Source organism: Kitasatospora sp. NPDC030952, from assembly GCF_055571335.1.
Genome location: NZ_JBVIFM010000030.1, coordinates 57,514 through 102,282 on the forward strand (window position 1 = coordinate 57,514; position 44,769 = coordinate 102,282).

Annotated in this window: 41 protein-coding genes; 35 read left to right on the forward strand and 6 right to left on the reverse strand. The window is 71.8% G+C overall.

Going from position 1 to position 44,769, the window contains the following annotated elements; translation table 11 throughout:
* Window positions 1–250: 250 nt before the first annotated feature.
* From ACZ47G_RS35095 to ACZ47G_RS35175, 17 genes are all read left to right on the forward strand, one after another.
* Window positions 251–829 (forward strand): hypothetical protein, encoded by a 579-nt coding sequence (locus ACZ47G_RS35095; protein ID WP_030287984.1) that lies wholly within the window; start codon window positions 251–253, stop codon window positions 827–829.
* A 506-nt stretch (window positions 830–1,335) separates the two neighbouring features.
* The gene (rpsP, locus tag ACZ47G_RS35100; RefSeq protein WP_380453371.1) at window positions 1,336–1,764 is read left to right on the forward strand and encodes a 30S ribosomal protein S16; all 429 of its coding nucleotides are present in this window, start codon (window positions 1,336–1,338) and stop codon (window positions 1,762–1,764) included.
* A gap of 2 nt (window positions 1,765–1,766) precedes the next feature.
* Entirely contained in the window at window positions 1,767–2,006 is a 240-nt protein-coding gene (locus ACZ47G_RS35105) for an RNA-binding protein (protein ID WP_030056773.1), read from the forward strand.
* 271 nt (window positions 2,007–2,277) lie between these two features.
* Window positions 2,278–2,838, forward strand: coding sequence for a ribosome maturation factor RimM (gene rimM / locus ACZ47G_RS35110; protein ID WP_380453369.1), 561 nt, complete (start codon window positions 2,278–2,280; stop codon window positions 2,836–2,838).
* Between the two features lie 128 nt (window positions 2,839–2,966).
* Window positions 2,967–3,785 carry a tRNA (guanosine(37)-N1)-methyltransferase TrmD gene (gene trmD, locus ACZ47G_RS35115; RefSeq protein ID WP_380453474.1) on the forward strand — a complete coding sequence of 273 codons (819 nt, stop codon included), beginning with the start codon at window positions 2,967–2,969 and terminating at the stop codon, window positions 3,783–3,785.
* Window positions 3,786–3,939: 154 nt separating this feature from the next.
* Entirely contained in the window at window positions 3,940–4,290 is a 351-nt protein-coding gene (gene rplS, locus ACZ47G_RS35120) for a 50S ribosomal protein L19 (protein WP_030243502.1), read from the forward strand.
* A gap of 446 nt (window positions 4,291–4,736) precedes the next feature.
* Complete coding sequence (gene lepB / locus ACZ47G_RS35125; protein ID WP_465749791.1) at window positions 4,737–5,384, forward strand: signal peptidase I; 648 nt, start codon at window positions 4,737–4,739, stop codon at window positions 5,382–5,384.
* Window positions 5,368–6,309, forward strand: coding sequence for a signal peptidase I (gene lepB, locus ACZ47G_RS35130; protein WP_465749793.1), 942 nt, complete (start codon window positions 5,368–5,370; stop codon window positions 6,307–6,309). Before lepB (ACZ47G_RS35125) ends, lepB (ACZ47G_RS35130) begins: the two co-directional genes overlap by 17 nt.
* A gap of 241 nt (window positions 6,310–6,550) precedes the next feature.
* A complete protein-coding gene (lepB, locus tag ACZ47G_RS35135; RefSeq protein WP_465749795.1) occupies window positions 6,551–7,567 on the forward strand; it encodes a signal peptidase I in 1,017 nt (338 codons plus the stop codon).
* Window positions 7,568–7,712: 145 nt separating this feature from the next.
* On the forward strand, window positions 7,713–8,468 hold the full coding sequence (gene lepB / locus ACZ47G_RS35140; protein ID WP_465749797.1) for a signal peptidase I: 756 nt from the start codon (window positions 7,713–7,715) through the stop codon (window positions 8,466–8,468).
* 112 nt (window positions 8,469–8,580) lie between these two features.
* A complete protein-coding gene (locus tag ACZ47G_RS35145) occupies window positions 8,581–9,054 on the forward strand; it encodes an NUDIX hydrolase (RefSeq protein ID WP_465749799.1) in 474 nt (157 codons plus the stop codon).
* 55 nt (window positions 9,055–9,109) lie between these two features.
* Window positions 9,110–9,436, forward strand: a complete 327-nt coding sequence (locus tag ACZ47G_RS35150; protein WP_030056781.1) for a DUF2469 domain-containing protein — start codon at window positions 9,110–9,112, stop codon at window positions 9,434–9,436.
* 168 nt (window positions 9,437–9,604) lie between these two features.
* Window positions 9,605–10,108 (forward strand): YraN family protein, encoded by a 504-nt coding sequence (locus ACZ47G_RS35155; protein WP_465749801.1) that lies wholly within the window; start codon window positions 9,605–9,607, stop codon window positions 10,106–10,108.
* A gap of 1 nt (window position 10,109) precedes the next feature.
* Window positions 10,110–11,819, forward strand: coding sequence for a YifB family Mg chelatase-like AAA ATPase (locus ACZ47G_RS35160; RefSeq protein WP_465749803.1), 1,710 nt, complete (start codon window positions 10,110–10,112; stop codon window positions 11,817–11,819).
* Window positions 11,816–13,027 carry a DNA-processing protein DprA gene (gene dprA, locus ACZ47G_RS35165; RefSeq protein WP_465749805.1) on the forward strand — a complete coding sequence of 404 codons (1,212 nt, stop codon included), beginning with the start codon at window positions 11,816–11,818 and terminating at the stop codon, window positions 13,025–13,027. Before ACZ47G_RS35160 ends, dprA begins: the two co-directional genes overlap by 4 nt.
* 636 nt (window positions 13,028–13,663) lie before the next feature.
* Window positions 13,664–14,470, forward strand: coding sequence for an RNA polymerase sigma factor WhiG (whiG, locus tag ACZ47G_RS35170; protein WP_465749807.1), 807 nt, complete (start codon window positions 13,664–13,666; stop codon window positions 14,468–14,470).
* Between the two features lie 114 nt (window positions 14,471–14,584).
* Entirely contained in the window at window positions 14,585–15,169 is a 585-nt protein-coding gene (locus ACZ47G_RS35175) for a TetR/AcrR family transcriptional regulator (RefSeq protein ID WP_465749848.1), read from the forward strand.
* A gap of 61 nt (window positions 15,170–15,230) precedes the next feature.
* Here ACZ47G_RS35175 and ACZ47G_RS35180 read toward each other — a convergent pair whose 3' ends face one another.
* On the reverse strand, window positions 15,231–15,605 hold the full coding sequence (locus ACZ47G_RS35180) for a peptidoglycan DD-metalloendopeptidase family protein (protein ID WP_465749809.1): 375 nt from the start codon (window positions 15,603–15,605) through the stop codon (window positions 15,231–15,233).
* 989 nt (window positions 15,606–16,594) lie between these two features.
* On the opposite strand from ACZ47G_RS35180, the gene rpsB reads away from it, so the two are divergent.
* The 6 genes from rpsB (at window position 16,595) to rlmN (ending at window position 22,988) form a co-directional block, all read left to right on the forward strand.
* Complete coding sequence (gene rpsB / locus ACZ47G_RS35185) at window positions 16,595–17,494, forward strand: 30S ribosomal protein S2 (RefSeq protein ID WP_465749811.1); 900 nt, start codon at window positions 16,595–16,597, stop codon at window positions 17,492–17,494.
* Window positions 17,495–17,623: 129 nt separating this feature from the next.
* Window positions 17,624–18,463 (forward strand): translation elongation factor Ts, encoded by an 840-nt coding sequence (tsf, locus tag ACZ47G_RS35190; protein ID WP_380453351.1) that lies wholly within the window; start codon window positions 17,624–17,626, stop codon window positions 18,461–18,463.
* A 262-nt stretch (window positions 18,464–18,725) separates the two neighbouring features.
* Window positions 18,726–19,490: a UMP kinase gene (gene pyrH / locus ACZ47G_RS35195; protein ID WP_030056790.1), complete on the forward strand. Its 765-nt coding sequence runs from the start codon at window positions 18,726–18,728 to the stop codon at window positions 19,488–19,490.
* A gap of 96 nt (window positions 19,491–19,586) precedes the next feature.
* On the forward strand, window positions 19,587–20,144 hold the full coding sequence (gene frr, locus ACZ47G_RS35200) for a ribosome recycling factor (protein WP_380417258.1): 558 nt from the start codon (window positions 19,587–19,589) through the stop codon (window positions 20,142–20,144).
* Between the two features lie 341 nt (window positions 20,145–20,485).
* Window positions 20,486–21,814 carry a phosphatidate cytidylyltransferase gene (locus ACZ47G_RS35205; RefSeq protein ID WP_465749813.1) on the forward strand — a complete coding sequence of 443 codons (1,329 nt, stop codon included), beginning with the start codon at window positions 20,486–20,488 and terminating at the stop codon, window positions 21,812–21,814.
* 73 nt (window positions 21,815–21,887) lie between these two features.
* Window positions 21,888–22,988: a dual-specificity RNA methyltransferase RlmN gene (gene rlmN / locus ACZ47G_RS35210; RefSeq protein WP_465749815.1), complete on the forward strand. Its 1,101-nt coding sequence runs from the start codon at window positions 21,888–21,890 to the stop codon at window positions 22,986–22,988.
* A 16-nt stretch (window positions 22,989–23,004) separates the two neighbouring features.
* Here the strand turns inward: rlmN and ACZ47G_RS35215 are convergent, their stop codons facing one another.
* The 4 genes from ACZ47G_RS35215 to ACZ47G_RS35230 form a co-directional block, all read right to left on the reverse strand.
* Window positions 23,005–24,156, reverse strand: a complete 1,152-nt coding sequence (locus ACZ47G_RS35215) for a hypothetical protein (protein WP_465749817.1) — start codon at window positions 24,154–24,156, stop codon at window positions 23,005–23,007.
* A 27-nt stretch (window positions 24,157–24,183) separates the two neighbouring features.
* A complete protein-coding gene (locus ACZ47G_RS35220; RefSeq protein ID WP_465749819.1) occupies window positions 24,184–24,939 on the reverse strand; it encodes an ABC transporter ATP-binding protein in 756 nt (251 codons plus the stop codon).
* 224 nt (window positions 24,940–25,163) lie between these two features.
* Entirely contained in the window at window positions 25,164–26,558 is a 1,395-nt protein-coding gene (locus ACZ47G_RS35225) for an aspartate aminotransferase family protein (RefSeq protein WP_465749821.1), read from the reverse strand.
* Entirely contained in the window at window positions 26,555–27,028 is a 474-nt protein-coding gene (locus ACZ47G_RS35230; protein WP_030306695.1) for an Lrp/AsnC family transcriptional regulator, read from the reverse strand. The genes ACZ47G_RS35225 and ACZ47G_RS35230 overlap by 4 nt, the downstream gene beginning before the upstream one ends.
* 268 nt (window positions 27,029–27,296) lie before the next feature.
* Here ACZ47G_RS35230 and ACZ47G_RS35235 point away from each other — a divergent pair, with 268 nt between their 5' ends.
* The 3 genes from ACZ47G_RS35235 (at window position 27,297) to ACZ47G_RS35245 (ending at window position 31,598) form a co-directional block, all read left to right on the forward strand.
* On the forward strand, window positions 27,297–28,772 hold the full coding sequence (locus ACZ47G_RS35235) for a gamma-aminobutyraldehyde dehydrogenase (RefSeq protein ID WP_465749823.1): 1,476 nt from the start codon (window positions 27,297–27,299) through the stop codon (window positions 28,770–28,772).
* 193 nt (window positions 28,773–28,965) lie between these two features.
* Complete coding sequence (locus tag ACZ47G_RS35240; protein WP_465749825.1) at window positions 28,966–30,324, forward strand: aminotransferase class III-fold pyridoxal phosphate-dependent enzyme; 1,359 nt, start codon at window positions 28,966–28,968, stop codon at window positions 30,322–30,324.
* A gap of 71 nt (window positions 30,325–30,395) precedes the next feature.
* On the forward strand, window positions 30,396–31,598 hold the full coding sequence (locus ACZ47G_RS35245) for a polyamine ABC transporter substrate-binding protein (protein WP_465749827.1): 1,203 nt from the start codon (window positions 30,396–30,398) through the stop codon (window positions 31,596–31,598).
* Between the two features lie 85 nt (window positions 31,599–31,683).
* On the opposite strand, the gene ACZ47G_RS35250 is transcribed toward ACZ47G_RS35245, so the two are convergent.
* Complete coding sequence (locus ACZ47G_RS35250; protein WP_465749829.1) at window positions 31,684–33,339, reverse strand: PucR family transcriptional regulator; 1,656 nt, start codon at window positions 33,337–33,339, stop codon at window positions 31,684–31,686.
* Window positions 33,340–33,601: 262 nt separating this feature from the next.
* On the opposite strand from ACZ47G_RS35250, the gene ACZ47G_RS35255 reads away from it, so the two are divergent.
* The 9 genes from ACZ47G_RS35255 (at window position 33,602) to ACZ47G_RS35295 (ending at window position 44,284) form a co-directional block, all read left to right on the forward strand.
* Complete coding sequence (locus ACZ47G_RS35255) at window positions 33,602–35,113, forward strand: gamma-aminobutyraldehyde dehydrogenase (protein WP_465749831.1); 1,512 nt, start codon at window positions 33,602–33,604, stop codon at window positions 35,111–35,113.
* A 58-nt stretch (window positions 35,114–35,171) separates the two neighbouring features.
* Window positions 35,172–36,440, forward strand: coding sequence for a polyamine ABC transporter substrate-binding protein (locus ACZ47G_RS35260; RefSeq protein ID WP_465749833.1), 1,269 nt, complete (start codon window positions 35,172–35,174; stop codon window positions 36,438–36,440).
* Window positions 36,441–36,477: 37 nt separating this feature from the next.
* Window positions 36,478–37,617 carry an ABC transporter ATP-binding protein gene (locus ACZ47G_RS35265; RefSeq protein ID WP_465749835.1) on the forward strand — a complete coding sequence of 380 codons (1,140 nt, stop codon included), beginning with the start codon at window positions 36,478–36,480 and terminating at the stop codon, window positions 37,615–37,617.
* Complete coding sequence (locus ACZ47G_RS35270; protein WP_465749837.1) at window positions 37,614–38,543, forward strand: ABC transporter permease; 930 nt, start codon at window positions 37,614–37,616, stop codon at window positions 38,541–38,543. Before ACZ47G_RS35265 ends, ACZ47G_RS35270 begins: the two co-directional genes overlap by 4 nt.
* Window positions 38,543–39,346 carry an ABC transporter permease gene (locus tag ACZ47G_RS35275; RefSeq protein WP_380453324.1) on the forward strand — a complete coding sequence of 268 codons (804 nt, stop codon included), beginning with the start codon at window positions 38,543–38,545 and terminating at the stop codon, window positions 39,344–39,346. Before ACZ47G_RS35270 ends, ACZ47G_RS35275 begins: the two co-directional genes overlap by 1 nt.
* Before the next feature lie 62 nt (window positions 39,347–39,408).
* Complete coding sequence (locus tag ACZ47G_RS35280; RefSeq protein ID WP_465749839.1) at window positions 39,409–40,803, forward strand: NAD(P)/FAD-dependent oxidoreductase; 1,395 nt, start codon at window positions 39,409–39,411, stop codon at window positions 40,801–40,803.
* 154 nt (window positions 40,804–40,957) lie between these two features.
* Window positions 40,958–41,506 carry a hypothetical protein gene (locus ACZ47G_RS35285; protein WP_465749841.1) on the forward strand — a complete coding sequence of 183 codons (549 nt, stop codon included), beginning with the start codon at window positions 40,958–40,960 and terminating at the stop codon, window positions 41,504–41,506.
* 202 nt (window positions 41,507–41,708) lie between these two features.
* Window positions 41,709–42,536, forward strand: coding sequence for a nucleotidyl transferase AbiEii/AbiGii toxin family protein (locus ACZ47G_RS35290; RefSeq protein WP_465749843.1), 828 nt, complete (start codon window positions 41,709–41,711; stop codon window positions 42,534–42,536).
* Between the two features lie 224 nt (window positions 42,537–42,760).
* Complete coding sequence (locus ACZ47G_RS35295; protein ID WP_465749845.1) at window positions 42,761–44,284, forward strand: CoA-acylating methylmalonate-semialdehyde dehydrogenase; 1,524 nt, start codon at window positions 42,761–42,763, stop codon at window positions 44,282–44,284.
* Window positions 44,285–44,769: the final 485 nt, after the last annotated feature.

A 44,769-nucleotide genomic window follows, 5' to 3' on the forward strand; every position in this document is an offset into this window, starting at 1 on the left:
TACGGCCCGTGGCCCTGTCAACTTCGACGGGTCCACGGGCCGTACGTCCTGGGGGCGACAGCCCGCCTCCCGGATGGAATTCACGAGGTCCGCCGGTGTTGCGACGGGCCGAAACCGGCAGGGGGTTGGTCTTGCGTCAGATCCGGAACGCGCAATTCGCGCGCAGTCGCGCATTCCTGGGAGTTCCCTGGGAATTCCCGGAGAACGGGAACATGCGGAACATCGGCTCACTCTGCATCGTTGGTCTAGCGTGAGCACGACACAGCCCCTCGTCCTCGCGGCCGAACTGGCCGCCGCCTGGAGTGACATCCAGGCCCACCACCAGGACCTTCCCGACCTGGCCTCGCCCGAGGCACTGATCGGCGAGTCCTCCTCGGCCTGTGGCACGCGGCTCGGTTTCGAGCGGCTCCTCCACGAGGCTGCCCACGGTCTGGCCGCGGCCCGGGACATCCGGGACACCTCGCGCGCCGGCCGCTACCACAACCGGCGCTTCCTGATGCTCGCCTCCGAGCTGGGCCTGGCACACCCGGTCGAGCCGCACGCCAGCAGCGGCTTCTCCCAGGTGACCATGCTCAAGGAGACGCAGGAGCGCTACGCCGAGACCATCGAGCGCCTGGACCGCGCCCTCGGCGCGCACCAGGAAGCGGTGGCCGGCGACGGCACCAACCGCGCCTTCCGCGGCCCGGCCGCCCGGCACGGCTCCTCCGGGGGCGGCGTCCGGGTCAAGGCGGTCTGCGGCTGCGGACGCAACGTCCGGGTCGTGCCGTCGGTGCTCGCCCAGGCGTCCATCGTCTGCGGTGCGTGCCAGCAACCGTTCAAGATCGCATAACCCGGGGTCGGGACCGGTCGGCGACTGTGCGGGCAGTCGACGCGGCCGGGGTGATCGGCAGCGGTGACATCGGTGACATCGGTGAGTCTGTGGGCTGACCGGGAGCGGGGGCTCCCGGTCGAGCCCTGAGCTGTTCGTTCGCGGCGCCTGTCCTGGCGCTGTCCGCCGGGTGTGGCCCTGTGTCGCGGGCCCCCGGCGGGTCCTGGCGGGTTTCTGGCGAGTTCCCTGCGGGTGACGGCCGGGTCGGTCGGGTGCCGGTTGGGATGGTCGGGGTGGCCGGGTGACGGCCGGGTCGGTCGGCTGTCGGTCGGGTGGCCGGGTGTCGGTCGGGACGGCCGAGTGAAGACCCTTCGCGCCGGTATGGCAGAATGGACAGCTGAGTACTCGGCAGCCGGGTCAGGACCCCTCTCTCCTACGGCTGGCGTGTCCCTTGAACGGCCCGCCCCGCAACCCCACGCGGACGGCAAGGCCGCTCACCCACGTCAACACCAGGAGAATCCACTCCCGTGGCAGTCAAGATCAAGCTGAAGCGTCTCGGCAAGATTCGCTCCCCGCACTACCGCATCGTCGTCGCCGACGCCCGCACCAAGCGTGACGGTCGCGCGATCGAGGAGATCGGCATCTACCAGCCGACCTACAACCCCTCGAAGATCGAGGTCGACAGCGACCGCGCCCAGTACTGGCTGTCCGTCGGCGCCCAGCCGACCGAGCCGGTCCTCGCGATCCTCAAGCTGACCGGCGACTGGCAGAAGTTCAAGGGCCTGCCGGCCCCGGCGCCGCTGCTGGTCGCCGAGCCCAAGGTCGAGGACTTCTCGCACCTGTTCGCGAAGGCCGTCGCCGGCTTCGAGGACGCCACCACCGGTGTCGCCATCACCCCGAAGGCCAAGAAGTCGGACAAGGCTGAGGCTGAGGCCGACGCCGCCGTCGAGGCCTGAGCGTGATCGAGGACGCCCTCGACCATTTGGTAAAGGGCATCGTCGAGCACCCCGACGAGGTGCAGGTGCGTTCGCGCAACCTGCGTCGGGGCAACACCATCGAGGTGCGGGTGCACCCCGATGATCTCGGCAAGGTGATCGGCCGGGGCGGCCGCACGGCGCGTGCACTGCGCACCGTGGTCGGCGCCCTCGGCGGTCGCAACGTCCGGGTCGACCTGGTCGACGTGGACAACATTCGCTGACGCAGCTGCTCGTTCAGCCGTCGGGCTTGAGGCCGACCGGGACGCATGTCGTCCCGGTCGGCCTTTTTTCGCATCCGCGGCCCGGTCGGCCGGCTGGTCGGCTGGTCGCCTGGCGGGTTGGTCGGCTTCTGCGGGTCTTCGCCGGCCTTTGTGGGTCCTCGCGGACCTTCGCCGGGCGGCTCCAGGCGCCTTCGTCGCATCCGTCTCAGCTCATCTGTCCCTGCTCATCTGTCTCTGCCTCTCGCTCAGCAACTCCAGGAGAACGATCACCGTGCAGCTCGTCGTCGGCAAGATCGGCCGCGCCCACGGCATCAGGGGGGACGTCAGTGTCGAGGTCCGCACCGACGAGCCGGAACTCCGGCTCGGCCCCGGTGCCGTCCTGCTCACCGACCCGGCCTCGGCCGGGCCCCTGACCATCGAGTCCGGCCGGGTGCACAGCGGCCGGCTGCTGCTGCGCTTCGCCGGCGTCAAGGACCGCAACGCCGCCGAGGCACTGCGCGGCACCCTGCTCATCTCCGAGGTCGACCCGGAGGAGCGTCCGGACGACCCGGAGGAGTACTACGACCACCAGCTGATCGGCCTCGACGTGGTGCTGCTCGACGGCACCCGGGTCGGCGAGCTGACCGAGGTCGTCCACCTGCCGTACCAGGACCTGCTCATGGTGGAGAAGGCCGACGGCACCGAGGTGATGGTGCCCTTCGTCACCCAGATCGTGCCGACCATCGACCTGGAGAACCAGCGGGCCGTGATCACCCCGCCGCCCGGGCTGATCGACCCCGAGGAGGCCGAGGTCGCCCGCGGCGCCTCGGAGGAGCCGGAGGAGTCGGAGTGAGCGCCGAGCAGGCTTCCGGGGACGCCGTCCTCCGGGATGCGGATGTCCACGGTGTCGACGGTGTCCAGGGCGTCCAGAGTGTCCAGGGCGTCCAGGGCGTCCAGGGCGTCGAGGGCGTCCGGTCCGGGATGCGGATCGATGTCGTCTCGATCTTCCCCGAGTACCTGGAACCGCTGAACATCTCGCTGGTCGGCAAGGCCCGGGCCCGTGGCCAGCTCGACGTGCACCTCCACGACCTGCGGGAATGGACCCACGACGTGCACCGCACCGTGGACGACAGCCCGTACGGCGGCGGCCCCGGCATGGTGATGAAGCCCGAGCCGTGGGGCGAGGCGCTGGACGCGGTGGTGGCCGGCGGTCCTGCGGGCGAGGTGCCCACGCTGGTCGTGCCGACCCCGAGCGGGCGTCCGTTCACCCAGGAGCTGGCCCAGGAACTGGCGGGCCGCCCCTGGCTGGCGTTCACCCCCGCGCGGTACGAGGGCATCGACCGCCGGGTCATCGAGGAGGCCGCCACCCGCATGCCGGTGGTCGAGGCCTCGATCGGCGACTACGTGCTGGCCGGCGGCGAGGTCGCGGTGCTGGTGATGGTCGAGGCCATCGCCCGGCTGCTGCCCGGCGTGCTCGGCAACGCCGAGTCCCACCGGGACGACTCCTTCGCCCCCGGCGCGATGGCCGACCTGCTTGAGGGCCCGGTCTACACCAAGCCCGCCGAGTGGCGCGGCCGGACCGTACCGGACGTGCTGCTCAGCGGAAACCACGGCAAGATCGCCCGCTGGCGGCGGGAGCAGGCCTTCGCCCGCACCCTGGCCAACCGGCCCGACCTGGTCGGGCGCTGGCAGAACGGCGCCTTCGACAAGAAGGACCGGGCGGCGCTCAGCGTCCTGGGCCTGGCCTGGGACGAGGAGCTGGGCCGATTTCGGTCCGCAGCCGGTGATGTGGAAGAATAGGCCGCTGCTGTCTGTCGCTGGTTCCCTTCCGTAGGGAGCACGTGGACCGGCGCCCTCGCCACGGGGGGATCGCCGCCAGCCGATGCGGCCCGCAGCTCACCCCATTGTGACGAACTTCCGTGGGCGGCCCGTGGCGCCTGCGATGGAGAGCAACATGAGCAACAAGCTCGCTGCTGTCGACGCGGCCTCGCTGCGCACCGACATCCCGGCCTTCCGCGCCGGTGACACCCTGAAGGTTCACGTCCGGGTCATCGAGGGCAACCGCTCCCGTGTCCAGGTCTTCCAGGGCGTCGTCATCCGTCGCCACGGCGCCGGCGTCGGTGAGACCTTCACCGTTCGCAAGGTCAGCTTCAACGTCGGCGTGGAGCGCACCTTCCCGGTGCACACCCCGGTCGTCGAGAAGATCGAGGTCGTGACCCGCGGTGCGGTTCGCCGCGCCAAGCTGTACTACCTGCGTGACCTCCGCGGCAAGGCCGCGAAGATCAAGGAGAAGCGCGACCGCTGATCCACGGACCCCCGGCCGCGCCGGGGGACCGGATCGCTCCGAGGGGCCGGGCTGCCGCAAGGTAAGCTCAGCGCCCGATGAGCACGCACGAACCACTCGCGGACCGCGACGGCAGTCCCGCACCCACCGGTGCGGACTCGCTGTCGCGGTCCGCAGTCGTTTCCGGGCCGGGAGCGGGGCCCGGGGCGGCGCCGGGGCCCGGGTTGGGGTTGGGGTCGGGGTCGGGGGCGGGGGCAGGGTCGTCCGCGGAGACGGGCGGAGGCCGGGGCGACGTCGAGAGCAGCGGCCAGAACCCTGACCACGATCGGGCCGAGACGGCGAACGAGGACGCGGACGCAAGCGCAGAAGCGGTCGGTGGTACGGCCGGTGGTGCGGCCGACGACGAGGATGGGGACGAGGCCGACGACGAGGCGCCCGGGCGGTCGCGTTCGCGGGACCTGCTGCTGTTGGCCGGGATCTGCCTGGCGGCACTGCTCCTGGTGAACGCCTTCGTGGCCCGTCCGTTCACGGTGCCATCCGGCTCGATGGAGAACACCCTGCGGCCCGGCGACCGGTTGATCGCCAACCAGCTCGCCTACGCCTTCGGTGGTCACCCCCAGCGGGGCGACGTCGTGGTCTTCGACGGGACGGGATCCTTCCTCCCCGAGTCGGCCGAGCCGCCGGGGTTCTGGGACAGCCTGCGCTCGGCCGGCCGGGACCTCGGGCTGGTCCCGGCCGGGGACACGGTCTACGTCAAGCGCGTGGTCGGTGTCGCCGGGGACCGGGTGCGGAGCACCGGCCCGGGTGCGCCGCTCACCGTCAACGGCGTGCCGGTGGACGAGACCGCCTACCTGGACCCGGGCGACCAGCCGTCCGACGTACCCTTCGACATCCTGGTGCCGCGCGGCAAGCTGTTCGTGCTGGGCGACCACCGCAGCGCCTCCCGGGACTCGCGCGACCACCTCGGTGAGCCCGGTGGGGGCTTCGTGCCCGAGGACAAGGTGATCGGCCGGGCCGACTGGGTGGTCTACCCGTTCTCGCGCCTGACCGGCCTGGACCGGCCCGCGGCCTTCGCCGCGATTGCGGGGACGGGTGGTCATGGGGAGCAGGGGTAGGGGGCGGGTCGCCGACCACCCGGCCCCGGAGCAGGGCAGCGGCGAGGCGGACCACGCCGGCGCCGGCCCCGCTGTACCGGTCCGCGGCCGCGCCGAGCGCCGCCGTAGCGCCCGCCGCGCGGCGCGTCGACGCAAGCGCTCGCTGCTGCGCGAGTTCCCGCTGATCATCCTGGTGGCACTGCTGGTGGCGCTGGTGATGAAGACCTGCCTGATCCAGGTGTTCGTGATCCCCTCGGGCTCGATGGAGCAGACCATCCAGGTCGGGGACCGGGTGCTGGTGGACAAGTTGACCCCCTGGTTCGGCAGCGAGCCGCAGCGCGGCGACGTGGTGGTGTTCAAGGACCCGGGCGGCTGGCTGGAGGGCGATCGCAAGCCGTCCGACGACGGGCCGGTACTGGGCCCGGCCAAGCAAGTGCTGACCTTCGTCGGACTGTTGCCGTCCGACAACGAGCAGGACCTGATCAAGCGCGTGATCGGTGTCGGCGGGGACACCGTCCAGTGCTGCGACGAGCAGGGGCGGCTCAGCGTCAACGGTCACCCGGTGGAGGAGCCGTACCTCGCGGCCGGCAACCCGCCGTCCCGGCAGCCGTTCAAGGTGACGGTGCCGAAGGGGCGGCTGTGGGTGATGGGGGACCACCGCGACGTCTCCGCCGACTCCCGCTTCCACATGGGCAATCCGGGACAGGGCACCGTCCCGCTGACCGATGTGGTCGGTCGCGCGTTCGTGATCGCCTGGCCGCTGGGCCGCTTCCATCAACTCGATGAACCGGGTTCACTCTCCTCTCTTTCCGCGGCCCCGCAGGTCGCCAGAACTACGCCGGAATCGATGGCCGTTGGGCCGGTTCCCATGGAACCTCCGCTCGTTATGGGTGTGTTGGGCATCCTTCCGCTCGTCGTTCGCCGGTTGAGGCGGCCTCCCGAGTGAGCCGCTACGGCCGTTGAACGGGCCAGCGGGGCGTGTGGAACCGTGAGCCGGATGCCTTGGAGTGATAGAGAAGTGCAGGTGCGGCCGGGAGCGGTCCCGGCCGTCCGCCAGGCGGTGTTGGTGTCAGGGGAGCTCGCTGTGGGCAATCCTGATGCGTTCATGGTCGTGGTGAGCGTGGTGCCCGCTGTGCGGCACTTTGAGCGCGGGCGCGCGGGCGTCCGCACAGCAGGGAGGAGACATTGTGGGGGATTTGGTGATCGGTGCCCGCTCAGGCGCCGGGGAACCCGAGGGCCCGGGCGGCCGGGTGAGCCGGTCCGCCGAGTCCTCGGCGCCGTCCGCCGCGGTCGAGGACGCGGCGGCCCAGACCGCCGATGAGCACGGCACCGGGTCGGACGGCCCCGCGGAGCCCCCGCGGCCGGAGAGCGGGTCGGCGGACGGGTCGGCGGACGATTCTGATTCGGACGCGCCAGCCAAGCCGCGCAAGCAGCGCTCCTTCCTGAAGGAGCTGCCGATCCTGGTCGGCATCGCGCTGATCCTGGCGCTGGTGATCAAGACCTTCTTCGTCCAGGCCTTCTCCATTCCGTCCGAGTCGATGCAGAACACCCTGCAGGTCGGCGACCGGGTGCTGGTGGACAAGCTGACCCCCTGGTTCGGATCCGAGCCCGAGCGCGGAGACGTCGTGGTGTTCCACGACCCGGGCGGCTGGCTCAACGACGAGCCGACCCAGCAGAGCAGCAACTCCTTCGTCCGCGGCGTGCAGGACGTGCTCAGCTTCGTCGGGCTGATGCCCTCCGCCAATGAGAAGGACCTGATCAAGCGGGTCATCGCGGTCGGCGGCGACACCGTCGAGTGCAAGGACGACGGCCCGGTCAAGGTCAACGGTGTGGCGCTCAACGAGCCGTACATCTACTCGGGCAACACCCCTTGCGGGACGCAGCCCTTCGGCCCGGTGAAGGTGCCGAACGGCCGGATCTGGGTGATGGGCGACCACCGCGCGGACTCGCTCGACTCCCGCTTCCACATGGACCAGCCGGGCGGCGGCACCGTGCCGGTGGACAACGTGATCGGGCGTGCCTTCGTGGTGGCCTGGCCGGTCAGCCACTGGTCCACGCTCCCGGTGCCGGACACCTTCGACCAGAAGGGCCTGGCGGCGGCCTTGCCGGTCGCGCCCCCCGTGGCCGGTGCGGTGGGGGCCGTCGGCCTGCTTCCGCTGGTGCGTCGGGTGCGGACCCGGACGGAGCGCCGGAAGGAGTCCTGAGCTCCACCAGCTCCTCCCCGACCCTTGCGCGGGCCGTGGTACCGACGAGTAATCTGCTCGGACGTGCCACGGCCCGTCGGCGTTCGCGCCCGAGCCACCGGCGTGCCAGTGGTGTTCTCCGGTCGGCCAGAGGTGGACGGTTTCGATGAGCAGTGTCGTGGAGCAGTCGGCCGGCCACCCGGTCGAGCCCGCCCCGTCCGGCCGACGGCCCGCCGCGGTGCTGCAGGGCGTCGCGCTCGCGCTCGGGCTGCTGCTGATGATCGGCGGTTTCGCGCTCATAGCGATCGACTACCGGCCGTACAAGATCCCCACGGCCTCGATGCACCCGACGCTCCAGATCGGCGACACCGTGCTCGCCCGCAAGGTCGACGGCGGCGCCATCGGCAGGGGTGACGTGGTGGTCTTCCGGGACCAGGCCTGGGGCGGGGAGCTCATGGTCAAGCGGGTCGTCGCAGTCGGCGGCGACACCGTCGCCACCACGGCGGACGACCACCGGCTGACGGTCGACGGACAGCCCGTGGAGGAGCCGTACCTCGCGACCCAGGGCCGCCAGGGCGAGTCGTTCAGCGTGACGGTGCCGCAGGGCCGGCTGTTCCTGCTCGGCGACAACCGGGTCGGCTCGCTCGACTCCCGCACCCACCTGGAGGTCGACGGCGGGACCGTCCCGGCCACCGCGGTCGAGGCCAGGGTCGAGGCCACTCTGCTGCCCTTCGGGCGGACCGGCCTGCTGCACCGGACCACGGCCTTCGACGGTTTCGCGGGCCCGAGGGCCGCGGACCCGGGACCGCTGGAGCCGGCCGCCTACGCCAGCGTTGCGGGCGCGGCGCTGATCGTCGTGACCTCGGTGGTGGGCGGGGTGGCGGGCCTGGTGCGCCGGCTCCGCCGGGGGCGCAGCTCCTGAGCGCGGCCGTCGCAGGCCGGGCCGCTCTGCCGAACATCGCCCCGGACGGACGCGCCCGGTGGCAGGATCGGTAGCGCCACCGATGCGAACGGAAGGAGCGTGGAGCGCTGCCATGACTGCACAGCGTCGCAGGGCGGCGCGGATCCTGCTGCTGGACGGGCAGGACCGCATCCTCCTCTTCCTGGGGGTCGACCCCGCGGTCCCCGACGAGACGTGGTGGTTCACGCCCGGGGGCGGCTTGGAGCCGGGGGAGGACGTGCGGGAGGCCGCCGAGCGGGAGCTCGCGGAGGAAACCGGCTTGCGGGGTGTGGACCTGGGGCCTTTGGTGGCGTACGGCACGGTGTCGTTCTCCTTTCAGGGACAGCGTTACGAGCAGGAGCAGTGGTTCCATCTGGCCCGGACCGCGGGGACGGAACTGGACCACTCGGGCATGGGCGAGGACGAACACGCCCAGCTGCTCGTGGCGCGCTGGTGGACGGTCGAGGAACTGCGGGGGACCGCCGACACGGTTTATCCGGTCGGGCTGGCGGACTTCCTGGAGCGACTGCTGGCAGAGGGCCCGCCGGTCGAACCGGTACGGCTCTGAGCGTGGGTGCGGTGGTCCACAATGGGTGGACGTGACAAGTTGAGGGGACGCCTGGATGAGTGCCGAAGATCTCGAGAAGTACGAGACCGAGATGGAGCTCAAGCTCTACCGGGAGTACCGGGACGTCGTCGGCCTGTTCAAGTACGTGATCGAGACCGAGCGACGTTTCTACCTCACCAACGACTACGAGCTGCAGGTGCACTCGGTCCAGGGCGAGGTGTTCTTCGAGGTGTCGATGGCGGATGCGTGGGTCTGGGACATGTACCGGCCGGCCCGGTTCGTCCGCAAGGTCCGGGTGCTGACCTTCAAGGACGTGAACATCGAGGAACTCGCGAAGAGCGATCTGGAGCTGCCCTCGGACGAGTCCGGCTTCGGGAACTGACGTTGGACGACTCGGTCCCGCGCTGTCCAGCCGAATTTCGCGTGACGGGGGCTTCTCACTCCTGCGGGTGACAGGAGTCGTCTCCAGACCCGAGTTATCCACAGGCAACCGGTAATTCCCGGTTTCGGCCTGCGCGGTGGTGCAGCCTCCTCGGCGGAGGTGGTCACCATGCAGAACACCATCGTGCAGGACCAGGCCGTACCGAACACGGCCGAGAACGCGGCGGATGACCTGGCCGATCGGGACCGCAGCACCAGGACCGCGCTCGGCCGCTACGGGGAGCGGGTCGCCGCCCGTCACCTCGCGGAGGCCGGGCTCCGCATCCTCGACCGCAACTGGCGCTGCGTCGAGGGCGAGCTGGACATCGTGGCCCTCGACGGCGACACCGTCGCGGTCTGCGAGGTGAAGACCCGCTCCGAGCGCGGCTTCCAGCAGCCCAGCGAGGCCATCGACCGGGCCAAGGCGGCCCGGCTGCAGCGGCTGGCGGAGCGCTGGCTGGCCGAACGCTGGCCCGGCCACTTCGCCCGGCTGGCCGGGCCCGGGTACGACCCCGGGCCGTCCGATCCGCAGTGGCCGCCCGCCCCACCGGGCGGGGTGCGGATCGACTTGGTCGCCGTGGTCAACCGGGCGCGGGGTGCGGCCCTGGTCGACCACCTGCGGGGGGTGGTCTGAGATGGCCTTCGCCCGTACCTGTTCCGTCGCGCTGGTCGGGGTCGACGGAGTGATCGTCGAGGTCCAGGCCGATCTGGAGCCCGGGGTGGCCGCGTTCACCCTGGTCGGCCTGCCCGACAAGGCACTCACCGAGGCCCGGGACCGGGTCCGCGCAGCGGTCTGCAACAGCGGGGAGGCCTGGCCCCAGCGCAAGCTGACCGTCGGGCTCAGCCCCGCCTCGGTGCCCAAGAGCGGCAGCGGCTTCGACCTCGCGGTAGCCTGCGCCGTGCTGGCCGCCGCCGAACGGCTCGACCCGTCCTCCATCGCCGACCTGCTGCTGATCGGCGAGCTGGGGCTGGACGGCCGGGTGCGGCCGGTCCGCGGGGTGCTGCCGTCGGTGCTGGCCGCCGCCGATGCCGGATACGAACGGGTCGTGGTCGCCGAGCAGACGGCGCCCGAAGCCTCGCTCGTCCCGGGGGTGACGGTGCTCGGGGTCCGCAGCCTGCGCCAGCTGGTCGCCGTCCTGACCGGGGTGACGCCGCCGGAGGAGCCGCCAGACCCGATCAGTGGCAGACCGGATCCGCTGATGGCCGGCCTGATGCTTCCCAGCGCGAGCGTTCGGGGCCTGTCCGACGACCGCGCGGCGCGTTTCGACATGGCTGACGTGGCCGGTCAGTACGAGGCCCGGCGAGCCCTGGAGATCGCCGCGGCCGGAGGGCACCACCTCTACCTCAAGGGGCCTCCGGGCGCCGGCAAGACGATGCTGGCGGAGCGGCTGCCCGCGCTTCTCCCGCCGCTGACCCAGAAGGAGTCGCTGGAGGTCACCGCCGTCCACTCGGTGGCGGGCCTGCTCCCGGCCGGGCGTCCGCTGATCGACACCGCGCCCTACTGCGCCCCGCACCACTCCACCACGATGCCCGCGATCGTGGGCGGCGGCAGCGGTCTGCCGAGACCGGGGGCGGTGTCCCTGGCCCACCGGGGAGTGCTCTTCCTCGACGAGGCGCCGGAGTTCCCGGTACGGGTGCTCGACGCGCTGCGCCAGCCGCTGGAGTCGGGCGAGGTGGTGATCGCCCGATCGGCCGGCTCGCTCCGGCTCCCGGCCCGATTCCTCCTCTGCCTGGCCGCCAACCCCTGCCCGTGCGGCCGGTACTCGCGGCGGGGCGAGGGCTGTGAGTGCACCCCGGCCATGGTCAGCCGGTACCAGGGGCGGCTCTCCGGTCCGCTGCTGGACCGGGTCGACCTCCAGGTCCAGGTCGCCCCGGTGACCAGGATCGAGCTGATGGAGCGGGACACCACGGCCGAGAACACCGAGACCGTCGCGGCCCGGGTGCTGGCCGCGCGGGAGCGGGCTGCGGTCCGGCTGGCGCACACCCCGTGGCGGACCAACGCGGAGGTGCCGGGCCATGAGCTGCGGACCCGGTGGCAGCTCGGGTCCGGTGCGCTCAACGACGTCGCCCGTCAGCTGGAGCGCGGGCTGCTGACCGCGCGCGGTCTGGACCGGGTGCTCCGGGTCGCCTGGACGGTCGCCGACCTGGCCGGCCGCGACCGGCCGGACCAGCGGGACGTGCGCACCGCCCTGGTCCTGCGCACCGGGGTCGAGCAAGGGCTCCCGCTGCTCGAACGCGGATACGGCCGGGCCGGAATCATCCCGGCACAGCGCAGGACCGGCCCGGAGGACGACTGGCCCGACCCGCCGGAGAAGCCCCCGGCGGACGAGGAGGAGGCGGCATGAACCAGCTGTTGGGGCACCCTCAAGCGGCCCAAGCACCCCGGGCAGACCAAGCACGCCGGGCGGCCGAGGCCGGCCCGCCGACCGGACTCGAACCGGAGCGGCTCGCCCGGGCTCTGCTCAACCGGCTCAGCGAACCGGGCGACGCGGTGGTCGGCCGCTGGCTCGGCCAGCTCCCCGCCGTGGAGGTGGTCCGGGCGATCCGGGAGGGCGACGTTCCCGACCACCCCGGGCTGGACTCCGCCCGGCTGGCCGCCTACCAGTCACGGCTCCCGGGGCTCGACCCGGCGACCGACCTGAAACGGGTACGGGACATCGGCGGGCGGTTCATCATTCCGGGGGACACGGAATGGCCCAGTCAACTGGACGACCTGCGTGACGGACGCCCGATCGGGCTGTGGACCACCGGCACGGGTTCACTGCGGCTGCTCGCCCTCCGCTCGGTGGCCGTGGTGGGATCGCGGGCCTGCACGGCCTACGGCGCCCATGTCGCGGGCGAGCTCTCGGCCCAACTGGCCGAGCGCGGCTGGGTCGTGGTGTCCGGCGCCGCGTACGGGATCGACGCCGCGGCCCACCGGGGGGCGCTGGCCGTCGGCGGGATGACCGTCGCCGTGCTGGCCTGCGGGGTCGACGTGGCCTACCCGAAGGGGAACGCCGAACTGATCCGGCGGATCGGCGTCCAGGGCCTGTTGGTCAGTGAACTCCCGCCCGGAGAGCACCCGAACCGCTTCCGCTTCGTGCTCCGCAACCGGGTCATCGCGGCGCTGACCCGGGGCACCGTGGTGGTCGAGGCGGCTCTGCGCAGCGGAGCCCTGAGCACGGCCAGACGGGCGCGGGACCTCAACCGCCACACCATGGGTGTCGCCGGGCCCGTCACCTCGGAGCTCTCCGCCGGGGTGCACGCCCTGATCCGCAGCGGCGGCGCCACGCTGGTCACCGACGCGGCCGAGATCACCGAACTGGTCGGGTCGATCGGGGAGGACCTCGCCCCGCAGCGCAGCGGTCCGGTCCTGCCGAGGGACTTGCTGGAGCCGGCGGTGGCCCGGGTACTGGAGGCCGTGCCGGCCACGGCGGACGGCGCTCCGGTCGAGCGACTGGCCCGCCAGTCCGGACTCCCGCCGGACGAAGTCCTGCAACGGCTCTACGAGTTGGTCTCGCTCGGCTTCGTGGAGCGGCACGGTGCGCACTGGCGAGCGGTACGGAGGAGGTGAGCGGCGGGCGGGCGAACACGGGTGCGCCCGGGGGAGGCGAGCAGGCACGGTCCGGCTGACCTGCTGATCCGGTTCTTCCGCTCGTGTGCCCGGATCCGGTGAGTGAACGCCACCGGATCGGGGGACGACCGAGTGGCGGTAGCGCTTTGCAGTGGGTCGGTGACGCTACGCTCCACATGCCTTCCCTATCAGCACATGACTCGGCAGAACGGCGCAGACCAACGTATGCCCACACACATTCCCGGACACAGAGTGACCGGTGGCGCTCGGTCCTCGGGAGGGCCGCGGACCGAGCGGCGCACCGTGACCGAGTTCCCGCCCAAGTCGGCGGGGACGAGGGGAGGCCTGTCGCGCCAGGGCGGCCGGCCGACGGTGGTACCAGGCCAGCCTGCGGACACGACCAAGGACGCCGATCCAGCCAGGGACGCCGACACGACCGGAGGCGCTGACACGGCCCGCACCGCCGAGCAGGCCTGCACCGCCGAGCCGGCCTGCACCACCGGGGCGGTCGGCAGGGCGGTCGGCGAAGCGGACGCGCCGGGTGGTGCGGCTGTCGACCGCGCCCCCCGGTTGGCTTCGAGCGCCCCCGCTCCGGACGCCACCTCCCCACCCGTTTCCCGGCCCCGCCGGGAGCGGATGGGAACGGGGGAGGGCGCGGACGGTCGGGAGGCCGGCACCCCGGGGCGCAGTGCGCTCGAAGAGCTCTGGCGCTCGTACAAGGAGACCGGCGACCAACGACTGCGCGAGCAGCTGATCCTGCACTACTCACCACTCGTCAAGTACGTGGCGGGCCGGGTCGGGGTCGGTCTGCCCTCCAATGTCGAGCAGGCCGACTTCGTCTCCTCCGGGGTCTTCGGGCTGATCGACGCGATCGAGAAGTTCGACATCGACCGCGCCATCAAGTTCGAGACCTACGCGATCAGCCGCATCCGCGGCGCGATCATCGACGAGCTGCGCGCCCTGGACTGGATCCCCCGCTCGGTGCGCCAGAAGGCGAAGGCCGTCGAACGGACCTACGCGACACTCGAGGCCCGGCTGCGCCGGACGCCGCACGACCCCGAGGTCGCGGCCGAGATGGGCATCGCGATCGAGGACCTGCACGCGATCTTCAGCCAGCTGTCGCTCGCCAATGTGGTGGCCCTGGACGAGCTGCTGCACCCGGTGGGCGAGAGCGGCGACCGGCTGAGCCTGGTGGACACCCTGGAGGACCACGGGGCGGACGACCCGGTCGAGGTGGCCGAGGACCGCGAGCTGCGCAGACTGCTGGCCCAGGCGGTCAACACCCTCCCCGAGCGGGAGAAGACCGTGGTGACGCTCTACTACTACGAGGGACTCACCCTCGCCGAGATCGGACAGGTGCTGGGGGTGACGGAGAGCCGGGTGAGCCAGATCCACACCAAGTCGGTCCTCCAGTTGCGCGCCAAGCTCTCGGACGTCCGGTAGCGAGCCGCCGGAGCCGTCCGACGGGCCCGGCCCCCGCCCCGGATGCGCGGCGCTGTACCGGCCGCAGGTAGGGCTCCGTACAGTGGGAGCGTGCCGAAGATCCGAGCGGCCACGGTGGCCGAGCATCGCCAGCTGCAGCGGGCAGCCCTCCTGGATGCTGCCCGCAACCTGCTCACCGAAGGTGGCATGGAGGCCCTGACCTTCCCCGCGCTCGCGGCCCGCACCGGGCTGGCGCGCTCCTCCGTCTACGAGTACTTCCGCTCCCGCGCCGCCGTGGTCGAGGCGCTGTGCGAGGCGGACTTCCCGCTCTGGGCGGCCGAGATCGAAGCCGGGATGGCGAGCTGCGACACCGCCGCCGAGCGGATCGAGGCGTACGTCCGCGGTCAGCTGGCCCTGGCCGGCGACCCGAGGCACCGCGCCGTCATGGCCATCTCGGCACTGGAACTGGACGAGGCCGCACGTGAGCGCATCCGAGTGGCGCACAGCCGGCTCGCCGGTCTGGTCGTCCGGGCCCTGGAGGACCTGGGCCACGAGCAGCCCCGGCTCGCCGCGGCGTTGTTGCAGGGGGTCGTGGAGGCGGCCGTCCGCCGGGCCGAGCAGTTCGCCACCGGGGACCGGGCGGGTTGCCCGGTCGAGTCCCCCGAGGCGGTCGCCGATGGTGCCGTCGCCCTGGTGTTGCGCGGCCTCGACCGCACCTGAACCACCGTCCGGCCCGGTCGTCGAACTCTTGCCGAGCAACTGCCCCTTCCCCTGGGCCGGGTCACTCCATCCGCGCGGCCTGACCCGGCCCGGCGCGGCCCGGCCCGCTCAGTGGCAGCAGGCGTGCCCGGCCCGTGCCGAGCAGGGCCAGCGGATCGAGGTAGCGGCCGCCGCGCAGCAGCCCCCAGTGCAGGCAGTCCCGCGCGCCGCAGTGCCGCCCGTCCAGGGCGAGCTGACCGATCACCTGCCCGGCGGCCACCGCGGTGCCGACCGGGAGCTCGCCGAGGACGGGCAGGTAGGTGGTCCGCAGCGGGGGAGTCCCGGAGCCCGGATGGGTGATGGTCACCACCGGGCGCCCCGCCACCAGCCCGGAGAACGCGATCACCCCGGCGGCAGCCGCCCGTACCTCCGCGCCGGATGCGGCGGCGAGGTCCACCCCCCGGTGTCCGGCCGCCCACGGTTTCGCCGGTGGCTCGAACCGCTTCAACAACCCGCTCGGCCCGCCCACCGGCCAGGCCCGCGCCGCACCCCAGCCTGGACCGCTAGCTGGACCGCCGGCTGAACCGCCGCCGGACCCAGCGACGGGGCCACCTCCACTCGGCCCGCCGTCCGCCGAGGCTCCCGCCGCACCAGCCGAAGCTCCCGCCGCACCAGAAGCAGCAGGCGCACCGGCCACACCAGCAGCCCACCCCACCCCCGCCGGCACCCCCAACGCACTCGCAACCCCCGCCAGGGCGAGCAGCACCGCCGGCAGCGCCCCGGTGACCATCCCTCGAACCCCACGCCGTCCAGTCATGCCCGAAGGCTGGCCGCGCCCCGACTTCCACACCACCCACATCCGGATGCCTGTGGACAAACCGCCCCCGCCCCGGACCGCCGTCACCCGGACGGGTGTACGGGCGCCGCCATCCGGTGTACAAACGGCGTACGAGGACCGTTCGGCGGGCAGTGGGCCCACCAGTCGGTACCCTCCCTCCGTCCGCAGCGGCCCCGTCGCCGAAGCCGTTCCCCCGGGCTCCCGCCCGTCGGCCTCCCGGGCCGTCCACGGGCCGTCGGCAGCTCGTGGCCCGTTCATCCGCAGCCCGCCCGTAGGCCCTCGCGCGCCCGCGAAGTCGCTCGCTGCTCGGCGCTTCCCGTACACTTCACACGCGACCCGGTCCACCGGGTCGACTTCGCACGCCCCGCCACCGGTGGTCGGACGCGGTTCTTCCGCGGCCCCGCCAGGTGCGAGTGCCGCTCGGTCCGCCGAGCCCGACCGGTCCCCGGACCGAGCGGGTGGAAGCGGCTCGGCACGATCGGGGCGTCAGGCGTGGCTGTCACCTGGCCGCCACGGACAACCGAGACTGACCTGGCCGTAGGCACTTCGTCCGAGGGGAATCCCCGAGGGCCGCCACAGCCGGGCCGTAACACCTGAGGAGCACGGCAATGGCCGTCGTCACGATGCGGGAGCTGCTGGAGAGCGGCGTCCACTTCGGTCACCAGACCCGCCGCTGGAACCCGAAGATGAAGCGCTTCATCATCACCGAGCGCAACGGCATCTACATCATCGACCTGCTGCAGTCGCTGAACTACATCGACCGCGCCTTCGAGTTCATCAAGGAGACCGTTGCCCACGGCGGCAGCGTCCTCTTCGTCGGCACGAAGAAGCAGGCCCAGGAGGCCATCGCCGAGCAGGCCACCCGCGTGGGCATGCCCTACGTGAACCAGCGCTGGCTCGGCGGCATGCTGACCAACTTCTCGACCGTCTACAAGCGTCTGCAGCGCCTGAAGGAGCTCGGCGAGCTGGACTTCTCGGACGTGGCCGGCTCCGGCCTCACCAAGAAGGAGCTCCTGGTCCTCCAGCGCGAGCACGACAAGCTGGAGAAGACCCTCGGCGGTATCCGCGACATGCAGCGCGTTCCCAGCGCTGTCTGGATCGTGGACACCAAGAAGGAGCACATCGCGGTCGGCGAGGCCCGGAAGCTCAACATCCCGGTCGTCGCCATCCTCGACACCAACTGTGACCCGGACGAGGTCGACTACAAGATCCCGGGCAACGACGACGCGATCCGCTCCGTCACCCTGCTGACCCGCGTGATCGCCGACGCCGTCGCCGAGGGCCTGAAGTCCCGCGCCGGTGTCGCCAAGGCCGACACCAAGGCCGAGCCGGGCGCCGACCAGCCGCTGGCCGACTGGGAGAAGGACCTCATCGAGGGCGAGAAGAAGGCCGAGGAGGCCCCCGCCGCCGAGGCTCCGGCCGCTGAGGCCCCCGCTGCCGAGGCCCCCGCCGCCGAGGCCCCGGCCACCGAGGCTCCGGCCACCGAGGCTCCGGCCGAGCAGGCCTGACGTACCAAGGGTGAGGGGCACCCGCCGGTACGACACCGGCAGGTGCCCCTCTCTCCCGCGCCGGGACCGAACCATCGGTCCCGGCGCATCCCCACGCAGACACGCGAGACGCGAGAAGAGATTCACACCATGGCGAACTTCACCGCCGCGGACGTCAAGAAGCTCCGTGAGCTCACCGGCGCCGGCATGATGGACTGCAAGAAGGCCCTGGACGAGGCCGAGGGCAACGTCGAGAAGGCCGTCGAGCTCCTGCGCATCAAGGGCCAGAAGGGTGTTGCCAAGCGCGAGGGCCGTGACGCCTCCAACGGCGCCGTCGCCGCGCTGATCGCCGAGGACAAGAAGTCCGGCGTTCTGGTCGAGCTGAACTGCGAGACCGACTTCGTCGCCAAGGGTGACAACTTCGTCCAGGTCGCCGACGCGATCGCCGCCCACGTCGCCAAGAGCGCCCCGGCCGACCTGGACGCCGCCCTGGCTTCCGAGATCGAGGCCGGCAAGACCGTCCAGCAGTTCGTGGACGAGGCCAACGCGACCCTGGGCGAGAAGATCGTCTTCCGTCGCTTCGCCCAGTTCAACGGTGACGGCTTCGTCGCGGTCTACCTGCACAAGACCAGCCCCGACCTGCCGCCGACCGTCGGTGTCCTGGTCGAGCTGGACAAGGAGAACGCCGAGGTCGCCAAGGACGTCGCGCAGCACATCGCCGCCTTCGCGCCGAAGTACCTGTCCCGCGAGGAGATCCCGGCCGAGGCCCTCGAGAACGAGCGTCGCGTCGCCGAGGCCACCGCCCGCGAGGAGGGCAAGCCGGAGGCCGCCCTGCCGAAGATCGTCGAGGGTCGCGTCACCGGCTTCGTGAAGGAGAACTCCGTCCTGGAGCAGGCCTTCGCCAAGGACAACAAGAAGACCGTCGCCAAGGTCCTCGAGGAGGCCGGCGTCTCCCTCAAGCGCTTCGCCCGCTTCCGCGTCGGCGCCTGAGCCACGTTCCACCTGGTCCCCGGCCCCTCTAGGCTGGGAACCGCCCCCGCCCGCTGACCAGGGCGGGCGGAACGCCGAACGGGCTCACCCAGCGCCAACCGTCCATGGGCGGGCCGTGTCGGCACCATGAACGACGAGGAGGCCATTGCCGTGCAGGACACCGAACCGGTTCCCGCGGCAGTGGCCTCCTCTCGTGTACGCGCAGGCCGGGCATCCGCACGCCCAGGCCTGTGAGCCAGCAGGTGCAATAAAGGAGAAGTCCATGCAGGAGACGCAGGAGACCGCGCAGGACCCCAAGGCCGGCTCGCGCCGCCGGGTGCTGCTCAAGCTGTCCGGTGAAGCCTTCGCCGGTGGCGGCGGGCTCGGCGTCGACCCGGACGTCGTGCACGCGATCGCCCGCGAGATCGCCACGGTCGTCCGCGCCGGTACCGAGGTCGCGGTGGTCATCGGCGGCGGCAACTTCTTCCGGGGCGCCGAGCTGCAGGTCCGCGGCATGGACCGGGCCCGCTCCGACTACATGGGCATGCTCGGCACCGTCATGAACTGCCTGGCGCTGCAGGACTTCCTGGTCAAGGAAGGCATCGAGACCCGGGTCCAGACCGCCATCACCATGGGCCAGGTCGCCGAGCCGTACCTGCCGCTGCGGGCCGTCCGGCACCTGGAGAAGGGCCGTGTGGTGATCTTCGGCGCCGGTATGGGCATGCCGTACTTCTCCACCGACACCACGGCCGTCCAGCGCGCCCTGGAGATCCACGCCGACGTCCTGCTGATGGGCAAGAACGGCGTGGACGGCGTCTACGACTCCGACCCCCGGACCAACCCGGACGCGGTGAAGTTCGACGCGCTGGAGTACTCCGAGGTCATCGCGCGCGACCTCAAGGTCGCCGACCTCACCGCGATCACGCTGTGCAAGGACAACAACCTCCCGATGCTGGTCTTCGAACTGCTGGCGGAGGGCAATATCGCGCGTGCGGTGAAGAGTGAGAAGATCGGCACACTCATCAGCCAGGATTCTGTCCGGGCCTGAGCAGCAACCAGCCGTACGGGGCGGCGTCCGCCGCGACCGGCCCCGATGCCGACGCCGGTCGGGACAACAGCAGATGAACCGGACAGGGAGATCACAGTGATCGAAGAGACCCTCCTCGAGGCCGAGGAGAAGATGGAGAAGGCCGTCGTCGTCGCCAAGGACGACCTCGCGGCCATCCGCACCGGCCGGGCGCACCCGGCGATGTTCGCCAAGATCGTCGCCGAGTACTACGGTGCCGTGACGCCGATCAACCAGCTGGCCTCGTTCTCGGTGCCGGAGCCCCGGATGGCGGTCGTCTCGCCGTTCGACAAGACCGCTCTGAAGGCCATCGAGCAGGCGATCCGCGACTCCGACCTGGGCGTCAACCCGTCGAACGACGGCTCGATCATCCGGGTGGTGCTGCCGGAGCTGACCGAGGAGCGCCGCCGCGAGTTCATCAAGATCGCCCGTACCAAGGGCGAGGACGCCAAGGTCTCGATCCGTTCGGTGCGCCGCAAGGCCAAGGACGCCATCGACAAGCTGGTCAAGGACGGCGAGGTCGGCGAGGACGACGGCCGCCGCGCCGAGAAGGAGCTCGACGACACCACGGCCAAGTACGTGGCCCAGGTCGACGAGCTGCTGAAGCACAAGGAAGCCGAGCTGCTCGAGGTCTGATGAACGACGCCCCTGACGCCCCTGGCTACTGGGGCCCGTCCGACCAGCAGTTCCAGCCTTACCGCCCGGCGCCGCAGCCGCAGGCACCCCGGCCGCCGGCGGGTCCGGCGCCGGGGTACGGCGAGCACCCGGCGCCGGACCGGGGCCGGTCGGCCCCCGGCCGGCCCGTTCCCGGTACGCCGGACCGGGCGCAGCCCTTTCCCGGCCACCCCGGCCACCCCGGCGACCAGGCCGCCCACCGGGGCGTGCCGGGTGCCGTCCCCGGTGACCAGGCCCTCCGTTCGGATCACTCCCAGCAGCCTCCGGTGTACTGGGGCGGCGACGCGGAGGAGACTCAGGTCATGCCTCCCGTACCGGCCGATCCCGGCCCGCACCCCGGCGCGCCCGACCATGGTCAGGCCCAGGCCCAGGCCCAGGCCCAGGCCCAGGCCCAGGCCCCGTCGGCGCCGCCCGGCGGGTACCCGGCCCCCGGCCGGCACCCGGGCCCGGGTCAGCGTCCGACCCCCGGCCGGCGCGCGGCGCACGGTCGGCCGACCACGCCCGCCGCCGCCGCGCCCGCCGACCCCGGTCCGGAGCAGGCCCGGGAGCCCGGCCGGATGAGCGGCCCGCTGTTCCGGGACGAGCAGCCCGAGACGGCGCCGCCCGGAGTGACGGAGACGGTCGTGCTCCGCGCGATAACCGACGACGTCACCTCCGCCCCCGGCCACGGCGCCCCGCCGTACCCGGGGGCTCCGGTGCACCCCGCGCCGCCGCAGAGCCACTGGGCGGCGGGGCAGCCCCCCTTCGTGCCGTCGTCCCATCCAGGGCAGGAGACACCCGTGGCCGCCCAGCCCGCCCCGCAGCCGGAGCCGCGCAAGCAGCGCGGTGGCCGTAACCTCCAGGCCGCCATAGGCGTGGGAGTGGGCCTCGGCGTGGTGATCATCGCCACGCTGTTCGTGGTCAAGGCGCTGTTCCTGTTCGTCGTGATGGCCGCGGTGGCGGTCGGCAGCTGGGAGCTGACCACCCGGCTCGCCGAGCGCAAGCAGATCAAGGTGCCGCTGATCCCGCTGGTGGTGGGCGGTGTCGCGATGGTCGCCACCGGCTACTGGGCCGGCGTCGAGTGGGCCGCGGCCTCGCTCGCGCTGACCGGGCTGGCGGTGATGGTCTGGCGGATGGCCGAGCCGCCGGAGAACTACCTGCGCGACATAACGGCAGGCGTGTTCACCGCCTTCTACGTGCCGTTCCTGGCGACCTTCGTGGCGATGATGCTGGCGGCCGACGACGGCCCCCAGCGGATCGTGCTCTTCCTGATCGTCACGATCTGCAGCGACACCGGCGCCTACGCGGTGGGCTACAAGTTCGGCCGGACGAAGCTGGCCCCGACGATCAGTCCCGGCAAGACCCGCGAGGGCCTGGCCGGCGGCATCGGCCTGTCGATGCTGGCGGGTGCCCTGCTGATGCAGCTGATCATCGACGGCGGCAGCTGGTGGCAGGGCCTGATCCTGGGCGGCTGCGCCGCGGTCACCGCGACCCTGGGCGACCTGGGCGAGTCGATGATCAAGCGTGACCTCGGGATCAAGGACATGGGCACCCTGCTGCCCGGCCACGGCGGCATCATGGACCGGCTGGACTCGCTGCTGCCGACCGCCCCGGTGGTCTGGCTGCTGCTGGCGGCCTTCGTCGGGAGCTGACCCGCGGATCCGAGTACGGGCCCCGGACGCCAGGCGTCCGGGGCCCTCGCGCGTCTGCGACACTGGAACAACCATGCCTAAGCCCGGAGAACTCACCTTTGTCGCGCCGCGCGGCGCCAAGCCCCCGCGACACCTCGCCGACCTGAGCCCCGCCGAGCGCAAGGAGGCCGTCGCCGAGCTGGGCGAGCAGCCGTTCCGCGCCAAGCAGCTCTCCAACCACTACTTCGGCCGGATGTCCGCCGACCCGGCGAGCTGGACGGACATCCCCGCCGCCAGCCGGGAGAAGCTCACCGAGAGCCTGTTGCCCGAGCTGATGTCGGTGGTGCGGCACGTCTCCTGTGACGACGACACCACCCGCAAGACACTGTGGAAGCTGTTCGACGGCACGCTCGTCGAGTCGGTGCTGATGCGCTACCCGGACCGGGTCACCATGTGCATCAGTTCGCAGGCCGGCTGCGGCATGAACTGCCCGTTCTGCGCCACCGGCCAGGCGGGGCTGACCCGCAACCTGTCCACCGGCGAGATCGTCGAGCAGATCGCCGCCGGGATGCGCGCGCTGAAGGCCGGTGAGATCCCGGGCGGCGAGGCGCGGCTGTCCAACGTGGTGTTCATGGGCATGGGCGAGCCGCTGGCCAACTACAACCGGGTGCTGGCCGCGATCCGTCGGCTGACCGACCCGGCACCGGACGGCTTCGGCCTGTCCCAGCGCGGCATCACCGTCTCCACGGTCGGCCTCGTCCCGGCGATGAACCGGCTGGCCGACGAGGGTCTCAGCTGCCGGCTGGCGCTGTCGCTGCACGCCCCGGACGACGGGCTGCGCGACGAGCTGGTCCCGGTGAACACCCGGTGGAAGGTCGCCGAGGTGCTGGACGCGGCCTGGAACTACGCGGAGAAGTCCGGTCGCCGGATCTCCATCGAGTACGCGCTGATCAAGGACATCAACGACCAGGCGTGGCGCGCCGACCTGCTCGGCCGGCTGATCAAGAACCACCGGGTGCACGTCAACCTGATCCCGCTGAACCCGACCCCGGGTTCCAAGTGGACGGCCTCCCGGCCCGAGGACGAGCGCGAGTTCGTCCGCCGGCTGCAGTCGCACGGCGTGCCGACGACCGTCCGGGACACCCGCGGCCAGGAGATCGACGGCGCCTGCGGCCAGCTCGCGGCAGCCGGCTGAGGAATCCGGACAAGATCTAACGCAGACCGGCGGCCGCCAGTGCGGCGGTCGCCCCGCCGGTCAGCAGCAGCGTGGTGCCCACCGCGAGGGTGCGCAGCGCGACGGCGCCGAACAGCAGTCGGGGGGCGGCACCGAGGCGCAGCAGCGCGTCGGTGACCTCCCGCCGGTCGGTGCGCACCTCGGCGAGCCGGGCGATCACGGCGGCGGCCGCGCAGCCGAGGACCAGGCAGGCCTCGACGGCGGGCAGCGCGTCGGCGCTGTCGGGGGTGCCGATCCAGTAGCGGACGGTGGTCAGCACCAGGGCGACGACCAGGGTGAGGACGGCCAGCGGCGGGCCGAGCCGGCGGGCCTGGGCGGTGAGGCCGCGTCCGGCCAGCAGCCGCAGCGGGGTGGGCCGGCCGAGGGCGAGCAGTCGTCCGGTCCAGGCGAGCAGCGGGCCGGTGAGCAGGGCGAGGCCGAGTGCGCCGGCGGCCCAGCCGCCGAGGGCGGCGGTGCTGGTGCTGCCGAGTCCGGCGGGCAGGTGGATCGGACGGCCGTCGGCGGGGGCGCCGGGGCGCAGGGCGATGAGTTCGAGCGCGGCGCCGATGACGACCAGTCCGACCGGTACGGCGATCCGCAGCGGGCCGAAGCCGGTCCGGCCGTGGGCGCGGCCACCGGGCAGGGTCTCGGCGACGGGCACCGCGCAGCCGGCGGCGAGGCCGGCGGTGAGCGGGACCAGTGCGAGCAGGGTGACCGGAGCGGCGGCCGGCAGCGGCACGCCCATGCCGAGGTCGGGGGCGAGCGAGGGCCCGGCGATGTCGTTGCGCAGCACCAGGAAGAGCAGCAGGGTGAGCGCGCTGCCGAGGGCGCAGGCGAGGGCGACCTCGCCGGCGATCATGGCGCGGATCCGGCGGGAGCCGGCCCCGGCGGCGGTGAGGCCGGCGATCCGCTCGGGCCGCCGGGCGGGCACCGAGCGGGCGGCGACGGCGGCGAACCAGGCGACGGCGGCCAGCGGGGGCAGGCACCAGAGCAGTCGTACCAGGGCGTCGGCGCCGCCGAGCGGGTCGCTCAGCGCCCGGCCGAGGGAGCGCAGCAGGAAGGCGGCGACGACGGCGGCCGCCAGTGCGGTGAGCAGCCAGCGGCCGAGGTCGGGCACCCGGTAGCCCCGGGCCAGACGGAGGTAGAACACGTCGACTCTTTCAGCGGCTGGGCCTCGTCAGCGGCGGGTGGCCGTGACGGCGGAGGCACCGGCCGTGCCGGGGGCGGCGGGGCCGCGCGGGACGGGGGCGGCGGGTGCGGTGAGCCGTCCGTCGACGAGGGCGACGGCGCGGTCCGCGAAGCGGACGAGCTCGGGGTCGTGGGTGGCCAGGACGAGGGTGAGCTGGTGCGAGCGGGCCGCGCTGGTGAGTATCCGCAGGACCTGGTCGGCGGCCTCGCGGTGCAGCGGGGCGGTGGGGTCGTCGGCGAAGACGACGGGCGGAAGTGGGGCGAGGGCGCGGGCCACGGCGATCCGCTGGCGCTGGCTCTGGACCAGCCGGTCGGGGCGCTGCCGGGCGATCTCGCCGACGTCGAGGCGTTCCAGCCATTCGTCGGCGGCGGTGTAGGCGGCCTTGTTGCCGGCGCCGGCGAGCAGCAGCGGCAGGGCGACGTTCTCGCGGGCGGTGAGTTCGGGCACCAGGTGCGGCTCGGAGCCGACGAAGCCGAAGCGGTCGCGGCGGAGGCGTTCGCGTCCGGCCCGGCCGAGGGTGTGGACGGGGGCGCTGTTGAACCAGACCTCGCCCTCGTCGACCGGGAGCTGGGCGGAGAGGCAGCCGAGCAGGGTGCTCTTGCCGGAGCCGCGCGGACCGGTGACGGCGAGCACCTCGCCCTCGCGGACGCCGATGGAGATGCCGCGCAGGGCGGGGGTGCCGTAGTGGGACTTGACGATCCCTCGGGCCCACAGCACGTCGTTGTCAGGCGGTGCCGCTGACATGAGGTTCCATCCTGGGGGCCGCAGGGATATGACAGTCGTCAGATTAGAACGACCGGGGCCGGTCGCGGTTGCGGCGCTCTGGGCCATCACGGGCAAATCACCCGCATTCAGGCATGTTTGGTCGTACGACTGTGATGTTCCGTGCCGGTGGTGTGAACGCCGAAGGGCGGCCCCGCGGGAGCGGGACCGCCCTTCGGCGGAGGGTGGGAGGAGGGCTCAGGGGATCAGAGCTTGGCCCACGCGTCGGTGAGGCTGACCCGCAGGATCTGCTCGATCTCGTCGAAGGTCGACTGGTCGGAGATCAGCGGCGGGGCCAGCTGGATGACCGGGTCGCCACGGTCGTCGGCGCGGCAGTACAGGCCGTTGTCGAAGAGCGCCTTCGACAGGAAGCCGTAGAGCACGCGCTCGACCTCGTCGTCGTTGAAGGTCTCCTTGGTGACCTTGTCCTTGACGAGTTCGATGCCGTAGAAGTAGCCGTTGCCGCGGACGTCGCCGACGATCGGCAGGTCGCGCAGCTTGTTCAGGGTGCCGAGGAAGTTCGCCTCGTTGTCCAGCACCTTCTGGTTCAGGCCCTCGCGCTCGAAGATGTCGAGGTTGGCGAGCGCCACGGCCGAGGAGACCGGGTGGCCGGCGAAGGTGTAGCCGTGCAGGAAGGTGTTGTCACCCTTGTAGAACGGCTCGGCGATGCGGTCGGAGATGATCGTGGCGCCGATCGGGGAGTAGCCCGAGGTCATGCCCTTGGCGCAGGTGATCATGTCCGGCACGTAGCCGAACTTGTCGGCGCCGAACATGGTGCCGAGGCGGCCGAAGGCGCAGATGACCTCGTCCGAGACCAGCAGCACGTCGTGGCGGTCGCAGATCTCGCGCAGGCGCTGGAAGTACCCGGGCGGCGGCGGGAAGCAGCCACCGGCGTTCTGCACCGGCTCGACGAAGACGGCGGCGACGGTCTCGGCGCCCTCGTTGAGGATCGCCACCTCGATCTCGTCGGCGCACCAGCGGCCGTAGGCCTCGGGGTCGACCGTGCCGTCGGGGCGCTCCAGGAAGGCCGGGGCGCGGTAGATGTTGGTGTTCGGGGCCTTGTGGGTGCCCGGCACCAGCGGCTCGAACGGGGCCTTCAGGCCCGGCAGGCCGGTGATCGACAGGGCGCCCTGGGGGGTGCCGTGGTAGGCGACGGCACGCGAGATGACCTTGTACTTGGTCGGCTTGCCGATCAGCTTGAAGTACTGCTTGGCCAGCTTCCAGGCGGTCTCGACGGCCTCGCCGCCACCGGTGGAGAAGAAGACCTTGTTGAGGTCGCCCGGGGCGTAGTTGGCCAGGCGCTCGGCCAGCTCGACGGCCTTGGGGTGCGCGTAGCTCCAGATCGGGAAGAACGCGAGTTCCTTGGCCTGCTTTGCGGCGACCTCGGCGAGCTCGGCGCGGCCGTGGCCGGCCTGCACGACGAACAGGCCGGCCAGGCCGTCGATGTACTTCCGGCCCTTGTCGTCCCAGATGTACGTGCCCTCGCCCTTGACGATGGTGGGCACGGGGGAGTTCTCGTACGACGACATGCGGGTGAAGTGCATCCACAGGTGGTCGTAGGCGGTCTTGGAAAGGTCCTTCTGCGCCGGGTCGGCTGTCATCGGGTGCCCCAGGTGTAGGTCTGTTTCCGGAGCTTCAGGTAAACGAAGCTCTCGGTGCTCCGCACGCCGGGAAGCGCGCGGATGCGCTTGTTGATCATTTCGAGCAGGTGCTCGTCGTCCTCGCAGACCAGTTCGGCCAGGAGGTCGAACGAGCCTGCGGTGCAGACGACGTAGTCGACCTCGTCGAGGGCGGCCAGCGCGTCGGCGACGGGTTCGATGTCGCCCTCGACCCGGATGCCGACCATCGCCTGGCGGGTGAAGCCGACGGTGAGCGGGTCCGTGACGGCGACGATCTGCATCACGCCCTGGTCGAGCAGCTTCTGCACGCGCTGCCGTACGGCTGCCTCGGACAGGCCGACGGCCTTGCCGATGGCGGCGTACGGGCGGCGCCCGTCCTCCTGGAGCTGCTCGATGATCGCCTTGGAGGCGGCGTCGAGGGGAACGCTCGCGTTTCGGTCGCGGTTGGCCACGCGGCCACTGTGCCTGATCGTTCCCCTGTTCGCAAGCGTGGAAGCTGCTGATTTCGTCGCGCTTCGGGAAAACGAATGCGGATTTCATCGTGTGCACGGGATCCATCTGTCGATCCCGGCAGTGTTGCGGCTACCCTGGCACGGTACGCGCGCGCCCCGGCAGGGCGGCGCGCGTTCCGCCACCAGTGGACGGCGCCACCCCGGACCCGGCCACTCGGCACCCTTCGTAGGCCGGATCCGCCGACGTACCATGGCGCCGGAATCTGCAATGCCGCAGGCCCAGACCGAGGAGAGACCCGTGAGCGACCTTCGCACGCTGCGCAACTACATCGACGGTGAGTTCGTGGACGCGGCCGACGGCCGCACGCTCGACATCGTCGACCCGACCACCGGCGAGGTGTACGCGACGTCGCCGCTGTCCGGTGCCGCGGACGTGGACGCCGCCATGGCCTCGGCCGCCGCCGCGTTCCCGATCTGGCGCGACGCCACCCCGAGCACCCGGCAGAAGCTGCTGCTCAAGATCGCCGACGCGGTCGAGGCCCGGGCCGACGAGATCGTCGACGCGGAGGTGCGCAACACCGGCAAGCCCCGCGCGCTGACCCTCTCCGAGGAGATCGGCCCGATGGTGGACCAGATCCGCTTCTTCGCCGGTGCCGCCCGCCTGCTGGAGGGCAAGGCCGCCGGGGAGTACATGGACGGGATGACCTCGATCATCCGCCGCGAGCCGGTCGGCGTCTGTGCCCAGGTCGCGCCGTGGAACTACCCGATGATGATGGCGGTCTGGAAGTTCGCCCCGGCGATCGCCGCCGGCAACGCCGTCGTGCTGAAGCCCTCGGACACCACCCCGGCCTCCACCGTGCTGCTGGCCGAGATCATCGGCGGCGTGCTCAAGGAGCTGGACCTGCCGGCCGGCGTCTTCAACGTCATCTGCGGTGACCGCGAGACCGGCAAGCTGATGGTCGAGCACCGGACCCCGGCGATGGCCTCCATCACCGGTTCGGTCCGGGCCGGCATCCAGGTCGCCGAGTCGGCCTCCAAGGACGTCAAGCGCGTCCACCTGGAGCTGGGCGGCAAGGCCCCGGTCGTGGTCTTCGAGGACGCCGACATCGCCGAGGCCGTCGAGGGCATCTCGGTGGCGGGCTACTTCAACGCCGGCCAGGACTGCACCGCCGCCACCCGCGTGCTGGTGCACGAGTCGATCCACGACGCCTTCGTCGAGGCGCTGGCCAAGGCCGCGGCCGAGACCAAGACCGGCGGCGTGGACGACGAGGACGTGCTGTACGGCCCGCTGAACAACGCCAACCAGCTGAAGCAGGTGGCCGGCTTCATCGAGCGGCTGCCCGCCCACGCCAAGGTCGAGGCCGGTGGCCACCGGGTCGGCGACAAGGGCTACTTCTACGCCCCGACCGTCGTCTCCGGCCTGCTCCAGGACGACGAGATCATCCAGAACGAGGTCTTCGGCCCGGTCATCACCGTGCAGAAGTTCACCGACGAGGACCAGGCCGTCGAGTACGCCAACGGCGTCGAGTTCGCGCTGGCCTCCTCGGTGTGGACCAAGGACCACGCCCGCGCCATGCGGATGTCCCGCCGCCTGGACTTCGGCTGCGTCTGGATCAACACCCACATCCCGCTGGTCGCCGAGATGCCGCACGGCGGCTTCAAGAAGTCCGGCTACGGCAAGGACCTGTCGTCCTACGGCTTCGAGGACTACACCCGCGTGAAGCACGTCATGACCGCGATCTAGCGGGTCATGACCGTCGGGCGCTGTATGACCGCGATCTGATCAAGCTGATCAGTGCCGTAGGTCAGACGAACTGACAAGGGGCCCGGGTCTTTTCGACCCGGGCCCTGTCGCTTTGCACCCTGTCGGGGGGCCGGGTGTCCGGCTGACAGGATGAAACTGCACTTCGGGGGCGGCCGGCCCTAGCCTTACCGGCATGAGCATCCCCACCGCTGACTCAGCCGCCGGCCAGGCCGTCAAGGCGGCCGACCGCGCACACGTCTTCCACTCGTGGTCCGCCCAGGCGCTGATCGACCCCCTCGCGGTGGCCGGCGCCGAGGGCTCGTACTTCTGGGACTACGACGGCAACCGCTACCTGGACTTCTCCTCGCAGCTGGTCAACACCAACATCGGCCACCAGCACCCGAAGGTGGTCGCCGCGATCCAGGAGCAGGCGGCCAAGCTCTGCACCATCGCCCCCGGCTTCGCGGTCGAGTCGCGCAGCGAGGCGGCCCGGCTGATCGCCGAGCGCACCCCCGGCGACCTCGACAAGATCTTCTTCACCAACGGCGGCGCCGAGGCGGTCGAGAACGCCATCCGGCTGGCCCGGCTGCACACCGGCCGGCAGAAGGTGCTGTCCACCTACCGCTCGTACCACGGCGCCACCGCCAACGCGATCGCGCTGACCGGCGACCCGCGGCGCTGGGCCAACGAGACCGGCGTCTCCGGCGTGGTGCACTTCTGGGGCCCGTACGCCTACCGCTCCAACTTCCACGCCGAGAACGAGGCGCAGGAGTGCGAGCGCGCGCTGGAGCACCTGGAGCAGGTGATCGCGTTCGAGGGTCCGGGCACGGTCGCGGCGGTCATCCTGGAGACGGTGGTCGGCACCGCCGGCATCCTGATCCCGCCGCCGGGCTACCTGGCCGGGGTGCGGGAGATCTGCGACCGGTACGGGATCGTGTTCATCCTGGACGAGGTGATGGCCGGCTTCGGCCGCACCGGCGAGTGGTTCGCCGCCGACCACTGGGGCGTCGTGCCGGACCTCATGACCTTCGCCAAGGGCGTCAACTCGGGCTACGTCCCGCTGGGCGGCGTGGCGATCAGCACCGAGATCGCCGCGACCTTCGCCGAGCGGCCGTTCCCCGGCGGGCTCACCTACTCCGGGCACCCGCTGGCCTGCGCCTCGGCGGTGGCCACCATCAACGCCATGGCCGAGGAGGGCATCGTCGAGAACGCCCGGCACATCGGCGAGACGGTGCTCGGCCCCGGCCTGCGCGAGCTGGCCGAGCGGCACCCGTCGATCGGTGAGGTGCGCGGCCTGGGCGTGTTCTGGGCGCTGGACCTGGTGAAGGACCGGGAGACCCGCGAACCGCTCGTCCCGTACAACGCCGCGGGTGCCGACAACGCGCCGATGGCCGAGCTGGCCGCGGCCTGCAAGCGGCGCGGGCTCTGGCCGTTCGTCAACATGAACCGCTTCCACGTCGTCCCGCCGTGCACCGTCACCGAGGAGGAGGCCAAGGCCGGCCTCGCGGTGCTGGACGAGGTGCTGTCGCTGACCGACGCGCACACCGTCTGACGTACCTACCAGGACGGCCCCGGGTGCACCCGCGTGCCCCGGGGCCGTCCCACGCTCCGGAAGGCCCCCACATGTCCCGCAGCTCCACCCCGACCCGCCGACCCTCCCACCCGTCCGTGCTGCGCCGGCGGTCCGTCCTCGGCGGGGTCGCGTTGCTCGGCGCCGGCACGCTGTCCGGCTGCGGCATCCCGTCCGCGTACGTCGCCGAGGACCGCCGCTCGGCGCCGGACCGCTCGGAGCACGACAAGCGGCTGAACTTCTCCAACTGGACGCAGTACATCGACACCGACGACCAGGGCCGGCGCCCCACCCTGGACGCCTTCAGCGAGCAGACCGGGATCGCGGTCACCTACACCGAGGACATCAACGACAACGACGAGTTCTTCGGCAAGATCAGCCCGGTGCTCACCCAGGGCGCGGACCCGGGCCGGGACCTGATGGTGATCAGCGACTGGATGGCCGGGCGGTACGTCTCGCTCGGCTGGGTGCAGGCGATGGACCGGGACAACCTGCCCAACGTCACCGCCAACCTGGACCCCCAGCTGGCGAACCCGGTCTTCGACCCGGGGCGCCGGCGCAGCGTGCCCTGGCAGTCCGGGATCACCGGCATCGCGTACAACCGGAAGGCGCTCGGCCGGGAGCTGAAGTCCACCGCCGACCTGTGGGCGCCCGACCTCAAGGGCCGGATCACACTGTTCGCCGGGCTGGACGAGGCGCTCGGGCTGCTGATGCTCTCCCAGGGCGCCGACATCGCGCGGTTCACCGACGACGACGCCCACCGGGCGATGGACCTGGTGCAGAAGATGGTCGACACCGGCCACGTCCGCCGTTTCACCGGCAACGACTACACCAGTGACCTCGCCTCCGGCGCCGCGCTCGCCTGCCAGGCCTACTCCGGTGACGCCGTCCAACTCACCGCCGAGAACCCGGACATCGCCTTCCTGGTGCCGGAGGAGGGCGGCGAGCTGTGGGCGGAGAGCCTGATGATCCCCAACCGGGCCGTGCACAAGCGCAACGCCGAGGCCCTGGTCGACTACTACTACCGGCCCGAGGTGGCCGCCGAACTCGCCGCCGCCGTCCAGTACATCTGCCCGGTACCGGCCGCCCGCGAGGTGCTGGCGGACAGCGGGGACAAGGACAAGGCCGAACTCGCCGAGAACCCGCTGGTGTTCCCGACCGAGGAGATGCGCGCCCGGCTGCACGGCATGCGCGACGTCACCTCGGCCGAGCGGCCGGAGCTGCACAAGGTGTGGGGGCGCATCACCGGGGTCTGAACACCGGGCTCTGAGCACCGGGCTCTGATCACCGGGATGTGAACAGCGCGGTGTGAACAGCGCGGTGGGACGCCGGGTGTGGCGCTCAGCGGCGGACGGCGTCCAGCGCGAGCAGCGCCACGTGCAGGGACAGACAGGACTCCACCTGGTCGAGGTCGACGCCGAGGATCCGCTCGACCTTGTGCAGCCGGTCGTAGAAGGACGGCCGGGACAGGTGGGCGGCGTCGGCCGCCGCCGACTTGTTCCGGCCCTGCTCCAGGTAGATCCGCAGCATCTGCACCAACTGGCCGTTGTGCTCGGCGTCGTGGGCCAGCAGCGGGCCCAACTCCCGCTCCACGTACGTCTGCAGCCGGGCGTCGTCGCGCAGCAGGTGGAGCAGGCCGCGCAGTCGGACGTCCGGCAGCCGGTAGTAGGAGGCGGTCCGGCCCCCGCCGGGCGCGTCGTGCAGGGCCGCGTCGGCGACCTGGGCGGCCTCCAGCAGGGTGCGCCGGGCGTCGCGGACCGAGCCGACCGAGGAGCCGACCGCGACCACGGGGCCCGGGGCGTCGGCGCCCTCCCGGCCGGCCTCGGCGGACATCCGGCGCAGGGTGGCGGAGAAGGAGTCCAGGGCGGCGTGCTCGTCCTGCTGGGTGCCGAGCGCGATCAGCAGGCCGACGCCCTCGTCGTCCAGCGCGCCGACCAGGGCGGAGAGCCGGCAGGCGCGGACCGCGCCTGCGGCCAGCTCGGTGAAGTCGCGCAGCCGGGCCTGCGCCTCCAGCGCGGCCGGGATCGGCCCGCGGCGCTGGCGCAGCACCACGCCGACCAGTCGGCGGCCGTCCAGCGGGACGCCGAGTGCCTGGGCCCGCAGGGCCACCTCGGAGACGGTCAGCGCGTGGGTGAGGATGCCGGAGAGCAGGGTGCGGTGGGTCTGCCGCTCCAGGCTCTCCCGGTCGCGCACCACCAGCCGGTTGAGCGCCAGCGCGGAGGCGCCGCGCTCCAGCAGCATGGCGTGCGGGTGCGCCTCGCCCTCCGGCAGCGGGCCCGGCTCCAGGGCGAGGACCAGCCGGCCCCAGTCCTGGCCGCGGGCGCCGACGGTGGTCACCAGCCAGCCGCTGCGCGGGTCGTGGCCGGTACGGCCGGGCGGGCGGACCCCGCGGGAGCGGCGCTCCCAGTCCTCCAGGAGCTCGGTCTCCGGGCGTCCGGCGGTGTCGTGGGCGAGCACCTGGTGGGCCAGGTTCTCCAGGACCACCGGCGCGCCCGCCATCCGGGCCACCTGGCGGATCACCTCGGGCGGCTCGGCGCCCTCCACCACCAGCTCGTTGAAGACCTGGTGGACCGACTCGGAGATCCGCAGCTGTTCCAGCTGGGAGTTCACCACCAGGGCGTGCACGGCCTCGGTGACGGCGACGAAGCGCACTTCGCGGCGGAGCGTGATCAGCGGCAGTCCGCGCTGCTCGGCGGCGTGCACCAGGGCGCGCGGGAGCGAGTCGAAGTAGCGCCGGCCGAACTCGACCACCAGGCCGGCCACGCCGACCTCGTCGAGGTCGCGGACGTAGCGGGCCAGGCCCTCGCGGTCCTCGGGCAGGGCGATGCCGGTGGTCAGCACCAGCTCGCCGCCCTGCAGCATCCCGGCGACGTCCGGCAGTTCGCTGACGTGGACCCAGCGGACCGGCCGCTCCAGGCGGTCGGCGCCGGCCACGACCTGGGGCAGGCCGCGCCGCATCACCTCCAGGTCGAGGACTCGGGCGACGGTGGGGAGCATCGCGGGCCTCCTGGGGGCCGGGGGAGGGGGTGGGAGGGGCGAGAGGGGAGGGGGCAGAGTGTCAGGAGAATCATCCATCGTCCGAACGACCTGTTGCCCTGCGAGGAGCCTTGCACTCTGTAAGGCCCTTCGTGTCGAGACTGGCGAAGTGACCCTTGTCACGTCAACCCCGCAGTTGGCAAGGTCAGCGGGACCGCAGACCCCCACCGCGGAAGCGTTTCGCCGCAGCGCGGTCGAACCGCGAGCACTTGGAGGAACCCAGATGGACCTGACCGACTTCGGCGCGGGCGCGCAGTACATCGCGGGCCGTCAGGCCCGGGGGAGCGGCGAGCCCTTCCAGGTCGTCAACCCGGCCGACGGCAGCGTGGTCGAGCAGGTCGCGCTGGCCACCACCGGGGACGTGGACGCCGCCGTCGCCGCCGCCCGGGCCGCCCTGCCCGGCTGGTCCTCCGCCACCCCCGGCGCCCGGTCCGAGGCGCTCACCAGGCTGGCCGCCGTCCTGGACGCCGCCGCCGACGAGCTCGCCCGGGTGGAGACCGCGCAGACCGGCAAGCCGGTCAAGCTGGCCACCGAGTTCGACGTCCCCGGCACCGTCGACAACGCCGCGTTCTTCGCCGGCGCCGCCCGCAACCTGGAGGGCAAGGCGGCCGGGGAGTACTCCGGCGACCACACCTCCTACGTACGGCGCGAGGCGATCGGCGTGGTCGGCTCGATCTCGCCGTGGAACTACCCGCTGCAGATGGCCGCCTGGAAGATCCTCCCGGCGATCGCGGCGGGCAACACCATCGTCCTCAAGCCGGCCGAACTGACCCCGCTGACCTCGCTGATGTTCGCCCGGGCCTGCACCGAGGCGGGCATCCCGGACGGCGTGGTCAACGTGGTCACCGGCGCCGGGCGCACGGCGGGCGAGCACCTGGTCTCCCACCCCGATGTCGCGATGGTCTCCTTCACCGGCTCCACCGCCGTCGGCCGGCGGGTCGCCGAACTGGCCACCGCGAGCGTCAAGCGCACCCACCTGGAACTCGGCGGCAAGGCCCCCTTCGTGGTCTTCGACGACGCCGACCTGGACGCCGCGGTGCACGGCGCCGTCGCCGCCTCGCTGATCAACGGCGGCCAGGACTGCACCGCCGCCACCCGCGCCTACGTCCAACGCCCGCTCTACGACGCCTTCGTGGCCGGCGTCGCCGAGCTGTACGCGGCGATCCGGATCGGCGACCCGCGGGACCCGCGCACCGACCTCGGCCCGCTGGTCTCCTACGCCCACCGGGACCGGGTGGCCGGCTTCGTGGAGCGCGCCCGCTCCTACGCCACCGTCGTCACCGGCGGCCCGGCGCCGGCCGAGGGCCACGACGGCTTCGACCTCACCCGCGGCGCCTACCACGCGCCGACCCTGATCACCGGCGCCGCCCAGGACAGCGAGATCGTCCAGGGCGAGGTGTTCGGACCGGTGCTGGTGGTGCTGCCCTTCGACGGCGACGACGAGGGACTGCGGCTGGCCAACGACACCCCGTACGGCCTGGCCGCCTCGGCCTGGACGAGCAACGTGCACCGCTCGCTGCGCGCCACCCGGGAGATCGCCGCCGGGTGCGTCTGGGTCAACGACCACATCCCGATCATCAGTGAGATGCCGCACGGCGGCTACAAGGCGTCCGGCTACGGCAAGGACATGTCGCAGTACTCGCTGGACGAGTACACCCAGGTCAAGCACGTCATGTTCGACACCACCGCGGTGGCCCGCAAGGACTGGCACCGCACCGTCTTCGGAGACAGATAACCCCCCCTCAGACCGGGGTGCTCCCCCACGCACCCCTCTTCCCCAGGAGGCCCGTTCCATGGCGTTCAAGGCGTTCAAGGCGTTCGACGAACTCACCGGCGGTCTGCCCGAACCGGTCCGCAAGGCCTGGGAACGCAGTCTGACCAGCGGCCGGGCCGCGGTCGGCCGCCGCAGCCTGCTGCGCGCCGCCGCCCTGACCGCCGGTGCGGGAACCTTGGCCGCCTGCGGGATCCCGGCGGCCCCCCGAACGACCGGCGACTCGACCGCCAACGCCGCCAAGGACCTCTCGGAGAGCGAGAGGGAGGTCGACTTCTCCAACTGGCCGCTGTACGTCGACACCGACGAGAAGGACAAGGAGAAGCACGGCACCCTGGACGCCTTCACCGCGGCCACCGGCATCAGGGTCAAGTACAACGAGGACGTCAACGACAACGTCGAGTTCTTCGGCAAGGTCAAGCCGCAGCTGGCGGCCGGCCAGGACACCGGCCGCGACCTGGTGGTGCTCACCGACTGGATGGCCGCCCGGCTGATCCGGCTCGGCTGGGCGCAGAAGCTCGACCCGGCGAACGTCACCACCGCGATCACCAACGTCGACGCCCGCTTCCGCGCCCCCGACTGGGACCCGGGCCGGCTCTACACCTACCCCTGGGCCGGCATCCAGACCGTCATCGCGTACAACCGCAAGGCGACGAAGGGCAAGGAGGTCACCAGCGTCTCCCAACTGCTGGACGACCCCGAGCTCAAGGGCCGGGTCACCTTCCTCTCCGAGATGCGCGACAGCGTCGGGATGGTCCTGCTGGACCTGGGCAAGGACCCGGCGAAGCTCACCGCGGACGACTACGACGGCGCGATCGCCCGGCTGCAGAAGGCCGTCGACAACAAGCAGATCCGCCGCTTCACCGGCAACGACTACGGCCAGGAGCTGTCCTCCGGGGACATCGCCGCCTGCGTGGCCTGGGGCGGGGACCTGATCCAACTGCGCGCCGACAACCCGGACATCGAGTTCGTCATCCCGGAGAAGGGCTACCTCGCCTCGACCGACAACATGCTGGTCCCGGCCAAGGCGCGGCACAAGACGAACGCGGAGAAGCTGATCGACTTCTACTATCAGCCGAAGATCGCGGCGCAGCTGGTCGCGGGCATCGGCTACGTCTCCGCCGTCACCGGGATGAAGGAGGAGCTCGCCACCCTCGCCCCGGACAGCGCGGCCAACCCGCTGGTCGTACCCACCCCCGAGATGGCGGCCAAGGCGCACGTGTTCCGCACCCTCACCGAGGCCGAGGAGAGCGACTTCGAGCAGAAGTTCTCCAAGCTCATCGGCGCCTGACCCCCACCCCCGGCCGACAGACCCAGGAAGACACCCCATGACAGACCAGCTGCGCGACACGGCCGGCGGCGACGTCCGCCTCACCGGCATCGGCAAGACCTACGGCTCGTTCACGGCCGTCCACCCGCTCGACCTGACCGTCCCCCAGGGCTCCTTCTTCGCCCTGCTCGGCGCCTCCGGCTGCGGCAAGACCACCACCCTGCGCATGATCGCCGGCCTGGAGGAGCCCACCAGCGGCACCGTCCTGATCGGCGGCCAGGACGTCACCGCGCTGCCCCCGTACAAGCGGCCGGTGAACACCGTCTTCCAGAGCTACGCGCTCTTCCCGCACCTGGACATCTTCGAGAACGTCGCCTTCGGCCTGCGCCGGCGCGGCAAGAAGGACGTCAGGAAGCAGGTGGAGTCCATGCTGGAGCTGGTCGAACTCGGCCAGTACGCCCGGCGCAAGCCGCACCAGCTCTCCGGCGGTCAGCAGCAGCGCGTCGCGGTCGCCCGCGCGCTGATCAACCACCCCCAGGTGCTGCTGCTGGACGAACCGCTCGGCGCCCTCGACCTCAAGCTGCGCCGCCAGATGCAGCTGGAGCTCAAGCGGATCCAGACCGAGGTCGGCATCACCTTCGTGCACGTCACCCACGACCAGGAGGAGGCCATGACCATGGCCGACACCATCGCGGTGATGAACGGCGGCCGGGTCGAGCAACTGGGCGCGCCCGCCGACCTGTACGAGAACCCCGGCACCACCTTCGTGGCCAACTTCCTCGGCCAGTCCAACCTGCTGCCCGCCGAGGTCACCGGCGGCGCGGGCGAGGACCTGCTGCTCACCGTGGCCGGTACCCGGCTCGCGGTGCCGAAGGCCCGCTGCGCCACCGGGGCCAAGCAGGTCCACCTGGGCGTGCGCCCGGAGAAGATCACCATCACCCACGCCGCCGAGGAGGTCGCCGAGGGCCGCAACAGGCTCGCCGGCACCGTCCTCGACTCCAGCTTCATCGGCGTCTCCACCCAGTACGTGGTGCGCACCGACGGCGGCCAGGAGGTCACCGTCTTCGAGCAGAACATGGAGCGCGACGCCCGGATCGTCCCCGGCGCCCCCGTGCTGCTGCACTGGAACCCGGCGCACTCCTTCGCCCTGGACGCCTCGCAGGCGATCGACGCGGGCACCGGGGAGGAGGCCGCGTGACCACCACCACCCCGGCGGCACCGCCACAGGTCGTACCGCTCCCGGAGCCGGAGCGGAAGCCGCGGCGCAAGCTCACCCCGTACTGGCTGCTGCTGCCCGGCATCGCCTGGCTGGTCGTCTTCTTCGCCGTGCCGATGCTGTACCAGGGGTCCACCTCGCTGCAGACCGGGTCGCTCGAAGAGGGCTTCAAGGTCACCTGGCACTTCTCGACCTACTGGGACGCCCTGGTCGAGTACAAGTGGCACTTCGTCCGCTCGTTCTCCTACGCGGCCATCGCCACCGTGCTCTGCCTGGCCATCGGCTACCCGCTGGCGTACACCATCGCCTTCAAGGCGAACCGGCGCTGGCGCAACGTCATCCTGATCCTGGTCATCGCGCCGTTCTTCACCAGCTTCCTGATCCGCACGCTGGCCTGGAAGACCATCCTGTCCGACGGCGGGCCGGTGGTCGGCGCGCTCAACACCCTGCACGTCCTGGACGTGACCAACGCGGTCGGGCTCACCTCCGGGGACCGGGTGCTCGCCACCCCGCTCGCCGTGGTCTGCGGCCTGACGTACAACTTCCTGCCGTTCATGATCCTGCCGCTGTACACCTCGCTGGAGCGGATCGACCCCCGGCTGCACGAGGCGGCCGGCGACCTCTACGCCCGGCCGTTCACCACCTTCCGCAAGGTCACCTTCCCGATCTCGCTGCCGGGCGTGGTCGCGGGCACCCTGCTCACCTTCATCCCGGCCTCCGGCGACTACATCAACGCCCAGCTGCTGGGCTCGCCCAGCGAGCAGATGGTCGGCAACGGCATCCAGAAGCAGTTCCTGAACGTGCTCGACTACCCCACGGCCGCCGCGCTGAGCTTCATCCTGATGGCCCTGATCCTGGGCATGGTGACGGTCTACATGCGCAAGGCCGGGACGGAGGAACTGGTCTGATGTCCCGCATCCTGAAGTGGGTCCGCGCCCACCTGGTGGTGCTGGCCGGGCTGCTCGCCCTGGCCTACCTGGTGCTGCCCAACCTGGTCGTGCTGGCCTTCTCGTTCAACAAGCCGGTCGGCAAGTTCAACTACGAGTGGAACGAGTTCTCCACCGACGCCTGGACCAACCCCTGCGGCGTGGCCGACATGTGCCAGTCGCTCTCGCTCAGCCTGCAGATCGCGGTGCTCGCCACCATCGGCGCCACCGTGCTCGGCACCATGGTCGCCTTCGCGCTGGCCCGCTACCGCTTCCGCGGCCGCTCGGCCACCACCGCGATGATCTTCCTGCCGATGGCCATGCCCGAGGTGGTCATGGCCGCCTCGCTGGGGACGCTCTTCCTCAACATGCGCATCCCCTTCGGCTTCACCACCATCCTCATCGCCCACGTCATGTTCTGCCTCAGCTTCGTGGTGACGGCCGTCAAGGCGCGCGTGATGAGCATGGACCCGAGGCTCGAACAGGCCGCCCAGGACCTCTACGCGACCCCCGTCCAGACCTTCCTGAGGGTCACCCTCCCGCTGGCGGCCCCCGGCATCGCCGCCGGCGCGCTGCTCAGCTTCGCGCTCTCCTTCGACGACTTCATCATCACCCAGTTCAACTCGGGCCCGACCACGGTCACCTTCCCGATGTTCGTCTGGGGCGCCTCGCAGCGCGGCATCCCGGTGCAGGTGAACGTCATCGGCACCGCGATGTTCGTCGCCGCGGTCGCGCTGACCGTGGCCGGCCAGTGGCTCGGCAACCGTCGAAAGGCCACCGCCTGACCTACGGTCGGTCAGCGGTGGCCCGAACACGTCCTCTATCCGTAGAAAGTGGCTGATAATGCATGGACTCCGCCCGCGCGCTCAGTGACGCCAGGCCCACCCCCTTCTGGCTGGAGGATCCCGGCCGGCCGCAGCCGCTGCCCGCCCTGGTCGGCGACACCAGCTGCGACCTGCTGGTCGTCGGCGGCGGCTACTCCGGCCTGTGGACCGCCCTCATCGCCAAGGAACGCGACCCCGCACTGGACGTCGTCCTGGTCGAGGGCAACGAGGTCGGGTGGGCCGCGTCCGGGCGCAACGGCGGATTCTGCGCCGCCAGCCTCACCCACGGCTTCGGCAACGGCCTGGAGCGCTGGCCCGGCGAACTCGGCCGACTGGAACGCCTCGGCGCCGCCAACCTGGACGCCATCGAGGCCGCCCTCAAGCGCTACGGCATCGACGCCGAATGGGAGCGCACCGGCGAGATCGACGTCGCCACCCAGCCCCACCAGGTCGAGGAACTCCACGAGGTCGCCGAGGCCGTCGCCCGCTACGGCTTCGACCTCACCGTCCTGGACGCCGACCAGCTGCGCGCCGAGGTGAACTCGCCGACCTTCCTCGGCGGCCTCTGGGACAAGGACGGCGTGGCGATGGTCCACCCCGCCAAGCTCGCCTGGGGCCTCAAGGACGCCTGCCTGGGCCAGGGCGTCCGGATCTTCGAGCACACCCGGGCCACCGAGCTGCGGGAGCACGGCAGCGGCATGGCCGCCCGCACCCCGTACGGCCGGGTCTTCGCCCGCAAGGTCGCGCTCGGCACCAACGTGTTCCCGTCCCTGCTCAAGCGCGTCCGTCCGTACGTCGTGCCGGTGTACGACTACGCGCTGATGACCGAGCCGCTCAATGACGAGCAGCTCGCCGCGATCGGCTGGCGCGGCCGGCAGGGCCTCGGCGACAGCGCCAACAAGTTCCACTACTTCCGGCTCTCCGCCGACAACCGGATCCTGTGGGGCGGCTACGACGCCGTCTACCACTACGGCGGCCACGTCCGGCACGAGTACGACCAGCGACCGGAGACCTTCCGCACCCTGGCCAACCACTTCTTCCACTGCTTCCCGCAGCTGGAGGGGCTGCGCTTCACCAACGCCTGGGGCGGCGCCATCGACACCTGCAGCCGGTTCTCGGCGTTCTTCGACACCGCCTACCGGGGCAAGGTCGCCTACGCCGTCGGCTACACCGGGCTCGGCGTCGGCGCCACCCGCTTCGGCGCCGAGGTGATGCTCGACCTGCTCGCCGGCGAGCGCACCGAACGCACCGAGCTGGACATGGTGCGCTCCAAGCCGCTGCCGTTCCCGCCCGAACCGGTGCGCTGGGCCGGGATCGAGATCACCACCCGCTCGCTGGAGCGCGCCGACCGCAACGGCGGCCACCGCAACCTCTGGCTGCGCACCCTCGACCGGCTGGGGCTCGGCTTCGACAGCTGAACCGTCGGCCGCCGCCGGCCACCGCTGGGTACTGGCGGGTACGTGCCCGTGACCCGTGTAAGAGGGACCCGCCGTCCGCCTCTCCTTGGTGACGGCGGGTCTCGTGATCCCGCCGCGCCCGACCAGCACGAACGGCGAGAAGCGGGGACACGACATGGAGAGCACCGGACTGCACTGGCTCGCGCAGGTGGCAGCGGACCCGGAGGACTTCCGGGAGCAGTGGGAACGCAGCGGGCTGGGCCTGGTGCTGCTACCGGCCGGGCGCCGATGGGACGTCCTCGCCGTCCCGGGGCCGCTCGGGCGGGCCGCCCTGGACGTGCTGGGCGGCCTGCACGGCGGCTCCGGCGGGCCGGGCGTCGGTCCCGGCCCCGGTTCGGCCACCGGTTCGGCCTCCGCTCCTGCCTTCGGTTCGGGCCTCGGTTCGGGCCTCGGTTCGGGCCTCGGGGCGGGCCTCGGTCCGGTCCTCGCCGACTTCGGCGATGAGCACGTCAGCTTCCTGATGCCGGTCGGCACCGCCGCCCGCTGGGTCGGCACCGGAGTGCGCTGCGCGGGGGAGGGCACCTGGATCGTCGTCCCGCACCCCGGGCGGAGCAGCCGGGGCGTGCGCTGGCTGGTGCCGCCCGACGGCTCCGGGCGGCTCAACGACCCGGTGCTGCTGGAGCTGGCCCTGCACGAGGCGGCGGCAGGGCTCGGGGGCTGGTAGCGCGGGGCGGCCCGCGCCGACGGGATCATGACGGGATCACGGGCGGTGGCGTGAGGTCGTCGACGGCGGCTCTGTGGTTCTCGGCGGCTCTGCGGTGCTCGGCGACGGCGTGTGGTGCTTGGCGACGGCGTGTGGTGCTTGGCGACGGCGTGTGGTTCTCGGCGGCAGCGCGCGGGGCGGGTGGTCGGGTCAGACTGGAGGCGTGACCACCGCCCCGCACGCCGTCGACGCGTCCCTCCGACCTGGCCCCGCCCAGCTGCGGCTGGCCGCCCTCGCCGGGCCCGTCTGCGTCCGGTACGGCCTGGCGCTGGCCGGCGGGCACGCGCTGCGCGCCCACGGTGTCGCCGCCTGCCCGCAGGACGGGCTCACCCTGGCCACCGGCGGGGCCGACCTGCCGGAGGTGGCCGCCGCGCTGGCCGAGGCGTACCGCGCGGCCGGCGGCGTGGCCGTCGAGCGACCCGGAACGCCGCGACTGGAACAGCTGACCGTACGGCTGGCGCTGGGCGGGCGGTCGCACTCGGTGGAACTGCGGAAGGAGCCGCTCGGCCACCGGCCGGTCCGGCTGGACTTCGGCGTTCCGGAGGCGGGCCCCGGCGTTCCGGAGGCGGGCCCCGGCGCTCCGGAGGCGGACCGCGGGGTGACGGAGCCGGGCGAGCCGCCGGTGGTCCTGCCGGTGGTCGCCCTGGAGGACGCGGCGGCGCTCACCACCGCGCTGCTGGTCGACCGGGGCATGCCACGCGACCTGATCGACGTGCACGCCCTCACCCGCAACTACCGTGAGGGTGAGCTACTCGCACTGGCAGCGGAGTTGGACCCGGACTTCCAGCCGGGCGCGCTCGCCGACCGGCTGGAGACGCTGGCCGAGGCGGCGGACGGCCGGTTCCGCGCCCGGGGCGTCGAGGCGGCGGCGGTGGACGGGCTCAAGCGGTGGGCGCTCGCCTGGGCGCAGGACCTCCGGCTCGACCTGCTGGAGACCCAGGAGGCGCCGGACGGGCTGCACGACCCGTATCTGGAGGACGAGGAGTCCTGAGCCGGCTGCCGCCCCGCCTCGCGCGTTCGGCGTAGCGACCGGACGACCTGTAAGGCTGAATCCGCGATCCCCGTCAGCCTGTTCGTTGAGCCGTGCCCCGGTGGCCACCAGACTGGGAGATGAGCGCGGTAGCCCCGTGAATTTCCGTCGCCCGGCCCTCTCTCGGGCGGCGCCAGACCGGACCGGTGGCAGGACGCCGCCCGGGACTTCGGAGGCAGACGGACTTGAGCAAGCACATCACTCACTGGATCGGCGGTCAGCCGGTCGCCACCGCCGGTGCGGCGCCCCGCCGCGGCGACATCTTCGACCCGGCCACCGGCCAGGTCGCCGGCCAGGTGGACTTCGCCGGGATCGCCGAGGTCGACCAGGCCGTGGCAGCGGCCGCCTCGGCCTTCGCCGAGTGGCGCACGGCGTCGGTGGCCAGGCGGAGCACGGTGCTCTTCGCCTTCCGCGAGCTGCTGAACGCCCGCCGTGACGAGCTGGCCGCGATCATCGTGTCCGAGCACGGCAAGGTGCACTCGGACGCGCTCGGCGAGATCGCCCGCGGCCTGGAGGTCGTCGAGTACGCCTGCGGCATCCCGCAGCTGATCAAGGGCGGCTTCACCGAGCAGGCCTCCACCGGCATCGACGTCTACTCGATCCGCCAGCCGCTCGGCCCGGTCGCGATCATCTCGCCGTTCAACTTCCCGGCCATGGTGCCGATGTGGTTCTTCCCGATCGCCATCGCGGCGGGCAACACCGTCGTGCTGAAGCCCTCGGAGAAGGACCCGTCCGCGGCCAACTTCCTGGCCGGGCTGTGGAAGGAGGCCGGGCTGCCGGACGGCGTCTTCAACGTCGTGCACGGCGACAAGGTGGCCGTCGACCGTCTGCTGGAGCACCCGGACATCAAGTCCGTCAGCTTCGTCGGCTCCACCCCGATCGCCCGCTACGTCTACGAGACCGGTACCCGGTACGGCAAGCGCGTGCAGGCCCTCGGCGGCGCCAAGAACCACATGCTGGTGCTGCCCGACGCCGACCTCGACCTCGCCGCCGACGCGGCCGTCAACGCCGGCTTCGGCGCGGCCGGCGAGCGCTGCATGGCCGTCTCCGTCCTGGTCGCCGTCGACCCGATCGGTGACGAGCTGGTCGACAAGATCAAGCAGCGGATCGCCACCCTGAAGGTCGGCCCCGGCTGCAACGGCGACTCCGAGATGGGCCCGCTGGTCACCGGCCAGCACCGCGACAAGGTCACCTCCTACGTCGAGTCCGGCGTCGCCGACGGCGCCGAGCTCGCGGTGGACGGCCGCAAGCACCCGGTCACCGCCGAGGACAGGAACGGCGCCCCGACCTCGGACGGCTTCTGGCTCGGCCCGACGCTGTTCGACCACGTGAAGCCCGGCATGTCCGTCTACAACGACGAGATCTTCGGCCCGGTCCTCTCCGTCGTGCGCGTCGCCTCCTACGACGAGGGCCTGGCGCTCATCAACGCCAACCCGTACGGCAACGGGACCGCCCTCTTCACCAACGACGGCGGCGCGGCCCGGCGCTTCCAGTTCGAGGTGGAGGTCGGCATGGTCGGCATCAACGTGCCGATCCCGGTGCCGGTCGCCTACTACTCCTTCGGCGGCTGGAAGGCCTCGCTGTTCGGTGACGCCCACGCGTACGGCCCGGACGGCGTGCAGTTCTTCACCCGCGGCAAGGCCGTGACCCAGCGCTGGCTGGACCCGTCCCACGGCGGCATCAACCTCGGCTTCCCCACCAACAGCTGAGCCAGCCGACTCCAGCAGGCCGGACCCCTCTCCCTGGGGCCCGGCCTGCCCCCTTTTGCAGGTCGTTTGCATCCGGACGCAGATGCGCGTACAGTTCTTCGAGCTGCCTGGCAGGGAGCACCGGACACGCGTGAGCGCGGACGGTCCCGCGGCAGCCAATCCCTTGAAACACCACTTCCGGTTCGTACCGGTCGTTTCGCTTTTCGCGTTGCGGCCTGGTGCTTATTCGGCGTGCGCTTTTTATCGGATTGCGGCTGGATTCGCTTTTCGGAGCGGGGATCGGCTAGAGTTTGAAACGTCGGACAGGGCGTCAAGCCCCGGAAGACACCGGCGAGTTGGATGAACGAAGCCCCGGAAACGGAGCGGAAAACATCTGATAAGCTGGAAACGCGAAAGAACGAAGCGCCCGGAGGGCCCGCTGGAAGGCGGCTCGAAGGAAGCGTCCGTTCCTTGAGAACTCAACAGCGTGCCAAAAGTCAACGCCA

Excerpts from the sequence above, each read along its gene's own strand:
- trmD (WP_380453474.1), top strand. The coding sequence starts at position 2,967 with ATGCGGATCGATGTCGTCTCGATCTTCCCCGAGTACCTGGAACCGCTG.
- rplS (WP_030243502.1), top strand. The coding sequence starts at position 3,940 with ATGAGCAACAAGCTCGCTGCTGTCGACGCGGCCTCGCTGCGCACCGAC.
- lepB (WP_465749793.1), top strand. The coding sequence starts at position 5,368 with ATGGGGAGCAGGGGTAGGGGGCGGGTCGCCGACCACCCGGCCCCGGAG.
- lepB (WP_465749797.1), top strand. The coding sequence starts at position 7,713 with ATGAGCAGTGTCGTGGAGCAGTCGGCCGGCCACCCGGTCGAGCCCGCC.
- ACZ47G_RS35145 (WP_465749799.1), top strand. The coding sequence starts at position 8,581 with ATGACTGCACAGCGTCGCAGGGCGGCGCGGATCCTGCTGCTGGACGGG.
- ACZ47G_RS35150 (WP_030056781.1), top strand. The coding sequence starts at position 9,110 with ATGAGTGCCGAAGATCTCGAGAAGTACGAGACCGAGATGGAGCTCAAG.
- ACZ47G_RS35155 (WP_465749801.1), top strand. The coding sequence starts at position 9,605 with ATGCAGAACACCATCGTGCAGGACCAGGCCGTACCGAACACGGCCGAG.
- ACZ47G_RS35160 (WP_465749803.1), top strand. The coding sequence starts at position 10,110 with ATGGCCTTCGCCCGTACCTGTTCCGTCGCGCTGGTCGGGGTCGACGGA.
- dprA (WP_465749805.1), top strand. The coding sequence starts at position 11,816 with ATGAACCAGCTGTTGGGGCACCCTCAAGCGGCCCAAGCACCCCGGGCA.
- whiG (WP_465749807.1), top strand. The coding sequence starts at position 13,664 with ATGGGAACGGGGGAGGGCGCGGACGGTCGGGAGGCCGGCACCCCGGGG.
- rpsB (WP_465749811.1), top strand. The coding sequence starts at position 16,595 with ATGGCCGTCGTCACGATGCGGGAGCTGCTGGAGAGCGGCGTCCACTTC.
- tsf (WP_380453351.1), top strand. The coding sequence starts at position 17,624 with ATGGCGAACTTCACCGCCGCGGACGTCAAGAAGCTCCGTGAGCTCACC.
- pyrH (WP_030056790.1), top strand. The coding sequence starts at position 18,726 with ATGCAGGAGACGCAGGAGACCGCGCAGGACCCCAAGGCCGGCTCGCGC.
- ACZ47G_RS35205 (WP_465749813.1), top strand. The coding sequence starts at position 20,486 with ATGCCTCCCGTACCGGCCGATCCCGGCCCGCACCCCGGCGCGCCCGAC.
- rlmN (WP_465749815.1), top strand. The coding sequence starts at position 21,888 with ATGCCTAAGCCCGGAGAACTCACCTTTGTCGCGCCGCGCGGCGCCAAG.
- ACZ47G_RS35220 (WP_465749819.1), bottom strand. The coding sequence starts at position 24,939 with ATGTCAGCGGCACCGCCTGACAACGACGTGCTGTGGGCCCGAGGGATC.
- ACZ47G_RS35225 (WP_465749821.1), bottom strand. The coding sequence starts at position 26,558 with ATGACAGCCGACCCGGCGCAGAAGGACCTTTCCAAGACCGCCTACGAC.
- ACZ47G_RS35235 (WP_465749823.1), top strand. The coding sequence starts at position 27,297 with ATGCCGCAGGCCCAGACCGAGGAGAGACCCGTGAGCGACCTTCGCACG.
- ACZ47G_RS35240 (WP_465749825.1), top strand. The coding sequence starts at position 28,966 with ATGAGCATCCCCACCGCTGACTCAGCCGCCGGCCAGGCCGTCAAGGCG.
- ACZ47G_RS35245 (WP_465749827.1), top strand. The coding sequence starts at position 30,396 with ATGTCCCGCAGCTCCACCCCGACCCGCCGACCCTCCCACCCGTCCGTG.
- ACZ47G_RS35250 (WP_465749829.1), bottom strand. The coding sequence starts at position 33,339 with ATGCTCCCCACCGTCGCCCGAGTCCTCGACCTGGAGGTGATGCGGCGC.
- ACZ47G_RS35255 (WP_465749831.1), top strand. The coding sequence starts at position 33,602 with ATGGACCTGACCGACTTCGGCGCGGGCGCGCAGTACATCGCGGGCCGT.
- ACZ47G_RS35260 (WP_465749833.1), top strand. The coding sequence starts at position 35,172 with ATGGCGTTCAAGGCGTTCAAGGCGTTCGACGAACTCACCGGCGGTCTG.
- ACZ47G_RS35265 (WP_465749835.1), top strand. The coding sequence starts at position 36,478 with ATGACAGACCAGCTGCGCGACACGGCCGGCGGCGACGTCCGCCTCACC.
- ACZ47G_RS35275 (WP_380453324.1), top strand. The coding sequence starts at position 38,543 with ATGTCCCGCATCCTGAAGTGGGTCCGCGCCCACCTGGTGGTGCTGGCC.
- ACZ47G_RS35280 (WP_465749839.1), top strand. The coding sequence starts at position 39,409 with ATGGACTCCGCCCGCGCGCTCAGTGACGCCAGGCCCACCCCCTTCTGG.
- ACZ47G_RS35285 (WP_465749841.1), top strand. The coding sequence starts at position 40,958 with ATGGAGAGCACCGGACTGCACTGGCTCGCGCAGGTGGCAGCGGACCCG.